At 72.2% G+C, this 57,671-nt stretch carries 49 protein-coding genes, 1 tRNA gene, 3 pseudogenes and 1 riboswitch (1 of these 54 running past the window's edge); of the genes and pseudogenes, 34 read left to right on the forward strand and 19 right to left on the reverse strand.

What is annotated here, in order from left to right; genetic code table 11:
- Positions 1–470 (forward strand): annotated as a pseudogene (locus tag AC1DUE_RS18645) (thiamine-phosphate kinase); the annotation flags it as partial.
- A 14-nt stretch (positions 471–484) separates the two neighbouring features.
- Here the strand turns inward: AC1DUE_RS18645 and AC1DUE_RS18650 are convergent.
- On the reverse strand, positions 485–1,009 hold the full coding sequence (locus AC1DUE_RS18650; protein WP_477040909.1) for an N-acetyltransferase family protein: 525 nt from the start codon (positions 1,007–1,009) through the stop codon (positions 485–487).
- Between the two features lie 85 nt (positions 1,010–1,094).
- Positions 1,095–1,286, reverse strand: coding sequence for a 50S ribosomal protein L28 (rpmB, locus tag AC1DUE_RS18655; protein ID WP_029289091.1), 192 nt, complete (start codon positions 1,284–1,286; stop codon positions 1,095–1,097).
- A gap of 284 nt (positions 1,287–1,570) precedes the next feature.
- On the opposite strand from rpmB, the gene AC1DUE_RS18660 reads away from it, so the two are divergent.
- From AC1DUE_RS18660 to rsmD, 5 genes are read left to right on the forward strand one after another with little or no spacing between them, the layout of a single operon-like run.
- The gene (locus AC1DUE_RS18660; RefSeq protein WP_477040910.1) at positions 1,571–3,058 is read left to right on the forward strand and encodes a DAK2 domain-containing protein; all 1,488 of its coding nucleotides are present in this window, start codon (positions 1,571–1,573) and stop codon (positions 3,056–3,058) included.
- Between the two features lie 2 nt (positions 3,059–3,060).
- A complete protein-coding gene (locus AC1DUE_RS18665) occupies positions 3,061–5,364 on the forward strand; it encodes an ATP-dependent DNA helicase RecG (protein ID WP_477040911.1) in 2,304 nt (767 codons plus the stop codon).
- Between the two features lie 51 nt (positions 5,365–5,415).
- The gene (locus AC1DUE_RS18670; protein ID WP_477040912.1) at positions 5,416–6,108 is read left to right on the forward strand and encodes an ABC transporter ATP-binding protein; all 693 of its coding nucleotides are present in this window, start codon (positions 5,416–5,418) and stop codon (positions 6,106–6,108) included.
- Positions 6,105–7,751 (forward strand): DUF6297 family protein, encoded by a 1,647-nt coding sequence (locus tag AC1DUE_RS18675; protein ID WP_477040913.1) that lies wholly within the window; start codon positions 6,105–6,107, stop codon positions 7,749–7,751. The genes AC1DUE_RS18670 and AC1DUE_RS18675 overlap by 4 nt, the downstream gene beginning before the upstream one ends.
- Positions 7,748–8,293 (forward strand): 16S rRNA (guanine(966)-N(2))-methyltransferase RsmD, encoded by a 546-nt coding sequence (gene rsmD / locus AC1DUE_RS18680; RefSeq protein ID WP_477040914.1) that lies wholly within the window; start codon positions 7,748–7,750, stop codon positions 8,291–8,293. The genes AC1DUE_RS18675 and rsmD overlap by 4 nt, the downstream gene beginning before the upstream one ends.
- Here rsmD and AC1DUE_RS18685 read toward each other — a convergent pair.
- Entirely contained in the window at positions 8,282–8,896 is a 615-nt protein-coding gene (locus tag AC1DUE_RS18685) for a GNAT family N-acetyltransferase (RefSeq protein WP_477040915.1), read from the reverse strand. The genes rsmD and AC1DUE_RS18685 overlap by 12 nt on opposite strands.
- Before the next feature lie 64 nt (positions 8,897–8,960).
- On the opposite strand from AC1DUE_RS18685, the gene coaD reads away from it, so the two are divergent.
- The 6 genes from coaD (at position 8,961) to mutM (ending at position 12,413) form a co-directional block, all read left to right on the forward strand.
- Positions 8,961–9,449, forward strand: a complete 489-nt coding sequence (gene coaD / locus AC1DUE_RS18690) for a pantetheine-phosphate adenylyltransferase (RefSeq protein ID WP_477040916.1) — start codon at positions 8,961–8,963, stop codon at positions 9,447–9,449.
- Positions 9,446–9,931, forward strand: coding sequence for a hypothetical protein (locus tag AC1DUE_RS18695; RefSeq protein ID WP_477040917.1), 486 nt, complete (start codon positions 9,446–9,448; stop codon positions 9,929–9,931). Before coaD ends, AC1DUE_RS18695 begins: the two co-directional genes overlap by 4 nt.
- Before the next feature lie 110 nt (positions 9,932–10,041).
- On the forward strand, positions 10,042–10,620 hold the full coding sequence (locus tag AC1DUE_RS18700) for a YceD family protein (protein WP_477040956.1): 579 nt from the start codon (positions 10,042–10,044) through the stop codon (positions 10,618–10,620).
- Positions 10,621–10,622: 2 nt separating this feature from the next.
- Entirely contained in the window at positions 10,623–10,820 is a 198-nt protein-coding gene (gene rpmF / locus AC1DUE_RS18705) for a 50S ribosomal protein L32 (protein WP_028046804.1), read from the forward strand.
- A 38-nt stretch (positions 10,821–10,858) separates the two neighbouring features.
- The gene (gene rnc / locus AC1DUE_RS18710) at positions 10,859–11,521 is read left to right on the forward strand and encodes a ribonuclease III (RefSeq protein ID WP_477040918.1); all 663 of its coding nucleotides are present in this window, start codon (positions 10,859–10,861) and stop codon (positions 11,519–11,521) included.
- Between the two features lies 1 nt (position 11,522).
- Entirely contained in the window at positions 11,523–12,413 is an 891-nt protein-coding gene (gene mutM, locus AC1DUE_RS18715; protein ID WP_477040919.1) for a bifunctional DNA-formamidopyrimidine glycosylase/DNA-(apurinic or apyrimidinic site) lyase, read from the forward strand.
- On the opposite strand, the gene AC1DUE_RS18720 is transcribed toward mutM, so the two are convergent.
- On the reverse strand, positions 12,410–13,357 hold the full coding sequence (locus tag AC1DUE_RS18720; RefSeq protein ID WP_477040920.1) for an NAD(P)-dependent oxidoreductase: 948 nt from the start codon (positions 13,355–13,357) through the stop codon (positions 12,410–12,412). The two genes, mutM and AC1DUE_RS18720, sit on opposite strands and share 4 nt — an antisense overlap.
- A 68-nt stretch (positions 13,358–13,425) precedes the next feature.
- Between AC1DUE_RS18720 and AC1DUE_RS18725 the strand changes: the two genes are divergently transcribed.
- Positions 13,426–14,049, forward strand: coding sequence for a response regulator (locus tag AC1DUE_RS18725; protein ID WP_477040957.1), 624 nt, complete (start codon positions 13,426–13,428; stop codon positions 14,047–14,049).
- Here AC1DUE_RS18725 and AC1DUE_RS18730 read toward each other — a convergent pair.
- The 6 genes from AC1DUE_RS18730 to AC1DUE_RS18755 are packed head-to-tail and all read right to left on the reverse strand — an operon-like array spanning position 14,046 to position 23,694.
- Entirely contained in the window at positions 14,046–16,046 is a 2,001-nt protein-coding gene (locus AC1DUE_RS18730; RefSeq protein WP_477040921.1) for an MDR family MFS transporter, read from the reverse strand. The genes AC1DUE_RS18725 and AC1DUE_RS18730 overlap by 4 nt on opposite strands.
- 22 nt (positions 16,047–16,068) lie before the next feature.
- Entirely contained in the window at positions 16,069–17,748 is a 1,680-nt protein-coding gene (locus tag AC1DUE_RS18735; protein ID WP_477040922.1) for a GAF domain-containing sensor histidine kinase, read from the reverse strand.
- The gene (gene cydC, locus AC1DUE_RS18740) at positions 17,741–19,483 is read right to left on the reverse strand and encodes a thiol reductant ABC exporter subunit CydC (protein ID WP_477040923.1); all 1,743 of its coding nucleotides are present in this window, start codon (positions 19,481–19,483) and stop codon (positions 17,741–17,743) included. Before cydC ends, AC1DUE_RS18735 begins: the two co-directional genes overlap by 8 nt.
- The gene (gene cydD / locus AC1DUE_RS18745; protein WP_477040924.1) at positions 19,480–21,114 is read right to left on the reverse strand and encodes a thiol reductant ABC exporter subunit CydD; all 1,635 of its coding nucleotides are present in this window, start codon (positions 21,112–21,114) and stop codon (positions 19,480–19,482) included. The genes cydC and cydD overlap by 4 nt, the downstream gene beginning before the upstream one ends.
- Positions 21,111–22,178 (reverse strand): cytochrome d ubiquinol oxidase subunit II, encoded by a 1,068-nt coding sequence (gene cydB / locus AC1DUE_RS18750; RefSeq protein ID WP_477040925.1) that lies wholly within the window; start codon positions 22,176–22,178, stop codon positions 21,111–21,113. Before cydB ends, cydD begins: the two co-directional genes overlap by 4 nt.
- Before the next feature lie 13 nt (positions 22,179–22,191).
- Entirely contained in the window at positions 22,192–23,694 is a 1,503-nt protein-coding gene (locus AC1DUE_RS18755) for a cytochrome ubiquinol oxidase subunit I (RefSeq protein WP_477040926.1), read from the reverse strand.
- Positions 23,695–24,138: 444 nt separating this feature from the next.
- Here AC1DUE_RS18755 and AC1DUE_RS18760 point away from each other — a divergent pair, with 444 nt between their 5' ends.
- The 5 genes from AC1DUE_RS18760 to proB all read left to right on the forward strand — a co-directional run bounded on the left by AC1DUE_RS18760 (position 24,139) and on the right by proB (position 31,140).
- Positions 24,139–27,300: an Rne/Rng family ribonuclease gene (locus tag AC1DUE_RS18760; protein ID WP_477040927.1), complete on the forward strand. Its 3,162-nt coding sequence runs from the start codon at positions 24,139–24,141 to the stop codon at positions 27,298–27,300.
- 282 nt (positions 27,301–27,582) lie between these two features.
- Positions 27,583–27,891, forward strand: a complete 309-nt coding sequence (rplU, locus tag AC1DUE_RS18765) for a 50S ribosomal protein L21 (protein WP_477040958.1) — start codon at positions 27,583–27,585, stop codon at positions 27,889–27,891.
- A 63-nt stretch (positions 27,892–27,954) separates the two neighbouring features.
- Positions 27,955–28,215, forward strand: a complete 261-nt coding sequence (gene rpmA / locus AC1DUE_RS18770; RefSeq protein ID WP_028050268.1) for a 50S ribosomal protein L27 — start codon at positions 27,955–27,957, stop codon at positions 28,213–28,215.
- Positions 28,216–28,418: 203 nt separating this feature from the next.
- Positions 28,419–29,942 (forward strand): GTPase ObgE, encoded by a 1,524-nt coding sequence (gene obgE, locus AC1DUE_RS18775; protein WP_477040928.1) that lies wholly within the window; start codon positions 28,419–28,421, stop codon positions 29,940–29,942.
- A 49-nt stretch (positions 29,943–29,991) separates the two neighbouring features.
- Entirely contained in the window at positions 29,992–31,140 is a 1,149-nt protein-coding gene (proB, locus tag AC1DUE_RS18780) for a glutamate 5-kinase (protein WP_477040929.1), read from the forward strand.
- Between the two features lie 199 nt (positions 31,141–31,339).
- On the opposite strand, the pseudogene AC1DUE_RS18785 reads toward proB, so the two are convergent.
- The 4 genes and pseudogenes from AC1DUE_RS18785 to AC1DUE_RS18800 all read right to left on the reverse strand — a co-directional run.
- Positions 31,340–32,698, reverse strand: a pseudogene (locus AC1DUE_RS18785) (ABC transporter substrate-binding protein); the annotation flags it as partial.
- Between the two features lie 64 nt (positions 32,699–32,762).
- The gene (locus AC1DUE_RS18790) at positions 32,763–34,400 is read right to left on the reverse strand and encodes a dipeptide ABC transporter ATP-binding protein (RefSeq protein ID WP_477040930.1); all 1,638 of its coding nucleotides are present in this window, start codon (positions 34,398–34,400) and stop codon (positions 32,763–32,765) included.
- A complete protein-coding gene (locus AC1DUE_RS18795) occupies positions 34,397–35,311 on the reverse strand; it encodes an ABC transporter permease (protein ID WP_477040931.1) in 915 nt (304 codons plus the stop codon). The genes AC1DUE_RS18790 and AC1DUE_RS18795 overlap by 4 nt, the downstream gene beginning before the upstream one ends.
- A gap of 1 nt (position 35,312) precedes the next feature.
- Positions 35,313–36,311 (reverse strand): ABC transporter permease, encoded by a 999-nt coding sequence (locus AC1DUE_RS18800; RefSeq protein WP_477040932.1) that lies wholly within the window; start codon positions 36,309–36,311, stop codon positions 35,313–35,315.
- Positions 36,312–36,355: 44 nt separating this feature from the next.
- Positions 36,356–36,465, reverse strand: a riboswitch (SAM riboswitch).
- A gap of 175 nt (positions 36,466–36,640) precedes the next feature.
- Here AC1DUE_RS18800 and AC1DUE_RS18805 point away from each other — a divergent pair.
- The 12 genes from AC1DUE_RS18805 (at position 36,641) to AC1DUE_RS18860 (ending at position 47,476) form a co-directional block, all read left to right on the forward strand.
- Complete coding sequence (locus AC1DUE_RS18805; RefSeq protein ID WP_477040933.1) at positions 36,641–37,459, forward strand: NADPH-dependent oxidoreductase; 819 nt, start codon at positions 36,641–36,643, stop codon at positions 37,457–37,459.
- Between the two features lie 29 nt (positions 37,460–37,488).
- Positions 37,489–37,905: a rhodanese-like domain-containing protein gene (locus tag AC1DUE_RS18810; RefSeq protein ID WP_477040934.1), complete on the forward strand. Its 417-nt coding sequence runs from the start codon at positions 37,489–37,491 to the stop codon at positions 37,903–37,905.
- Positions 37,902–39,248, forward strand: a complete 1,347-nt coding sequence (locus AC1DUE_RS18815; protein WP_477040935.1) for a M20 family metallopeptidase — start codon at positions 37,902–37,904, stop codon at positions 39,246–39,248. Before AC1DUE_RS18810 ends, AC1DUE_RS18815 begins: the two co-directional genes overlap by 4 nt.
- Entirely contained in the window at positions 39,245–40,240 is a 996-nt protein-coding gene (locus AC1DUE_RS18820) for a GNAT family N-acetyltransferase (protein WP_477040936.1), read from the forward strand. The genes AC1DUE_RS18815 and AC1DUE_RS18820 overlap by 4 nt, the downstream gene beginning before the upstream one ends.
- Positions 40,237–41,343 (forward strand): LLM class flavin-dependent oxidoreductase, encoded by a 1,107-nt coding sequence (locus tag AC1DUE_RS18825; protein ID WP_477040937.1) that lies wholly within the window; start codon positions 40,237–40,239, stop codon positions 41,341–41,343. The genes AC1DUE_RS18820 and AC1DUE_RS18825 overlap by 4 nt, the downstream gene beginning before the upstream one ends.
- A 1-nt stretch (position 41,344) precedes the next feature.
- Positions 41,345–42,469, forward strand: a complete 1,125-nt coding sequence (locus AC1DUE_RS18830) for an LLM class flavin-dependent oxidoreductase (RefSeq protein WP_477040938.1) — start codon at positions 41,345–41,347, stop codon at positions 42,467–42,469.
- Complete coding sequence (locus AC1DUE_RS18835; RefSeq protein WP_477040939.1) at positions 42,466–43,776, forward strand: glutamate-5-semialdehyde dehydrogenase; 1,311 nt, start codon at positions 42,466–42,468, stop codon at positions 43,774–43,776. The genes AC1DUE_RS18830 and AC1DUE_RS18835 overlap by 4 nt, the downstream gene beginning before the upstream one ends.
- Positions 43,777–44,011: 235 nt before the next feature.
- Positions 44,012–44,620 (forward strand): nicotinate-nucleotide adenylyltransferase, encoded by a 609-nt coding sequence (gene nadD / locus AC1DUE_RS18840; protein ID WP_477040940.1) that lies wholly within the window; start codon positions 44,012–44,014, stop codon positions 44,618–44,620.
- 149 nt (positions 44,621–44,769) lie between these two features.
- The gene (locus AC1DUE_RS18845; protein ID WP_477040941.1) at positions 44,770–46,230 is read left to right on the forward strand and encodes a hypothetical protein; all 1,461 of its coding nucleotides are present in this window, start codon (positions 44,770–44,772) and stop codon (positions 46,228–46,230) included.
- Between the two features lie 22 nt (positions 46,231–46,252).
- Positions 46,253–46,642 carry a ribosome silencing factor gene (gene rsfS / locus AC1DUE_RS18850; RefSeq protein WP_477040942.1) on the forward strand — a complete coding sequence of 130 codons (390 nt, stop codon included), beginning with the start codon at positions 46,253–46,255 and terminating at the stop codon, positions 46,640–46,642.
- Complete coding sequence (locus tag AC1DUE_RS18855) at positions 46,639–47,331, forward strand: histidine phosphatase family protein (protein ID WP_477040943.1); 693 nt, start codon at positions 46,639–46,641, stop codon at positions 47,329–47,331. The genes rsfS and AC1DUE_RS18855 overlap by 4 nt, the downstream gene beginning before the upstream one ends.
- 72 nt (positions 47,332–47,403) lie before the next feature.
- A tRNA-Ala gene (locus tag AC1DUE_RS18860) sits at positions 47,404–47,476 on the forward strand.
- 301 nt (positions 47,477–47,777) lie between these two features.
- Here AC1DUE_RS18860 and AC1DUE_RS18865 read toward each other — a convergent pair.
- The 5 genes from AC1DUE_RS18865 to AC1DUE_RS18885 all read right to left on the reverse strand — a co-directional run bounded on the left by AC1DUE_RS18865 (position 47,778) and on the right by AC1DUE_RS18885 (position 53,162).
- Entirely contained in the window at positions 47,778–48,746 is a 969-nt protein-coding gene (locus AC1DUE_RS18865; RefSeq protein ID WP_477040944.1) for a family 43 glycosylhydrolase, read from the reverse strand.
- Between the two features lie 3 nt (positions 48,747–48,749).
- Positions 48,750–49,664: a carbohydrate ABC transporter permease gene (locus AC1DUE_RS18870; RefSeq protein ID WP_477040945.1), complete on the reverse strand. Its 915-nt coding sequence runs from the start codon at positions 49,662–49,664 to the stop codon at positions 48,750–48,752.
- Between the two features lie 3 nt (positions 49,665–49,667).
- Positions 49,668–50,510 carry a carbohydrate ABC transporter permease gene (locus AC1DUE_RS18875; protein ID WP_477040946.1) on the reverse strand — a complete coding sequence of 281 codons (843 nt, stop codon included), beginning with the start codon at positions 50,508–50,510 and terminating at the stop codon, positions 49,668–49,670.
- 168 nt (positions 50,511–50,678) lie between these two features.
- Positions 50,679–51,950: a sugar ABC transporter substrate-binding protein gene (locus AC1DUE_RS18880; RefSeq protein ID WP_477040947.1), complete on the reverse strand. Its 1,272-nt coding sequence runs from the start codon at positions 51,948–51,950 to the stop codon at positions 50,679–50,681.
- 96 nt (positions 51,951–52,046) lie between these two features.
- On the reverse strand, positions 52,047–53,162 hold the full coding sequence (locus tag AC1DUE_RS18885; RefSeq protein ID WP_477040948.1) for a LacI family DNA-binding transcriptional regulator: 1,116 nt from the start codon (positions 53,160–53,162) through the stop codon (positions 52,047–52,049).
- A 473-nt stretch (positions 53,163–53,635) separates the two neighbouring features.
- Here AC1DUE_RS18885 and AC1DUE_RS18890 point away from each other — a divergent pair, with 473 nt between their 5' ends.
- The 4 genes and pseudogenes from AC1DUE_RS18890 to AC1DUE_RS18905 all read left to right on the forward strand — a co-directional run.
- Entirely contained in the window at positions 53,636–54,643 is a 1,008-nt protein-coding gene (locus AC1DUE_RS18890) for a LacI family DNA-binding transcriptional regulator (protein ID WP_477040959.1), read from the forward strand.
- Between the two features lie 57 nt (positions 54,644–54,700).
- Positions 54,701–56,365 carry an ABC transporter substrate-binding protein gene (locus AC1DUE_RS18895; RefSeq protein WP_477040949.1) on the forward strand — a complete coding sequence of 555 codons (1,665 nt, stop codon included), beginning with the start codon at positions 54,701–54,703 and terminating at the stop codon, positions 56,363–56,365.
- A gap of 120 nt (positions 56,366–56,485) precedes the next feature.
- Complete coding sequence (locus tag AC1DUE_RS18900) at positions 56,486–57,463, forward strand: ABC transporter permease (protein WP_477040950.1); 978 nt, start codon at positions 56,486–56,488, stop codon at positions 57,461–57,463.
- A 21-nt stretch (positions 57,464–57,484) separates the two neighbouring features.
- A pseudogene (locus AC1DUE_RS18905) lies at positions 57,485–57,671 on the forward strand (ABC transporter permease) (its annotated part continues 743 nt past the right edge of the window); the annotation flags it as partial.

Here is a 57,671-nt window from a genome sequence, read left to right on the forward strand (position 1 = left end):
TCGCGGGGTGGTCCCCCGCCGGCATGGCCCTGCTCGACGCCGGGCGGCCGGCGCTCGACGACGGGCTCGTCGGCGCCTACCTGCACCCGTCGTCGCCGCTCGAGGCGGGACCCGCCGCGGCGCTGGCCGGGGCGACCTCGATGATGGACGTGTCCGACGGGCTGCTGCGCGACGCCGGCCGGATCGCGCGCGCGAGCGGCGTGGTGGTGGACCTGGTCGCGCCGGCGCAGGCGTTCCCCGACGACGTCGCGCGGCTCGGCCTCGCCGCCGCGGCGCTGGACGCGTCGGCGGACCGCTGGGTGCTCGACGGGGGCGAGGACCACGGCCTGCTCGCGACGTTCCCGCCGGACGTGCCGCTGCCGCCCGCGTTCCGTGCGGTCGGGCGGGTGCGCGACGGGTCGCCCGGCGTCCTCGTCGACGGCTCAGCCGTGTCGCAGACCTCCGGGTGGGACCACTTCGGCGGTCGGTGACGACCCGTCGAGGCTCAGCCCCGGCGGTACCGGACCTCGAGGAGGCTCTCGCCGCCGACGTCGTCGTAGCGGTCCACGCCGTCCGCCTGGAAGCCGTGCCGCCGGTAGAAGTGCCGGGCCCGCTCGTTCTCGGCGAGCACCCACAGCGAGATCGGCGTCTTCTCGCCCACGGAGGAGATCACGGTGCGCATGAGGTCGCGGGCGACACCGTGGCCCCAGGTGCCGGGGTCGAGGTAGATGGAGTAGATCTCCCGGTCGCCGCGGCTCGCGTCCTCGTCGCGGCTGGGGCCGACGGTCACGAAGCCGACCACCTGGAAGCCGGCGAGCGCGACCCAGGTCAGCACCTGGTCGGACGGGCCCTGACGCAGGTAGGACGCCCACTCGCTCGCGCGCTGGTCCACGTCCAGGGCGGCGAGGTACCCCTCGGGCACGATCCCCGCGTACGCCTCCTGCCACGAGCGCACGTGCACTCGGGCGATCCCGGCGGCGTCGCCCTCGGCTGCGGGGCGGATCGTCACGTCGTCCAGCTGCTCGACCATGGACGTCACCCTGCCACACGGATCGGACATGGCGAAGGCCCACGAGGTGACAACCTCGTGGGCCTTGGCTTACGTCTGGAGGACGTCAGACGGCGCGCTGCACCTTGCCGGCCTTGAGGCACGACGTGCACACGTTGAGACGCTTGGGCGTCCCCGCGACGACGGCACGGACGCGCTGGATGTTCGGGTTCCAGCGCCGCTTCGTGCGCACGTGCGAGTGCGAGATGCTGTGCCCGAAGCTCGGGCCCTTGGCGCAGACGTCGCAGTTGGCAGCCACGGTCTTCTCCTGTTGCTCTGTACGGTCATCAGCCGCATGTGCGGCGAAGTCTTGAGTTCTCGGTGATCTCGGTGAGTGGCCGCGCACGAGCGACGCCGACTCCGAGAGAGGATTCGGGGGCCGCTGCGGGGCACCACCAGTGCCCGACATGGCCGGGCAACCGGTCAAGACTAGCCCATCTCGCACGTCGACCCAAATGTGGGTCCGATGCTGCAAGGTGGTGCCCGGACGGACTGCGCGAGCCCGCGGGCGACGGCAGACACACGAGGCCCGACGGAGGTGCGGTGGAGCGGCTCGAAGCAGGAGCGGTGCGCGCCTGGGCGCTGGCCTCGCACACCGCGCTGGCGGGGTCCCGCGACCGCATCGACGCGGTCAACGTCTTCCCGGTCCCGGACTCCGACACGGGGACGAACGTGCTGCTCACCGTGGCGGGCGGGGTGGAGGCGCTCGGCGCCGAGCCGGCCGTCGACGGGGAGGACGCCCGGGACGTCGCGCGGGTGTTCGCCCGGGGCGCCATGCGCTCGGCCCGCGGCAACTCGGGGGTCATCGTCAGCCAGTACCTCACCGGACTCGCGCAGGCGCTGCCCCAGGACCCGGACGCGCACGACGTCGCACGGTGCCTCGGGGCGGCGGCCCGCGCGGCCCGGGGCTCGATGCAGGAGCCGCAGGAGGGCACGATCCTCACGCTCGCGGACACGGTCGCCCGCAGCGCCGCCACCGCCGCGGACTCCGGTGCGGACCTCGCGACGATGCTCGACTCGGCCGTCGCGGACGCGCACCTGGCGCTGGCCGGGATCAGTGCGGCGCACCCCGTGCTGCGGGCCGCGCACGTGGTCGACGCCGGTGCCTGCGCCCTGCTCGTGCTCCTCGACGCGCTGGCGAAGGTCGTCGCCGGGCAGCCGGCCGACGCCGCCCTCGACTGGCTGCCGGCGGCGCCCACGCACCCCTGGCCCGTCGAGCAGGCGGGCGGAGCCTTCGAGGTGATGCTCCTGGTGAGCAGCGCGGACGCCGAGCTCGACGCCCCGCTGCAGGCGGCGATGGCGGTGCTCGGTGACTCGGTCGCGGTCGTCGGCGGCGACGGCACGTGGCACGTGCACGTGCACACCGACGACCCGTCGGCCGCGATCGCCGCCGCGGCCATCGGCCGCCGCGAGCAGGTGCTCGTGCGGCTGGTCGCGGGCGCCCACGCCTCGTCGGCCCACCACGACGAGGGCCGCTGCGGGGTCGTCGTGTGCACGAGCTCGCCGGACCTGGCCGCCTGGTACGCGTCGGCGGGTGCCGTCACGGTGGTGCGCTGCCCCGAGGCGGCCATCAGCACGCACCACCTGGAGCGCGCGGTGACGGACACCGGGGCGGCGCGCGTCGCGGTGCTCCCGGGCGACGCGGTCGACGCGGAGGAGCTGGCGCGGCTGATGACGACGCACCCGGGGGTCGAGCTGCTCGACGCGGGCGACGAGCTGCGGGTCGCGGTCGCGGCGCTCGCGCTCGCCTCGGCCTCGGACGCCGGACTGGCTGCGGCGCACGAGGCCCTGCTGCGGCTGCGCGCGGTCGAGCTGGACGACCCGGTCACCGTGCTCTCGGTGCGCGACGCGGCCGACGCGCTCCTGCGCTCCGCGACCGGACCGGTCGAGAGCCTCACGGTGCTGCTCCGGGACCCCGGCGCCGAGCTCGACGAGCTGGCCGCCTACCTCGCCGAGCACCACCCGGGTGTCGAGCCGACGGTGGTCGGGCCGACGGGTCGGGGGCCGGCGGTCCTGATCGGGCTGGACTGACCGTGGCCCGGCGACCGAGGGCACCCCGCAGCGGGCTGGTCTACGAGGACGGCGTGCACACCGATGTCGATCCGATGGACGAGCCGGTACCGGCCAAGAACGCGGCCGACCTCAAGAAGTTCGCGACGCTCGGCGTCGAGACGAGGTCCGACCTGCTCGTGCACTACCCCTGGCGGTACGCGGACTCGCGCGAGGTCACCGACATCGCGAGCCTCGCCATCGGGCTCAACGTCGCCCTGATCGCCCGCGTGCGCGGCGCGCAGATGAAGCACGCGGCGAAGACGGGCCGCCCGCGGGTCGAGGCGACCATCACGGACGGGAACCGCTCGCTCAGCCTGGTGATCTTCACCGCGAACGAGGGCATTGCCAAGTGGCACCTCGCCCGGCTGGCGGTCGGTGAGCTCGGGCTGTTCTCGGGCGAGATCAACGTGTTCAACGGTCGGCTGCAGCTGGCCAACCCGGTCTACCAGATCCTCGGCAGCGTCGAGGACGAGGCGCGGGCGATGGAGGAGGCCGAGTGGCCGATCCCGATCTACCCGGCCACCAAGGGGCTCGACTCCGAGGCCATCCGCGCGGCGCTGCGCAAGGTGCTCGACCCGCTCACCGACGACCAGGTCCCCGACCCGGTGCCGCCACAGATCCGTGAGTCGCGGGGCCTGGGCTCGCGCCTGAAGGCTCTGCGCGACGTGCACGTCCCGCGTGAGGAGGCCGACGTCCACCGCGGTCAGGCGCGCCTGCGGTACGAGGAGGCGTTCGTCCTGCAGACCGAGCTCGCGCGGCGGCGGTCCCGGGCCCAGCGGGAGGCGTCGACAGCGCGACCGCCGCGGACCGGTGGGCTGCTGGAGGCGTTCGACGCCCGCCTCCCGTTCGACCTCACGCCCGGTCAGCTCCTGGCGGGTGCGCAGATCGGCGACGACCTCGCGCACGACCGTCCGATGCAGCGGCTCCTGCAGGGCGAGGTCGGCTCGGGCAAGACCGTGGTCGCCCTGCGGGCGATGCTGCAGGTCATCGACGCCGGGGGACAGGCCGCGATGCTCGCCCCGACCTCCGTGCTGGCCGCGCAGCACGTCCGGACCCTGCGCGCCCTGCTCGGCGACCTGGCCGAGGGCGGGATGCTCGGCGGCTCCGAGATCGGCACGCGCGTCGCGCTGCTGACCGGGGCGCAGGGGGCGGCCGAGCGCAAGGCCAACCTGCTCGACGCCGCGAGCGGTCAGGCGGGGATCGTCGTCGGCACGCACGCGCTGCTGTCGAGCCCGGTCCAGTTCGCGGACCTCGGGCTGGTGGTGATCGACGAGCAGCACAAGTTCGGCGTCGAGCAGCGCGGTGCCCTGCTGGCCAAGGCCAAGAACGTGCCGCACCTGCTCGTCACCACGGCGACGCCGATCCCGCGGACGGTCGCGATGACCGTCTTCGGCGAGCTGGAGATCTCCGAGCTGCGCGAGGTGCCCGCCGGCCGCAGCGGCATCACGACGCACGTGGTGCCGGTAAGCGTGCCGGCCTGGATGGACCGGACCTGGCGCCGGGTCGGCGAGGAGGTCGCGCGCGGCGGGCGGGCGTTCGTCGTCTGCGCGCGGATCGACCCCGACGACGACGCCCTGACCAACGAGGACGACGGCGACCTGTACCTCGACGCCGACGAGCCCGTCACGGTGGGCGAGGCGACCGCCCCGGGTGCCAAGCCGCCGAAGCGGCCGCTGCGCGCGGTGCTCGAGGTCGCCGAGACCCTGCGGCAGGACGACCGGCTCGGCGGCGCCGCGGTCGGCGTGCTGCACGGCCGCATGTCGGGCGAGGAGAAGGACCAGGCGATCGCCGACTTCGCGTCGGGCAGGACACCCGTGCTCGTGTCGACGACGGTCATCGAGGTCGGCGTGGACGTCCCGGCGGCGACCGTGATGGTCGTCCTGGACGCGCACGTGTTCGGACTGTCGCAGCTGCACCAGCTGCGCGGACGCATCGGGCGTGGTCGCGAGCCCGGGATCTGCCTGCTCGTCTCGGACGCGCCCGAGGGCAGCACGGCCGGGCGCCGGCTCGAGGCGCTCTCCGCGACGACCGACGGGTTCGAGCTCGCGCACGTGGACCTCCTGCTGCGGCGCGAGGGCGACGTGCTCGGCGCCGCCCAGTCGGGCCGTCGCGGCGCCCTGCGGTTCCTCCGGGTGGTCAGCGACGGCGCGGTGATCGACCGGGCACGCGAGGACGCCCGGGCGCTGGTCGACGCCGATCCGGAGCTCGAGCAGTGGCCCGCGCTGCGGCACGCGATCGACCTGCAGCTGTCTGACGGGCGCGAGGAGTTCCTCGGTCAGACCTGACCGCTGGAGCGTCGGCGCGCGCGCACATCCGGCGCAGATACCCTGGCGAGCGTGTCGAAGCCCGTCATCAGCGCCAAGGACCTCCTCGTCGGCTATGGCGGCGCCCCCGTCTGCGCCCCTGTCACGTTCACGCTCGCGCCCGGCAAGGTCATCGCGCTCGTCGGCGCCAACGGCTCCGGCAAGTCGACCGTGCTGCGTGCCGTCATCGGCCTGCTCGAGCCGTCCGGGGGCTCGCTGCAGGTGTTCGGCACCAAGGTCGACGAGCGCGACGTGGGCTTCCGCACCAAGGTGGCCAGCGTGCTCGACGACGACGCGTACTTTCCGGCGCTCACCGTCTCCGAGCACCTGTACCTCACGGCCCGCGGGCACGGCGTGCGGGGTGCGGACCAGGTCGTCGCGGAGCTGCTCGGCGAGTTCGGGTTGGCCGACCACGCCAGGTCCCTCCCGGTGGCGCTCTCGTCGGGCCAGCGGCGCCGGCTCCTGCTCGCGGCCGGGTTCGTCCGGCCCCGCTCGCTCCTGGTCCTCGACGAGCCCGAGCAGCGTCTGGACCGCGCCATGCGCGACCGCCTCGCGGCCCGGATCGTCGCAGAGAAGAAGGCGGGGGGCGCGGTGCTCGTCGCGACCCACGACCCGGACCTGCTGCGCGCCGTGGCCGACCGCGCGGTGCACGTCTCGGACGAGGTCTCCAAGCTGTTGCCCCCCGACCAGGCGGCGGACCTGATCTCGCGGGAGAACCCAGCGTGAGCGCCGGTTCGAGCGACGGCGTGAGCGAGGTCGAGCACGACCGAGGCGAGGACGAGCCGGCAGTCCAGCCGTACGAGCTCGGCGCCGTCCCGGCCGCCCGCAGCATCCGTCGCTACACCGCGCAGGCCGCCAGCGCCCGCAGCAACGCGACGATCGGGTCGCTGCTCGGCGACGTCTACTACGCCGTGATCAGCATCGCGATCAGCATCGGCGTGGCGCTCGGGTTCTCCCAGGCGATGCGCGTGGCCCTGCCGCCGGAGCCGGACATCAGCAGCCCGCTGAGCCTCAGCCTGGCCAGCCTGGTGATCGTCATCCTCATCGCGCTCGCGGGCGTGGTGCTCTCGCTCGCCGGACGCCTCGGGCCGGTCGGCGCCGGGGGTGCGGAGGCCGCCTGGTGGCTCGGGCTGCCGGTCGACCGCCGTGGCCTGCTGCGCCCGTCCTCGCGACGACTGCCGCTGCTCGCGGGGTTCGTCGGCGCGGTGATCGTGGCGCTGCTGGACGCGGGCCTGCTCGCGGACGAGGGTTCGCGCGTCGTGCGGGTGGCCGCCGCCGCGGCCCTGGTCGCCGCGGGCATCGTGCTGGTCGCCGGTGTCGGCCAGTCGGCGAGCGTCTCGCGCCGCACGATCGCGCTGGTGGGCGACGTGCTCCTGTTCCTCGCACCGGTCGCCGCGGTCCTCCTGGCCTCGGTCGGCTGGTCGGTCGACGAGGTCCCGGGTCCGCCGTGGTGGCTCGTCGCGGTGCTCCTGGTCGTCGTCGGGGGGCTCGCGTACCTCGTCGACTCCCGGCTCGGCCGGATGCCCGAGAAGACGCTGCGTGAGAGCGGCTCGGTGGCCACTCAGGCCGCGGGAGCGGTCGTCTCGATGGACTCGCGCGAGCTCGGCCGGGCCCTCACGGACGGCGCCGCGGCGCCGGTCCGCCGCTGGACGTCGAAGCTGCGCACGGCCCGCGGACCGGCCACCGCCCTGGTGACCGCCGACCTGGTGGTCCTGCGGCGCTCGGCGCGGCACGTGGTCCAGCTCGCGGTCGCGGCCCTGGTGCCCGTGCTGGTGAGCACCGTGCCGCAGCTGGCCAGCCCGTTCGGGGTGCTGCTCGCGGTCCTCGTCGCCGGCTACGTCGCGATGAGCGCGACCGGCGAGGGCGCACGACGCGCAGAGATGGCGCCGATCCTCGACCGGCTCCTGCCGATCGACGCGCAGACCGTCCGGCGCCTGCGGATGATCGTCCCGGCCGGGGCGATGCTCCTCTGGTCGGTGGTCGCGTTCGCGGCTGTGGGCCGGTGGGCCTCCGACGTGCCCAACTGGATCGCCCTCGGCGTCATCTCGACCCCGGTGTGGGCGGCCGCGGCCGTCCGGTCGTCGTACCGGCCGGCCCCCGACTGGGGCGGCGCGCTCGTGTCGACCCCGATGGGCGCCCTGCCGACCGGTGTCGCGTCCGTCCTGGCGCGTGGGCCGGACCTCGTGGTGCTCGGCCTGCTGCCCGTGTGGATCGCGCTGCTGCTGCGCACGATCAACACACCGCTGATGCTCGCCCAGATCTGCCTGTCGGCGATCGCGGTGGCCATCGCGTCGTCGATCAAGAAGGGCTCCCTCATGGAACGGATGATGGACGCCCAGGAGAACGCCAAGGCGGGAGCCACGCGGTGACCCGGATCGTCGCGGGGTCGGTCGGAGGCCGGATCCTGCAGGTGCCGCGCGCCGGGACACGGCCGACCAGCGAGCGCGTCCGGGAGGCCCTGTTCTCGCGGCTCGAGCACCTGGACGTCGTCGACGGAGCGCGCGTTCTCGACCTCTACGCGGGGTCGGGAGCGCTCGGCATCGAGGCGGCCAGCCGCGGAGCGGCACACGTGACCCTGGTCGACTCGGCGCGCGACGCGGCCGACGTGTGCCGCCGCAACGTGGCGGCCCTCGGGCTCGATGGCCTCGTCGTCGTCGCGGCCGAGAAGGCCGACCGGTTCGTGCAGCGCCCGGCGACGTGGGACCTCGTCCTCGTCGACCCGCCGTACGACGTCACGGAGGACGACCTCGCGGCCGTCCTGGCGCCGCTGACCCTCTCGGCCCACGGGGTCCTGGTGGTCGAGCGCGGGCGTCGCTCGCCGGAGCCGACGTGGCCGGACGCCCTGGAGCGGTTCGACAAGCGCGCGTACGGCGACACGGTCATGTGGTTCGCCGAGGCGTCAGCCTCCTGAGCCGTGCAGGACGGTGAGGCACGGCCCACCGAGGTCGACCTCCCCGGCGCGCACGAACCCGGCGCGCTCGTAGAACGGCAGGTTCCGCGGGTCGCTCGTCGCTAGGTACGTGCCCAGCCCGTCGCGACGAGCCTGCGCGACCCCGGCGTCGAGCAGCGCCGCGCCGATCCCGCGACCCTGGTGCTCCGGCGCGACCGCGAGGTAGTTCAGGTAGGCGGCGGGCTCGGCGGGTGCGAGAGGCGCCGTGCGACCCAGCGCGGCCAGGATCTCGGCGGCACGCTCCGACCCGACGAGCAGGGCGAGCACGGCCGCGGGCGAGGGGAGCGACTCGGGAGGCGGGGGACCGGACGGCAGCCGCCACGCCGCGACGCCGACGACCGCACCGGCCCGCCGCGCGACGTGCACGCGCCCGCCGGCGAGGTAGCGGTCGAGCGACGGGCCGAGCCACGCGGCGCACGCGTCGTCGCGGGTGCCGGCGTCGGGGAGCGCCCAGACCATCAGCGGGTTGTCGCGGTAGGCGCAGGCGAGGACCGTGCGGATCGCGGGGGCGTCGGCCCACGTCGCGGACTCGATGCGCATCTCGATCGGCCTCTCGATCGGCATGGCCCGATGCTAGGGCGCCGCGTGTGGTCGCGACCTGGCGCACCCGCTGGCCTACCCTGACCGGGTGACCATCGCCGTCTGCCCCGGGTCGTTCGACCCGATCACCCTCGGTCATCTCGACGTGGTCCGCCGCGCGCGGTCGATGTTCGACGAGGTCGTGGTCGGCATCGCGGTGAACTCCGCCAAGTCGGCGCTGCTGAGCGTGGACGTGCGCGTCTCGCTGGCGCGCGCGGCGCTCGCGGAGATCGACGGGGTGCGCGTGGAGCCCGTGGACGGGCTGCTCGCCGACTTCCTGCGTCGCGTGCACGCGAACGCCGTGGTCAAGGGTCTGCGCGGCGGGGCGGACTTCGATGCGGAGCTGCCGATGGCGCTCATGAACCGGCACCTGGCCGAGGTCGAGACCGTGTTCGTCGTCGGGGACCCGGCGCTGGCACACATCGCGTCGTCGCTGGTCAAGGACGTGGCGCGGTTCGGAGGCGCGATCGACGACCTCGTCCCTGCGGGCGTGGGGGACGCGGTGCGTGCAGCAGTGGGACGAAGGGACGGAACATGACCGAGCAGGACCCGACGACGCGCCCCGAGGGGCTGACCGGCGTGCTGGACGCGATCGCCACGGCGGTCTCGACGGCGCGCGCCATGCCCATGTCGTCGTCCGTGCTGGTCAACCGCGCGGAGCTGCTGGACCTCGTCGAGCAGGCGCGCGACGTGCTGCCGACGCAGCTGACCCGCGCCGACCAGGTGCTCGCCGACGCCGCCGCGGCCCGTGTGGAGGCCCAGGCCGGTGCCGACGAGATCCTCGAGCAGGCGCGTCGCGAGGCGGCCGCCCTGGTCGACCAGGAGGCCGTCGTGGTCGCGGCGCAGGAGCGCGCCGGGCAGATCCTGGCCGAGGCGGAGGAGACGGCGGAACGGCTGCAGCGCGACGCCGACGACTACTGCGACCGTCGGCTCGCCGACTTCGAGATCGACCTGGGCAAGGTGCTCGGCCAGGTGCAGGCGGGACGCGCGAAGCTGGCCGGCCGCCTGGGCTCGGAATGAGACCTCCGCCACCCGCCGTCGATTTGGGTGGCCCGTCGTCCGTACCGTAGAGTTGTCCGTTGGTTCTGCCGGACATGGCACGGACCGAGATCAACGAGGGGACCCTGGCCGTGCAGCGCCCTGTTCACCTCGATCCTCGTTCGCCCTTCGTGCTCGATTCGCACGAGCTCGGGAGACGTCCAGGATCGACGCGGACCGTGCAGCGCACCGTGGCTGCCCCCGAGGATCTCGGTACTGACGTGATCGGCATCCCCACCGGGAACGACGTCGAGCTGGATCTGCGGCTCGAGGCGGTCATGGAGGGGGTCCTGGTCACCGGATCCGTCCGCGGCCGGGCGATCGGGGAGTGCGTGCGCTGCCTGGGTGAGGTCATCGAGGATGTCGATGTCTCGCTCACGGAGCTCTACGTCTACCCCGAGCGCGCGGCAGTTGCGGCCGAGGACGGTGACGACGAGGAGGACGTGCGTGAGCTCGAGGGCGATCTGATCGACCTGGAGCCTGCGTTGCGAGACACGGTCGTTCCGGCTCTGCCGTTCCAGCCGCTGTGCCGCCCCGACTGCCCTGGCCTGTGCTCCGAGTGTGGTGCCCGGCTGGCGGACGACCCTGACCATTCGCATGAGACGCTTGATCCTCGCTGGGCCGCTCTGGGCGGCCTCGTGAGCTCGAACGACGAGACGAAAGAGAGCTAGCCGTGGCTGTTCCGAAGCGCAAGATGTCGCGCAGCAACACCCGTGCGCGTCGGTCGCAGTGGAAGACCACTGCCACGACGCTCCACACCTGCCCGAAGTGCAAGGCGAACAAGATGCCCCACACGGCCTGCCCGTCGTGCGGCACGTACAAGGACCGCTCGTACGCCGAGGCTGTCCGTACCGAGTTCGAGGTTCGCTGAGCGCACGCCGTGCTGCACCCGATGACCGGAGGACCGGCGTGAGTGCCACGGCTGACCAGCTTCTCGTGCTTGCCCTGACGCACCGGTCGTTCGCGCACGAGGCCGGCGGGCTCCCGACCAACGAGCGGCTCGAGTTCCTCGGCGACACCGTGCTCGGCCTCGTCGTGACCGAGTCGCTGTACCGGACGCACCCGGGGCTCTCCGAGGGTTCGCTCGCGAAGATGCGGGCGGCCACGGTGTCCCAGCGGGCGCTCGCCGTCGTGGCCCGCGAGCTCGACCTGGGCAGCTATGTGTTGCTGGGCAAGGGCGAGGTGGCCACCGGGGGAGCGCAGAAGGACTCGATCCTCTCCGACACCCTCGAGGCCGTGTTCGGCGCGGTGTACCTCTCCCACGGTCTGGAGACGGCGCGAGGGCTCGTCGAGCGCCTCGTCGGCCCGTCCCTCGTGGCGGCGGCCGACCTCGGCGCCGGGCTCGACTGGAAGACCTCGCTGCAGGAGCTGTCCGCGGCCATGGGCCTGGGGGCTCCGGTGTACGACGTCGACGGCGAAGGTCCCGACCACGCCCGGACGTTCACCGCCCGGGCGGTCGTGGACGGCGTGCCGCGCGGGGTCGGCGTCGGCCGCGCGAAGAAGGTGGCCGAGCAGGACGCCGCCGCGGACGCGTACCGGGTGCTCGAGGAGCTCCGAACGGCGCAGGCCTGACGTGCCCGAGCTGCCCGAGGTCGAGACCGTCCGCGACGGGCTGGCGCGGCACGTGCTCGGCCGCACGGTCGTCGCGGTCGAGGTGAGCCGCGACTACAGCGTGCGGCGCCACACGGGCGGGCCGCTGGACTTCGCGGGCCGGCTGACGGGTCGCCGTCTGGACGCCGCCGTCCGCCGCGGCAAGTTCCTGTGGCTGCTCCTCGACGACGAGGACGACGCCCTCATGGCCCACCTCGGCATGAGCGGGCAGCTGCTGGTCCGCACCGAGCCCGTCGACCACCCTCATCTGCGCGTCCGGCTGACGCTCGACGACGGCTACCTCGACTTCGTCGACCAGCGCACGTTCGGCCACCTGAGCGTCCCCGACCTCGTGCCGACGAGCGACGGGGCGCCCGGCGGCCTCGGCTCGGACCGGGCGGCCGTCCCGGAGCCCGTGGCGCACATCGCCCGTGACCTGCTCGACCCGGCACTGGGCCACGACGCGCTCGTCGCGAAGATCCGCCGCAGGAAGACCGGGCTCAAGCGGGCCCTGCTCGACCAGACCGTCGTGTCGGGCATCGGCAACATCTACGCCGACGAGGGCCTGTGGCGCGCCCAGCTGCACTACGCGCGCCCGACCGAGAACCTCCGGGTCGCCGAGGTCGAGCGCGCGCTCGCGGGCGCCGCCGAGGTCATGACCGAGGCGCTCGAGCAGGGCGGCACCAGCTTCGACGCGCTCTACGTGAACGTGAACGGCAGCTCGGGGTACTTCGACCGGTCCCTCAAGGTCTACGGCCAGGAGGGTCGCCCCTGCCCGCGCTGCGGGACGGCCGTCCGTCGCGACGAGTTCATGAACCGCTCGTCGTACAGCTGCCCGCACTGCCAGCCGCGGCCGCGGAACGGGCGCTTCTAGTCCCGCGGCACCACGTTGCGCAGCTCGGCACCGGCCAGGAACGCGACGAGGTTCTCGCTCACGAGCTCGCCCGCGCCGAGGGGCCGACCGCCCGCGGCGTGCGGCGTGATCAGGATGCGCGGCTCGCGCCACAGCGGGGAGTCGGCGGGCAGCGGCTCCGTCTCGAACACGTCGAGGGCGGCGCCGGCGATGCGCCCGGTCTGGACGGCGTGCAGGAGCGCGGCCTCGTCGAGGACCGAGCCGCGCCCCACGTTGACGACGAAGGCGTGGTCCGGGAGCAGGTCGAACACGGGTCCGTCGACGACGCCCGCGTTCTGCGGCGTGCCGGGCAGCATCGAGACGAGGACGTCCGCACGGGGGAGCGCCTCGGGCAGGTCGAACGTGGAGATGACCGGGTAGCCGTGCCGGTCGCCCGCCGTCCGCGCGACGCCCCGCACGTCGGCGCCGAGCGCGGTGAGGATCGGCGCCAGGTGGGCGGCGATCGAGCCAAAACCCCAGATCAGGACGCGCGCGCCGGCCAGGCTGCGGAACTCCAGCCCCGGCCGGACCTCCTGCATGCCCCCGAGCTCGTGCGCCCAGCGGTGCTCGTCCTGGGCGCGCACGAGCTCGGGCAGCCGACGCGCCAGCGCCAGCAGCAGGGCGAGCGTGTGCTCGGCGACCGGACCGTCGTGCAGGCCGCGCCCCGACGTGACGACGACGTCCGGTGCGAACCCGGCCCCGAGGACCGAGTCGGGGCCGGCGGCGAGGGTCTGCACCCAGCGCAGGCGGGTCAGCCGTCGGGCGGCGTCGGCCATCTGCTCGTGCCCGTTGCCCCACACCACCAGCGCCTCGGCGTCGAGGGCGTCGTCAGGGAGCGGTTCGTCGATGTCGTAGCACAGGGCGCGCACGCCGTCGGGGAGGGTGGGCGAGTCGGACATCGACGAGGGCAGCAGGAGGGTGGTCACCTCGCTACGATGCCACCGTGCCTGCCAGCAGCGCTCACGCAGCAGTCGAGGCGCGCCCGATCGCGGTCATGATCGTCGACGATCACGAGGTCGTGCGCCGCGGCATCGCCGAGGTCGTCGACCGGGCGGACGGCATGCGCGTCGTGGCGGAGGCCAGCTCGGTCGCCGAAGGTCTGCAGCGCGCCGCCCTCGTGCGTCCGCAGGTGGTGCTCGTCGACCTGCAGCTGCCCGACGGCACGGGCATCGACCTCATGAACGCGCTGCACCGGGCGCTGCCCGAGACGCGGTCGATCGTGCTCACGTCGTTCGACGACGAGGAGGCCATGGACGCGGCGCTGGAGGCCGGCGCCGCCGCGTTCCTGCTGAAGACCGTGCGCGGCAACGAGATCTCGGACGCCATCCGCGCGGTGGCAGCCGGCCGGATCCTGCTCGACGAGCGGTCCGTCAAGAGCCACCGCTCCTCGCAGCCTGACCTGACCAGCACGCTGACGCCGAGCGAGCTGCGCGTGGTCGACCTGATCGGCGACGGCCTGTCCAACCGGGAGATCGCCGACCGCCTCGGGGTCGTCGAGAAGACCGTCAAGAACCACATCACGTCGATCCTGGCCAAGATGGGGCTGCAGCGGCGCACCCAGGTCGCCGCGTGGGTGGCGTCCCGCAAGCACTCGGGCTGGCGAGTGGACGGGTCCTAGCGCAGCATCCCGGCCGGTGCCGGGTCGTCGCGCCAGAGGCGTTCGGTCACCTGCTCGACCAGGGTGTGCACGTCGGGCTCGTCGGCACCCTTCCACTGGGCGATCATCGTGTGCAGCTTGGCCCGCTCGTTCTCCTTGAGCTGCTCGGCGACCGCGTCGCCAGCGGGGGTCGGGGTGACGGTCTCGCCGTCGATCTCCACGAGGCCGCGGTCGCGGAGCGACTCCGCGGTGCGGACGACGGCGGCTCGTTCCACGCCCGACCTCTCGACCATCACGTCGATGGTCCGTGAGCGCACCGCCGAGACCCGGGACAGCAGCCAGCACTGGCCCGGTGTGAGGTCGACGTCGAGGTCCTTGTTGAGGATCGTGTACGCGCGCAGCGGGTCCTGGTGGCCGACCTCGCGCCAGAGCAGGAGCCGCAGCTCCTCGTACGAGGTCCGGCTCGCCGGCAGGGCGAAGGACTCTCCCGGGTCGGGGCGGCTCGCGGCGGTCCGCAGCGTGACCTCCGGGATCAGCCAGGCCAGGACGAACGCGAGCGCGCCGACGGGGACCGCGTACAGGAAGATCGTGTGGATCGCGTCGGAGTAGCCGTCCAGGAACCAGTTCTGCACGTCGGCCGAGCAGCCGGCCAGGGCCTGCGACGTGGCGCTCAACGCCGGTGCCGAGCACGGACCGACGGCGTCGGCCGGCGGTGCGACGGCGAGGTTCGAGGTGAGCTTCGAGCTGAACACCGAGCCGAACACGGCGACGCCGACGCAGCTGCCGATGGTCCGGAAGAACGTCGCGCCGCTCGTCCCGACGCCCAGGTCGCGGTACTCGACCGCGTTCTGCACGGCGAGCACGAGCACCTGCATGACCATGCCGAGCCCGGCGCCGAGCACGAACATCGACAGGCCGGACTGCAGAGGCGTGGTCTCGCGGCCCATCTGCGAGAGCAGGTACAGCCCGATCGTGAACACGGCCGTCCCGACGATGGGGAACACCTTGTACCGGCCCGTGCGGCTGATCAGCTGGCCGCTGCCGATCGACGTGAGCAGCAGGCCGGCCATCATCGGGATCATCTCCAGCCCGGACTGCGTCGGCGACGCGCCCTGGACCTGCTGGAGGTAGAGCGGCAGGTAGGTGATCGACCCGAACATCGCGAAGCCGACGACGAAGCCGACCACGGACGTCGTCGAGAAGACGCGGTTGGTGAAGAGGCGCAGCGGCATCACGGGCTCGGGCACGCGGGCCTCGACGAGGCCGAACACGACGACGGAGACGACCGCGAGCAGCCCGAGCCCGATCACCTCGACCGAGTCCCAGGCCCACGTCCGCCCGCCGAGGCTCGTCACGAGCACGATGCAGGTGGCGAACGTGGCCAGGAGCAGGATGCCCCAGTAGTCGATCTTGGGGGACCGGCCGGCCTTGGTGACGGGAAGGACGGCGAGGACGACCGCGAGGGCGACCGCGCCGATGGGCAGGTTGATGTAGAACACCCACCGCCAGGTGAAGTTGTCGACGAAGAAGCCGCCGAGCAGCGGACCGGCGACGCTCGCAACGCCGAACACGGCCCCGAAGGCCCCCTGGTACCGGCCGCGTTCCCGCGCCGGGACGACGTCCCCGATGATCGCCTGCGCCAGGACCATGAGGCCGCCGCCGCCGGCCCCCTGGACGGCCCGCCAGATGATCAGCTGCGTCATCGTCTGCGACGTCCCCGCCAGGGCCGAGCCGATGAGGAAGATGACGATGCACAGGACGAACAGCGTCTTGCGGCCGTAGAGGTCGCCGAGCTTGCCCCACAGCGGCGTGGTCGCGGTGGACGCCAGCAGGTAGGCGGTCACCACCCACGACAGGTGCTCCGCCCCGCCGAGGTCGCGCACGATCGTCGGCAGCGCCGTCGCGACGATGGTCTGGTCGAGGGCCGCCAGCAGCATCGCGAGCATGAGCCCGCCGAAGATCGCCCAGATCTTGCGTTGCGTGAGCTGGGCGGCCGGAGCCTGGTCGACCTGCGCCATCGGGACCTCCCCGACCCGTGGGTCAGGGCAGTGGTGCCGACCACGCGAGCGTCGTGCCCCCGCCCTCGCGCAGGGACTCCACGACGAACGTCCCACCTCGGGCGCGTGCTCGCGAGGCGAGATTGGTGGTGCCGGACCGACGCGCGGGTCCCGTCGGCATGCCGACGCCGTCGTCCCGCACCTCGACGCGGACAGCCGACGGGGTCACGACGAGCCGCACGTCGACCGTGTGGGCCTCGGCGTGGCGCGCGGCGTTGGCGAGCGCCTCGCGCACCACCGCGACGACGTCGGAGGCGAGTGCGCCCTGGACCCGCTCGTCGAGCCGGTCCTCGTCGAGGTCGCCCGCGGCCACCTGCGCACCGTCGAGGGTCGCGACGAACGTCGGCGCGAACCCGAGCCCGGTCTGCGCGAGGTCGACCTCGCGCCGCAGGCGTGCCACCAGGCCGACGCCGCCGTCCGGGTCGCGCAGGTCGTGGACGATGTGCCGGATCTCGCGGACCGAGCCGTCGACGTTCTCGAGCGCGTCCTCGACGATCTCGGTCAGCTCGGTCGCGTCGACGCCGCGGGCGGCGCGGCGCCGGACCGTCTCCAGCTGCAGACCCGTGGCGAACAGCTGCTGGATCGCGAGGTCGTGCAGGTCGCGCGCGATGCGCTCGCGCTCGTCGAGCAGCGCGGCGGCGTCCTGGGCCGCCCGCGCCTCGGCGAGCACGTAGGCGAGGGCGGCCTGCTCGGCGAAGGCGACGGCCGTCACCAGGTCGGCCTCGTCGAACTGAGGGCCGCCGACGCGGCGCAGCAGTATCAGCACGCCGAGCCCGCGACCGGGTGCACGGAACGGCGCGTACAGTGCCGGCCCGAACTCGCGCAGGACGGGGACGGCCACCGAGGAGGCGGCCTGCAGCGACGGGATCGTGATGCCCTTGCCGGTCATCAGGACGATGTTCGCGCGGGTGCCCGATGCCATGGGCGCACCGACCAGGCGGTCGCCGCCCGGACCGACGGCCAGCTCGACGAGCAGCTCACCGTCGACCCCGGGCAGGGCGAGCGCCGCGACCTCCGCCTCGCCGACGCCCCGGGCCGTCGAGGCGACGTGCCGCAGGGCGTCCTCGGCGTCGACGCCCTCGAGCAGCATCGTTGTGATCGCCTGCTCGGCGCGCAGCCAGGTCTCCCGTCGCTCCGCCTCGGCGTACAGCTGGGCGTTGGCGATCGCGGCGCCGGCGGCGGCGGCGAGCGCCTCGGCGATCTTCTCGTCGGCGGCGGTGAAGGGGACGGGCTTGTCCGCGAGGTACAGGTGCCCGAACACCCGCGACCCGACGTGCAGGGTGGCGCCGAGGAACGAGCCGTGGGCCGGGGTGCCGACGTGCGGGAAGCCGTCGAACGACGGGTGCTGGCGCAGGTCGACCAGCCGGTGTGCACCCTCGGTCGGCAGGCCGCCCAGGATCGCGGGGCGCTGCGGTCCGTCCCGGAGCGCCGCCGCGAGGGCGCCGGCCTGGCCCGCCCGCACGAAGGTGATCGCCCGGCCGTGGGAGTCGCGCACGTCGATCGCGCCGTACCGGGCGCCGGTGAGCCGCGCGCTGATGCGCACGAACCGGTCGAGCACCGCCTCGAGCTCGAGCTCGCCCGCCACGGAGACCATGGCGTCGAGGAGCTGGTCAAGAGCCTCGGGCGTCAGGGCGAGGGACGTCGGCACCACCTCGTCAGGCACGAGCAGTCCCTCCGCCCTCGCTCTCCAGGTCCAGAGCCACACGGTAGTCGGGAACGGTCTCGCGCAGGTGGGCGTGCGTGCCGCGGGCCTGCACGTGCCCGTCGTCGAGCCACAGCACGTCGTCCGCGGCGTCGAGCGGGCTCAGGCGGTGCGTCACGACGACGACGCCGCGAGGGTCGTGCAGGAGGTCTCTCACCAGGGCGTCCGCCGTGGCCGGGTCGAGGTGCTCGGCCGGCTCGTCGAGCAGCAGCAGCGGGGCCGACGAGAGCAGGGCGCGCGCGACGAGCAACCGCCGGCGCTCACCGCCCGAGACGGTGCGCGCGTCCGGTCCCAGGGTGGTGTCGAGCCCGTCCGGGAGGCCGGCCAGCCACGGGCCGAGCGACACGCGCTCCAGCACGGCGATCGCCTCGTCGCGCGTCACGTCTCCGCGCGCGACGCGCAGGTTCTCCAGCACGGTGGTGCCGAACACGTGCGCGTCCTCCGTGCCGACCAGCACCGTCGCGGTGACCGCCTCGCGTCCGTAGGCGGCGACGTCGTGCCCGTCGAGCGTCAGCGTGCCCGACCGCGCCGGCAGGAGGCCGGCGAGCGTCAGCAGGGTCGTCGTCTTCCCGGTTCCCGAGGGCCCGACGATCGCGACGGACCGGCCGGGGTGCAGCGCGAGGTCGAGGTCCTGCACCACCGCGGGGCCCTCGGGCCAGGCGCAGACCAGGTCGGCGGCGACGAGGTCCGGCTGCGGCCGACGGGGGTCGCCCTCGACCGGCGCGGGGCCGTCCTGCGCGTCCAGCAGCGCGAGCACCCGGGCGGCGGCGGCACGCGAACGGTGCACCTGGATCATGGCTGCGGGCAGCAGCATCGTCGCCTCGAACGCGGCGAGCGGGGTGAGCACGATCACCGCGAGGTCCACCGCGGCGAGCTGCCCGGAGGTGACGGCGGGGATCCCGGTGACCAGCGCGGCGAGGACCGCCAGCCCGACGGCGAGCTGCCCGAGCCCGGCGGCCAGGGCGGCGGACGGTGCGCCGCTGTCGGTCGCGGCGGCGATCCGGGCGTCGGCGTCGCGCAGCGCGGTCATCTCGGTCGGCACGCGGCCGGCGACGAGGAGCGGGCCGGCGTCGTCGAGCAGCCCGAGCGCCGAGGCCGTCATGTCGGAGTGCCCCTGCACCGCGCGCTGCTCGCTGAGCCGCGCGCCGCGGGACGCCAGCGCCGGTGCGACCACCCCGGCGAGCACGAGGCACGCGGCCAGCGCGATCCCGGCAGGTGGCCAGAACAGGCACATGACGACCGACGTCAGCAGCCCGAGCAGGGCGGCGACCCCGATCGGCAGGAGCCCCCGCACGACGACGTCGCCGACCGCGTCGACGTCCGAGCCGACCCGGGCGAGCAGGTCGCCCCGCCGCAGGCGCAGCAGGGCCTCCGGCCGGCCGGTCGCGAGCCGGTCGTAGAGGGTGGTGCGCAGCTGTGTCATGCCGCGCAGCGCGACGTCGTGCGAGACGAGCCGTTCGAGGTAGCGCAGGACGCCGCGCCCGATGCCGAACGCGCGGACCGCGACGGTCGCGACCGAGAGCTCGAGCACCGGTGGCATCTGGGAGGCGCGGGCGATCAGCCAGGCGGCCGTGCCGGCGAGCGCGACCGCGCACCCGAGGGCCAGCGTGCCGAGCACCAGGGCCAGGGCGACGCGCCGCCGGTCGACGTCGAGCAACCCGACGGCGCGGCGCAGCGTCCCGCGCGGGGGCCTCATGCGGGCACCGCCGCGTCGACGTCGCTGCGGACCTCGACGACCGTGTCGGCGCAGGCCACGAGCGACGGGCGGTGCGCGACGAGCAGGACCGTCCGTCCGGCCTCCCGCAGGGCACGCACCGTGTCGAGGACCACCGCCTCACCGGCCGCGTCGAGGTGCGCCGTCGGCTCGTCGAGGATCACCAGGGGTGCGTCGGAGACGAGTGCCCGCGTCAGGGCGACCCGCTGCCGCTGCCCGAGGCTGAGTCCCTCGCCGCCGCGTCCGAGCTCGGTCTGCCAGCCGTCCGGCAGGGTCGCGAGGACCGCGTCGAGGCCGGTGAGGGCCGCGGCCCCGGCGTGCGTGCCGCCGACGATCGAGGCGATGGTCCCGGGTTCGAGGACCGGTCGCTGGGGGAGCCACGACACCTGCGACCAGAGGGTCGCGGGGTCGACCTCCGCGAGGTCGAGCGACCCCACCGTCACGGAGCCCTCGTCGGCCGGGACCAGGCCCAGGAGCACCTCGACGGTGGTCGTCTTGCCGACGCCGCTGGGCCCCGTCAGGGCGACCACGGTCCCCGGACGTACCGTCAGGTCCAGGCCCGCCGGGGTGAGCCCGCCGGCGGTCCGGACGCCGACGGTGGTCAGGGTGATCGTCGCGGTGCGCAGGTCGGGTGCCTGTGCGACACCGCGAGCGGGCACCGGCGTCTCCAGGACCGCGAACGCCTGCGCGGCGGCCGCGACCCCGTCGGAGGCCGCATGGAACTGCGTCCCGACCTGGCGCAACGGCAGGAACACCTCAGGCGCCAGCACGAGCACAGCGATCCCGGTGGTGAGCGCGAGGTCGCCGTTCACCAGGCGGAGCCCGATCGCGACCGCGACCAGAGCCACCGAGAGCGTGGTCAAGAGCTCGAGGACCATCCCGGACAGGAACGCGATCCGCAGCGTGCCCATGGTCGCCTCGCGGTGGGCGTCGCCGAGGGCCCGCACCCGGGCGCCCTGCCCGCGCTCGCGGCCGTGCGCCCGCAGGGTCGGCAGCCCGGCCAGCAGGTCGAGCACCTGTGCGCCGAGCCGCTGCATCGCGACCAGGCCCCGCTCGGACCGGCCCTGGGTCAGCTTGCCGATCAGGATCATGAAGATCGGGACGAGGGGCAGGACCGTGACCATGATGGCCGCCGAGATCCAGTCCAGGCCGAGCACGACGAGCAGGACGGCGGGCGTCACGGTCGCCGCGAGCAGCAGCTGGGGCAGGTAGCGGACGAAGTACGGCTGCAGGTTGTCCAGGCCGCGCGTGGCCAGCGTGACGACACCGGGCCCTTCGCCGGAGGCGAGCCAGCGGGGGCCCAGCGACACCGCGTGCTGGACCACCTGCTCGCGCAGCTCCGCGATCGTCGCGACCGCCGCCCGGTGCGCGAACCGCTCCTGGCCGGACGTCACCAGCACGCGCGCGACGACGACGACCGCGAGCCACCCGATCGTCGGACCGAGCGAGGCGAGCGTCGCGCCGTCGTGCACCGCGCCGCCGAGGGCGTGCGCCAGCAGGAGCGCCTGGCAGACCACGAGCGCCGCGGTGACGATGCCGAACGCGGTCGTCAGGTAGACGTACCCCCGGGCGGAGCGGGCGTAGCGCAGCAGCCGCGGGTCGAGCGGCCTCACTCCCGGGCAGCCGGCTGGCGCTCGAGCGGCGGAACCTTGTCGAACGTCAGGCCCGTGTGCTCGGGGATGTTCGCCGTCGAGATCCGCCTGCGGAACACCCAGTACGTCCAGCCCTGGTAGAGCAGGACCACGGGCGTGAGGATCACGGCGACCCACGTCATCACGACGAGCGTGTAGTGCGTCGAGGAGGCGTTCTCGATGGTCAGCGAGTTGGCCGGGTCGAAGGCGGGCATGACGTCGGGGTACATGGACCCGAAGATGAGCACCACGGCGGCGACGATGGCCACCGCCGAGGCGGTGAACGCCAGTCCCTCGCGACGACCACGGGCGGCGACGACCACGACGACGAGCGAGACGGCGGCGACGGCCACCGCGATCCACGTCCACGCCACCGAGTACGCGACCTGCGCCCAGATGGCCCAGGCAGCGGCGACGACGAGCGTGACGACCGACGAGCGCGCCGCGAACGCACCGGCCCGCGCCCGGATGTCCCCGTCGGACTTGAGGGCGAGGAACACGGCGCCGTGCGTCAGGAAGAGCAGCGTGGTCGTCGCGCCCCCGAGCAGCGCGAACGGGTTCAGCAGGGCCCCGAAGCCGCCGACGTACTGGTGGTCCGCGTCCAGCTCGACGCCGCGCACGAGGTTGGCGAACGCCACTCCCCACAGGACGGACGGGACCCACGACCCGAAGATCAGCGCGCCGTCGGCGAGCGAGCGCCAGCCGTCGGTGTTGATCTTGCCGCGCCACTCGAACGCGACGATGCGCACGATGAGGGCGACCAGGATGAGCAGGAGCGCGAGGTAGAACCCGGAGAACATCGTGGCGTACCACTCGGGGAACGCCGCGAACGTGGCGCCGCCGGCCGTGATCAGCCAGACCTCGTTCCCGTCCCAGACGGGACCGATGGTGTTGATCATGACGCGGCGGTCGCGGTCCCGGGCGGCCCGGTCCCCGCGGGCGAGCAGCCCGAGGAGCATGCCGACGCCGAAGTCGAACCCCTCGAGCACCAGGTAGCCGGTCCACAGGACCGCGATGAGCAGGAACCAGACGACGGTGAGATCCATGGCCCTGGCCCTCTCAGTAGGCGAACGACAGCGGGCGCGCCGCGGCGTCCGGGTCGCCGGGGTCGACGTGGTTGTCGGGGTTGTCCGGGCTCGGGTCGCGCTCGGTGTCCGCGACGCCCTGGATCGTGTACCGGTGCATCAGCCGGTACCAGAACACCGCGAGCACGCCGTACAGGAGCGTGAACGTGACCAACGACGTGACGACGGTGCCCGTCCCGACCACGGTCGAGACGCCCTTCTGCGTCAGCAGCCACACGCCGTCGACGCCCGTGGGATTCGGTGCGACCACCCACGGTTGGCGGCCCATCTCGGTGAAGATCCAGCCGAAGGTCGACGCCAGGAACGGCGTCGCGATCGCGACGATGCCCAGACGGCCGATCCACGGGTTGCCGGTCACGCGGCCGCGTCGGGTCACCCAGAACGCGAAGACCGCCAGCGCCGCCGAGCCGATGCCGAAGCCGATCATGAGGCGGAACGACCAGTAGGTGATGAGCAGGTTGGGCTGGTACGAGATCGGGGTGCCGGCCGCGTCGGGGAACCCGTACTTCTCCTCGTACTGCGTCTGCAGGTCCTCGACGCCCGGCAGGGGTGCGTTCCAGTCGCCGCTGGCCAGGAAGCTGGTCAGCCCCGGGATCTCGATCACGTGGCTGACGCCCTCGCACGAGTTGCTCAGGTCGCCGATGGCCAGCAGCGAGAACGACGCGCCGTCGACGGTCTCGCACAGGGCCTCGGCCGACGACATCTTCATCGGCTGCTGCTGGAACATGAGCTTGGCCTGCTGGTCGCCGGTGAGAGCGACGCCGACGCCGGCGACGAACATGACGATCACGCCGAGGACGACGGCGGGCCGGTAGATGTCGCGCGCCTTGTCGACCTGCCCGGCGCGCACGAGCCGGACCATCCACCACGCGCCGATGCCGGCGACGAAGGTGCCCGCGGTGACGAAGGCCGCCGAGATCGTGTGCGGGAACGCGGCCCACAGCGTCGAGTTGGTGAGCACGGCGCCGATGTCGTTCATCTCGGCGCGCCCGGTCGCCTCGTTCCAGACGGCGCCGACCGGGTGCTGCATCCACGAGTTCGCCGCGAGGATGAAGAACGCGGACAGGTTGGTGGACAGGGCGACCGCCCAGATCGTCGCGAGGTGGACCTTCTTGGGCAGCTTGTCCCAGCCGAAGATCCACAGGCCGAGGAACGTGGACTCGACGAAGAACGCGGCGAGCGCCTCCATGGCCAGCGGAGCCCCGAACACGTCGCCGACGAACCGCGAGTACTCGGACCAGTTCATGCCGAACTGGAACTCCTGCACGATGCCGGTGGCGACACCGATCGCGAAGTTGATGAGCAGGAGCTTGCCGAAGAACTTGGTCAGCCGCAGCCAACGCTCGTTGCCGGTACGCACCCAGATCGTCTGCATGATCGCGACCAGGGGGGCCAGGCCGATCGTCAGCGGGACGAAGATGAAGTGGTAGACGGTCGTGACGCCGAACTGCAGGCGGGCCAGGTCGAGCGGGTCCACGGGAGCCCTCCGTCGGGGGTGGTCGAGGCGAGTGCCTCCATCCTGCCCCTCCTGGCCAGGTCTGCGACCAGGGACCTTTGGCAGGTTCGCCACATCTGAGCCGTGCGGTACGACGAGGCTGGGGGAGTCCCGACGACAGGCCGTGTCGAGGACGCTGCGACTGGGGTGTCGCTGTGCGATACTGGCCGCGGCTCCCTGGGCGACCACACCGTCACGGGACCCTTGAGCTCGCAGCATCAGCTTGTCGTGCGCGCCAGCCGCCGCCCTGCCAGCCGGACGCCCCAGATCGGGACGCCGGCCCGGCCTCGCAGGCGATGGCGCCGACTCGGTGCAGCAGCCACGACCGCCGACTTTCCGTCGCCGCGCAGAACGCGTGCGACGACCGACCTGCCGAGTACCGCCTGATGTGTGGGTGGCGATGCTCGGTACCCAGGAGCACTTCGCGTGACCGACGAGAACACCCCCACCACCGAGAGCGCAGCTGCACCGGCCGGGGGTGAGGCACCCGTGGCCGCCCCGCGCCGTCGCCGTGCGACCCGCGTGACCGCAGCGCCCAGCAACGAGACCCCGGTCGAGGCGGTCACCACGCTGCCAACGCCGGAGCCTGCCCCCGTCGCCGAGGCCCCCGTGGCCGAGCCCGACGCCCCGGTGGCCGAGCCGGCGAAGGCGCCCGTGAAGAAGTCCCGCCGCGTGACGCGCACCGTCGTCCCGGTGAGCGCCGACGAGGCCGCCGCGCCGGTCGAGCCCGCGCCCGCTGCCGAGCCGGCCGCTGCCGAGCCGGCCGCTGCCGAGCCCGAGGCGTCTGCACCCGACGACGCACCCCCGGCCAAGGCGCCCCGTCGCCGCCGAGCCAGCACGCGCCCCGTCGCGACTCCCGAGCCGGTCGCCGAGCCCGAGGTCGAGCCCGAGGCCGACGCCGAGGTCGAGGAGGAGGCAGCCGCCGCTCCCGCGTTCGACGTGCTCGCCGAGTTCGCGTCGAGCACCCCCGAGCAGGCCCCCGTCGAGCCGGCGTCCACCACCAGCACGACCACCACCGGTCCGCGTTTCGCCACGACGGCGCTGCTCTTCCAGGCGCCGGACCCGAGCGCGACCCGCCCCCGCCGCCGCCGCGCCCAGGCCAGCACGGGCTCCCCGGAGGAGATCTCCGAGGCCGCCCACCGCGCCGAGGTCGACGAGGCCGCGGTCGCCCCGGTCGTCGAGCCGGAGCAGGTCGAGAGCGCCGACGTCGAGGCCGGCGAGGCCACCACCTCGGCGTCGCGCAACTCGCGTCGCCGCGGCCGCCGCGGTCGCAGCGGCGGGGCAGCCGGTGCAGCCGCAGGCGCCGACGAGGCGCAGGACGAGGCCGCCGACGACCTCGAGGCCGCGTTCGCGCGTGACCTCGCACAGGACCTCGCCCAGTCCGAGGAGAGCGCGGACGAGAGCGCCGAGGACCAGGTCGACGACGAGTCCGACGAGGACGAGTCCGACGACGCAGGGACCGGCACGGGTGCACCGCGCCGCCGTCGTCGCCGCGGTGGCCGTGGCCGTCGCAGCCGCTCCGACGCCCCCAACGGTCAGGGCGCGTCCGACGAGGACGAGTCCGACGCCGACGAGGGCGCCGGCGCCGACGAGGATGCCTCCGACGAGGCCGACGCCGACGAGAACGGGTCCGACGAGGGCGGTTCGAGCCGGCGTCGTCGCCGTCGTCGTCGCGGATCCTCGGGTGGCTCGAGCGAGGGCGGCGGGGAGCAGCGCCCGGCCCGCACGCGCACGCCGAGCGACGAGGTCACCGCGCTGCGCGGCTCCACGCGGCTGGAGGCCAAGCGCCAGCGTCGTCGGGACGGCCGCGACGCCGGTCGTCGTCGCCAGATCATCACCGAGTCGGAGTTCCTGGCCCGCCGCGAGTCCGTCGAGCGCACGATGATCGTCCGCGAGAAGAATGCGCGGACGCAGATCGCGGTGCTCGAGGACGGCGTGCTGGTCGAGCACTACGTGTCCAACCAGGCGCAGACGTCGATGGTCGGCAACGTCTACCTCGGCCGGGTCCAGAACGTGCTGCCGAGCATGGAGGCCGCGTTCGTCGACGTCGGCAAGGGCCGCAACGCCGTGCTGTACGCCGGCGAGGTCAACTGGGACGCGACCGGCCTCGAGGGCGGGTCCGCCCGCCGCATCGAGCAGGCGCTGAAGTCCGGCGACCCGGTGCTCGTGCAGGTCACCAAGGACCCGATCGGCCACAAGGGTGCGCGTCTGACCTCGCAGGTCACGCTCGCGGGCCGGTACCTGGTCTACGTGCCCGGCGGCGGCATGACCGGCATCAGCCGCAAGCTGCCCGACACCGAGCGCAACCGCCTCAAGCGGATCCTGCGCGAGATCGTCCCGGACTCGGCGGGCGTCATCGTGCGCACCGCCGCCGAGGGCGCCTCCGAGGACGAGCTGCGCGCGGACATCGCGCGCCTGCAGGGCCAGTGGGAGGCGATCGAGAAGAAGTCGAAGACCGCGTCCGCCCCCGCCCTGCTGCAGGGCGAGCCCGACATGGCGATCCGCGTGGTCCGCGACATCTTCAACGACGACTTCTCGAAGCTCGTCGTGGAGGGCGCCGAGGCGTGGTCGACGATCTCGTCGTACATCGGTGAGCTCGCCCCCGACCTGGCGCAGAAGGTCGAGCGCTGGACGTCCGAGACGGACGTCTTCTCAGTGCACCGCATCGACGAGCAGCTGGCCAAGGGCATGGACCGCAAGGTCTGGCTCCCGTCGGGTGGCTCGCTCGTGATCGACCGCACCGAGGCGATGACCGTCGTCGACGTCAACACCGGCAAGTTCACGGGCTCGGGCGGCACGCTCGAGGAGACCGTGACGCGCAACAACCTCGAGGCCGCCGAGGAGATCGTCCGTCAGCTCCGGCTGCGCGACATCGGCGGCATCATCGTCATCGACTTCATCGACATGGTGCTCGAGTCGAACCGTGACCTCGTGCTGCGTCGTCTGGTCGAGTGCCTCGGCCGTGACCGCACCAAGCACCAGGTCGCCGAGGTCACCTCGCTCGGCCTCGTGCAGATGACCCGCAAGCGCGTCGGCCAGGGCCTGGTCGAGGCGTTCAGCGAGACGTGCGAGCACTGCCACGGGCGCGGCTTCATCGTGCACGAGGAGCCGATCGAGAAGAACAACCAGCGTCCCGACGCCGGCGAGCAGCAGTCCCCCTCGAACGGGGAGGGCGCCGGCGCCCGCTCGCGTCGCAAGCGCGGCGGCACCGCCAAGGAGCCGGTCTCGCACGCGCCGCACGCGGGTGTCCCGGTCCTGCCGGAGGCGCGGGAGGCCGTCAAGGCCACGCTCGCGACGATCGCCGCGGCCGCCGCCCACGCGCACGAGCACGAGCACGAGCACGCCGCCGTCGTGGTCGACCAGGAGTCGCCGGCCGACGAGGTCTCCGAGGTCGAGACCGAACAGGCACCCCCTGCGCCGCCGGCGCTGGACGTGCTCGCGGAGCTCGCGGTCTCGCACCCTGGTGCCGGAGCGGTCGCCGACGGCGAGCAGGCGGTCGACGGCGGCGAGCAGCTCGAGCTGACGCCGGTCCCGGCCGACGTGTTCGAGGCGGACGCAGAGCCGGACGGCGAGCCCCAGCAGGACTGAGCTGCCCCGGGGCGGCGTGCGTTCGGTCACGTCGCCCGCGGGGGAGCCGTCCAGGTTTGACCCTGGCCCGTGCGGTCCGTACTCTTGAACGTCGGCGCGTCGTGTGCGCGCTGATCATGCGTGCCGCTCTGTTCTGACAGATCAGCGTCGACGCGAACCCCCACGGGAACCGGTGCACACCGGTGGTGCGGGATGTGCGCGGACGCGGGGCAGGCACGACACCAGCAGTTCTATGACAGTTTCTTGACACAGGCAGTTCGACGAGCAGAGATGAGCAGCAACGTGGTGTACGCGATCGTGAAGGCTGGCGGCCGCCAGGAGAAGGTCGCTGTCGGCGACGTCGTCGTCGTCGACCGCCTCTCCGCGCAGGCCGGCTCGACCATCGAGCTGACCGCCCTGCTGCTCGTCGACGGTGCGACGGTCACCACCGACGCCTCGGCGCTGGCCAAGGTGAAGGTGACGGCGGAGGTCGTGCGGGACGAGAAGGGTCCCAAGATCGACATCCTCAAGTACAAGAACAAGACCGGCTACCGCAAGCGCCAGGGTCACCGCCAGAAGCTGACCCGCCTCAAGGTCACCGGCATCTCCTGATCTCGCGCCGCGGCCTGCCGGCTGCGGACCCCACACACTTCTGAGCACGAAAGCAGGTTCGTCATGGCACACAAGAAGGGCGCGAGCTCCTCGCGCAACGGTCGCGACTCGAACGCCCAGCGCCTGGGCGTCAAGCGCTTCGGTGGCCAGGTCGTCAAGGCCGGCGAGATCATCGTCCGCCAGCGCGGCACGCACTTCCACCCCGGCGTGAACGTCGGCCGTGGCGGCGACGACACGCTGTTCGCCCTCGCCCCGGGCGCCGTGACCTTCGGGACGCGCCGTGGCCGCAAGGTCATCGACGTCGTGGTGGCCGCTGAGGTCTGATCCGAATTGAAGCGGACGATACGGGGCGCGGAGCGTCACGTGCCGGGAGCGGAATGCAGGATCGGACCGACAGCAAGTACTGAGGTCTGAGTGTCATGACGCGCGGCATCGGTCCGCGTCAGCTAGTCGTGGAGGGGCGCACCGGTGCGGTGCGCCCCTTTCGCGTGTGAGTATCGAGATGAAGCAGTGAAGGAGGTTCAGCCGTGGTGACATTCGTCGACCGGGTCGTGCTGCACGCGACCGGCGGTGACGGTGGGCACGGCTGTGCGTCCATCCACCGGGAGAAGTTCAAGCCGCTGGCCGGCCCCGACGGCGGCGCGGGCGGCAACGGTGGGTCGGTGATCCTCGAGGTCGACCCGCAGGTCACCACGCTGCTCGACTTCCACCACCAGTCGCACCGTCGCGCCCCGTCGGGCACCCAGGGCATGGGTGACTGGAGGTCGGGCTCGACCGGTGCCGACCTGGTGCTCGGTGTGCCCGACGGCACCGTCGTCAAGGACGCCGAGGGCAACGTCTTGGCGGACCTCGTCGGCCTCGGCGCGAGCATCGTCGTCGCCGCTGGAGGCCGTGGCGGTCTGGGAAACTTCGCGCTCGCCTCGGCCCGGCGCATCGCTCCCGGATTCGCGCTCCTCGGCGAGCCGGGCGAGACGCAGGACATCGTTCTGGAGCTCAAGTCCATCGCCGATGTGGCCCTCGTCGGCTACCCGAGCGCCGGCAAGTCCAGCCTCGTCGCGGCGATCTCCGCTGCCCGGCCCAAGATCGCCGACTACCCGTTCACCACGCTGGTGCCCAACCTCGGCGTCGTCCAGGCCGGCACCGCCCGGTACACCGTCGCCGACGTCCCCGGCCTGATCCCCGGTGCCTCCGAGGGACGCGGGCTCGGTCTGGAGTTTCTGCGCCACATCGAGCGGTGCGCGGTCATCGTGCACGTCCTCGACTGCGCGACGCTCGAGCCCGACCGCGACCCCATCTCCGACCTGGACGTCATCGAGGCCGAGCTGGCCACGTACGCCGGCGACCTCGGCATCGAGGGCGGCCGGGTCCCCATCACGGAGCGTCCGCAGATCATCGTCCTGAACAAGATCGACGTCCCCGAGGCCCGTGACCTGGCCGAGATGGTCAAGCCCGACCTCGAGGCGCGCGGGTTGCGTGTGTTCGAGGTGTCGACCGCCAGCCACGAGGGCCTGAAGCTTCTGACGTACGCGCTCGGCGAGATCGTCGACAAGGCACGCCGTGACGCGCCGAAGCCCGAGAACACGCGGGTCATCCTGCGGCCCAAGGCCGTCGACGACGCCGGTTTCACTGTGACGCGTCGCGAGGTCGAGGGTCAGGGCGTCTACTTCTCCGTGCGCGGTGAGAAGCCCGAGCGCTGGTGCCGCCAGACGGACTTCGCCAACGACGAGGCCGTGGGATACCTCGCCGATCGGCTCGCGCGCCTCGGCGTCGAGGAGCAGCTGTTCAAGGTCGGTGCTACGCCCGGCGACGAGGTGCGCATCGGCCCCGAGCACAACGCGGTCATCTTCGACTGGGAGCCGACCCTCATGACGGGGTCCGAGTTCCTGGGCGGCCCGCGCGGCGTCGACGTTCGGCTCGAGGACCGTTCGCGTCCGACGCGCGGCGAGAAGCGCCAGGAGTACAAGGAGCGCATGGACGCCAAGACCGAGGCCCGCGAGGAGCTGTGGACCGAGCGCGAGGCCGGGGTCTGGACCGACGCGGCCTCGGAGTGACGTCCGCCCCGCGGATATGAGCGATGCTGCGCCGCTCCCGCGCGGCAGAATGCCGGTCGTGACCGCCGACGCCCTGCAGGACCGCCAACAGCTGGTCTCGGCGTCCCGTGTCGTCGTCAAGATCGGGTCGTCGTCGCTGACGACGCCGGACGGGCGGCTCGCGCCGGAGCGGCTCAACGCGCTGGTCGAGGTGCTCGCGGCGCGGCGGGCGGCGGGCGGCCAGGTCGTGCTCGTGTCGTCCGGCGCGATCGCGGCCGGCATCGGCCCGCTCGGACTGGCGACCCGCCCCAAGGACCTGGCGACGCAGCAGGCCGCCGCGTCGGTCGGTCAGGGGCTGCTGGTCGCGCACTACACGGAGGCGTTCCGGCGGCACGGGCTGCAGGTGGGCCAGGTGCTGCTCACCGCCGACGACACCGTCCGTCGCGTGCACTACCGCAACGCGCACCGCGCCCTGACGCGGCTCCTCGACCTCGGCATCGTGCCGGTCATCAACGAGAACGACGCCGTGGCGACCGACGAGATCCGGTTCGGCGACAACGACCGGCTCGCCGCCCTCGTCTCGCACCTCGTGCACGCCGACGCGCTGATGCTGCTGTCCGACGTGGACTCGCTCTACACCGGGCCCCCGTCCCGTGACGGCAGTCGTCGGATCGCGTCCGTGGTCCACGCCGAGGACCTCGAAGGGATCGACGTCGCGTCGCGGGGGAGCGCCGTGGGCACCGGGGGGATGGTGACCAAGCTGGAGTCGGTCGCGATCGCGACGCAGTCCGGCGTCCCCGTCATCCTCACGTCCGCCGCCCAGGCCGCGCAGGCGCTGGCCGGCGAGGACGTCGGCACGTGGTTCACCGCGACCGGCCGCCGCACGTCGATCCGACGCCTCTGGCTCGCGCACGCCGCGCACACCCGTGGACGCCTCGTGCTCGACGCGGGCGCCGTGCGGGCGGTCGTCGAGCGCGGGACCTCGCTGCTGCCCGCCGGCGTCACCGGCTTCGAGGGGGCCTTCGAGGAGGGCGACCCGGTCGAGCTCGTCGGACCCGACGGCGCGCTGATCGGCCGGGGGCTGGTCGCGTACGACGCCTCCGAGGTGCCCGGGCTGCTCGGCCGCTCGACCCAGGACCTGCGCGCCGAGCTCGGCCCGGGCTACGACCGCGAGCTCGTCCACCGCGACGACCTGGTCCTGGTCCGCAAGCGCCGCTGAGAGCAACGTCCGCACTCGTGGGGCCTATGGCACCCACGAGTGCGAGGCGCTCCTGCGCGTCGGCCAGGACGGCGTCCCGCTCGGTCGGGTCGCTGACGGCGAGCTGCTTCTGCAGCAGCGCCTCCAGCTCGGGGTCGGCGAGCTTGTAGAAGTTCGTCGCCGCCGTCGAGTACTGCGTGCGCAGGACGTCGCCGTCGGCCCGGCTCAGGTTGCCCCAGACCAGGTCGAACGAGCCGTCCTTCAGCTTCGCCTGGAAGTCCGGCACCGTGCCGCTCCACAGCTGCGCGTCGATGCCGTTGGCCTTGAGCTCCTGCTGGATGAGCTCGACGGACGTCTGGTTCGGCGAGAAGTTGGTGATCCAGACCAGGACGGGCGCCAGCGGCTTGCCGTCCTTCGCGTAGATGCCGTCCGCACCCTTGACCCAGCCGTCGTCCTCGAGGACCGTCGCGGCCTTCTTCGGGTCCGTGACGATGTCCTTGCTGACGTCGGCGACGCCCGGGGTCGTGCTGGCCAGCGGGCTCGTCGCCACGGCGAAGCCGTCGTTCAGGGCGGTGTCGCGGACCTCGGTCGGGTTCACCGTGAGCGCGATGGCCTCGCGGACCGCCGGGTCGGAGCCGAGCGCTCCGCCCTCGTTGAAGGTCAGGCCGAAGGTGATGCCCGGGTTGGCGCGGCTGACCAGGTCGAACCCGGAGGAGCTGAGCGTCTCGATGTCGGTCGGCTGCACGCCGCCGATCACGTCCACCTGCTCGGAGGTGAGCGCGCCGGTACGCACGCCCGCCTCGGGGATCACCTGGAACGTCACGGTGTCCAGGTGCGCCCTGCCGGTGTTCTCGCGACCCTGCGGGCCCCACGCGTAGTCGTCGCGGGCCGTCAGGACCGTCTCGGTGTCCTTGGTGTAGTGGTCCAGCGTGAACGGCCCGGTGCCGACGACACCCGTCCCGCTGGCGCGGTCGTCGAACGGGATGGCGAGCGTGGAGTCGGCGACGAAGCCGAGACCCACTGCCGACGTGGCCTGCGGGAACGCCGCGTTCGGAGACGAGAACGCGACCGTGACGGTGGTCGGGCCGACGACCGTGGTGCCGGCGTACCCGACGAAGTTCGCGGCGACGGAGGACTTGGCGCCGGCGGCGACGGTGTCGTCGAAGTTCTTCTTCACCGACTCCGCGGTGAACGGCGTGCCGTCGGAGAACGTCACGTCGTCGCGCAGCGTGAACGTGAACTGGGTCGCGTCGGCGTTCGCTTCCCACTTCGTCGCCAGCCACGGCTTGAGCGAGCCGTCGGCGGGGTCCTGCCAGAGCAGGGAGTCGACGAGCTGACGGGTCACGTACCAGGTGTCGTTGCCGGAGCCGATGGCGGGCGGGTTGAGCGAGATGGGGTCGTTGCCGATGGCGAAGGTGAGGTCGCCACCGTCGACGGGGGCGTCTGCCGCGGCGGTCGACGTGCTCTCGTCGGAACCCGCGTCGTCCGAGCCCGAGGAGCAGGCGGCGAGCAGGAGGGAGAGCGTGGCGATGCCGGTCAGGAGGCCGGCTTGACGGCGCGAGGGTCGTCGGACGGACATGGTGGTGCTCCTTGCTGGGGGTGGGTGACGGGCGGCGCGGGGGCTCAGTCACGTCGACACGAGGTCACGACGCACCCCCTTCGCCGGCGCGCACGCGGCCGCCGGGGATCGCCGACAACAGCTCGGCGGTGTACGGGTCGCCCGGGTGCGCGAACACGCCCTCGACCGGGCCCTGCTCGACCACCCGGCCGCGCTGCAGGACGGCCACCTCGTGCGCGACCTGCCGGACGACGGCCAGGTCGTGCGAGATGAACAGGTAGGACAGCCCGAGCTCGACCTGCAGGTCCGTCAGCAGGTCGAGGATCTGGGCCTGGACCGAGACGTCGAGCGCGGACACGGGCTCGTCGAGCACGACGAGCTCCGGGTTCAGGGCGAGCGCGCGGGCGATCGCGACGCGTTGCCGCTGCCCGCCCGAGAGCTCCGCGGGACGGCGCTGGAGCGCGGTCCGCGGCAGGGCGACGACGTCCAGCAGCTCGGCGGCGCGGGCGGCACGCTCGGCGCGCGAGCCGACGCCGAACGCGCGCAGGGGCTCGGTCACGATCCGCTGGACCGAGAACCGCGGGTCGAGAGACGCGTACGGGTTCTGGTAGACCACCTGCATCCGCCGGCGCAGCAGCCGCAGCGCCGCGCCGCGGGTGTGCGTCACGTCCTGGCCGTCGACGAGCACCGAGCCCGACGTCGGCTCCGCCAGCCGCAGCGCGAGGCGGGCGGTCGTGGACTTCCCGGAGCCGGACTCGCCGACGAGCGCGAGGGTGCGCCCGCGCGGCAGGACGAACGAGACGTCGTCGACGGCACGGAGCGTGCCCCCGCCGGCGGACCGCGGGAGCGGGAACTCCTTGGTCAGGCGCCGCGCCTCGAGCGCCGGCACGGCGGTCGGCGGGACCGGCGCGGCGATGGTGCGGGCACCGCGCAGGCTGGGCGCCGCAGCGAGCAGCGCGCGGGTGTACGGGTCGCTCGGTGCGCCGAGCACCTGGTCGGGCGTGCCCTGCTCGACGACCCTGCCCTGCGACATCACGACGATGCGGTCGGCCCGGTCCGCGGCGACGCCGAGGTCGTGCGTGATGAGCAGGACCCCCGTCCCAGTTCCGGCCGTGAGGTCCTCGATGTGGTCGAGGATCTGCCGCTGGACGGTGACGTCGAGGGCGCTCGTCGGTTCGTCGGCCACCAGGAGGCGCGGCTGGGCGGCCAGCGCGATCGCGATCAGCACGCGCTGTCGCATGCCGCCGGAGAGCTCGTGCGGGTACTGCCGCGCCCGGACCTCCGGCTCGGCCAGGCCCGCCCGGCGCAGTGCTTCGATCGCCTCGATCTCGGCGTTCTTGCGGTCGGCCAGACCGTGGATGCGCAGCACCTCGGCCACCTGGTCGCCGATGCGGGTGACGGGGTTGAGCGACACCGTGGGGTCCTGCGGGACCAGGCCGACCAGGACGCCGCGCACGTTGCGCAGGTCGCGGTGGGAGGCGTGGACCACGTCGTGGCCCAGCAGGTCGATGCTCCCGTGGTCGATCACGGCCGCCGGCGCCAGGAGCCGGACCACCGCGGCGGCGGTGGTCGACTTGCCGGACCCGGACTCGCCGACCACGGCGACGGTCTCGCCCGCGTCGACGTGCAGCGAGACGTCCCGTACGGCGCGGACCGTGCCGCGACGCGTCCGGTACGCGACCGCGAGGTCCGTGACCGTCAGAAGCCGCTCGGAGGAGGTCATGCCCCACCCCCGTCGTGCCGGTCGAGGGCACGCGACAGGCGGCCCGCGGCCAGCACGCTGAGCGCGATCGTCAGGCCGGGCAGCGTGGTCAGCCACCAGGACGTGCGCAGGTAGTCGCGACCGCCGGACACCAGCGCACCCCACTCGGGCGCGGGCGGGGGAGCGCCGTACCCGAGGAAGCTGAGTGCGGACACCGCGAGGATCGCCGTGCCGAGCTGCAGGGCGGCGAGCACGACGACGGGGCCCGAGGCGTTGGGGAGCACGTGCTGGAACAGGACCGACCACCAGCGGCTGCCGCCGGCGTGCGCGGCCTCGACGTAGACCGACGAGCGCACACGCAGGACCTCGGAGCGCATGATGCGTGAGACCGTCGCGACGCTGGCCAGGCCGACCGCGATCGCCACCTTGACCGTCCCGAAGCCGAGCGCCGTGATGAGCGCGAGCGAGAGCAGCAGCGCGGGGATGGACAGCAGCACGTCGACGACGCGCATGACGACGTCGTCGAACACGCCACCGACGAAGCCGGCGACCAGACCGACCACGGCCCCGACCAGCAGGCCGACGCCGACGGCCACGAGCGCCGCCTCGAGCGTCAGCTGCGTGCCGTGCACCACCCGCGTGTACAGGTCGCGACCCAGCTGGTCGGTGCCGAACCAGTGCGCCGACGAGGGGGCCTGCAGCTTGTCGGCCGGCACTCCGGTGAGCGGGTCGCCGGGCGCGAGCACCTGCGGCACGAACGCCGCCACGAGCACGAACCCGATCCAGACGAGAGCGAGGAGGAGCCCGGGCCTGCGCAGCAGGTCGCCGACCCAGGCGAACCGCCCGCGCGTCTGCTCGTCGGGCTGATCCAGCGGCGCGTCGGCCGGGAGGTCGGCGGCGGTGGTGGCGAGGTCGTCGAGAAGGTCCGTCATGTCACACCCCCGCCGTCGCGGGCTCACGGACCGCGGCCGCGGCGACCGGGGCCGCGGCCTTCGGTGGACGCGAGTGCCGCACGATCCGCGGGTCGAGCAGGGGGTAGAGCAGGTCGACCGCGAGGTTGACCAGCACGAACACGGCGGCGGCGAACAGGACGACGCCCATCACGACGGGGATGTCCTGCGCGCTGACGGACGTCGCGGTGAGCCGGCCGATCCCGGCACGGGAGAACACGGTCTCGGTGACGACCGCCCCGGCCAGGAGCTCGCCGATGACCAGTCCGGTCACCGTGAGCGCGGGGAGCGAGGCGTTGCGCAACGCGTGCCGGAAGTGGACGCGCACCGAGCCGGCGCCCTTGGCACGGGCCGTGTCGACGTACGGCTGGCGCAGGCTGTGCTGGAGGCTGCGCGAGAGCATCTGCGCGATCAGCGCCGCCGTGGGCACCGCGAGCGTCACCGCCGGCAGGACGATCGAGGAGAACCCCTTGTTGCCCACCGCTGGGAAGATCGGGTTCTGGAACGAGAACCACTGGACGAGCATCAGACCGAACCAGAACGACGGGATCGCGACCCCGAGCGGGGGCAGGCCGAGCAGCGCGTTGGACAGGCCGCGGCTGCGCACCAGGGTCGCGACGATGGCCAGCCCGCCGCCGACCAGGAGAGCGAGCACGAACGCGGCCGCCGCGATGGCCGCGGTCGGCGGGATCGCCTCGGCGATCAGGCCGGTCACCGGCCGGTGCAGGACCACCGACGTGCCGAGGTCCCCGCGCAGGACGCCCCCAAGCTGTGTCAGGTACTGCACCGGCAGCGGCTGGTCGAGGCCGTACTGGGCGCGCAGCGCGTCGAGCTGCTCGGGCGTGACGTCCGACGACTCGCCGCCGTACATGAGCGAGACCGGGTCGCCCGGCAGCGCGTAGAGCACGACGAACGACACCGTGTAGGCGGCCCAGAGCACGAGGAGCGCCTGCCCGAGGCGGGCGAGCACGTAGCGGTTCATCGCGGGGCCCGGGGGAAGGCGCGCATCGGGGGTCCTCGTTCCGTCGTCTGTGCTTGCACGGCGGGAACGCCGTGCCGGGTAGTCACCTGGAGCACCCCGTCACGTGAAGGGTTGCTGCCCGACCAACCAGGGCTTTGCGTCGGGACTCGATACCGGCCGCGAAGGTAAGGACGAGGCGCGGGGTCGTCAACGATCCGCCGCTGCGTCTCACGGACTGGACGCACTGCCCGAGGACCGAGATGTGAGACGTCGCCGACGGTTCGTTGACTTCGGCATCCGGGCGGCTCACCCTCCCCGCGAACTCCGACAGCGCGCTCACCAGGGGAACCATGTCCGTCGCCCTCCTCCCGTCCACGCTCGACGCCCGCTACGGCGGTGTCGCACCCGACGACGTCGCCACCTCCGACGTCATCGAGCTGCAGCTCGCGCACCGCTCCGTGCGGCGGTACCTGCCCGACGACGTCTCGGACGCCGAGCTCGCGGCCGTAGTCGCCGCCGCGCAGTCCGCCGCGACCAGCTCGAACCTGCAGCTGTGGAGCGTCGTGGCCGTGCGCGACGACCAGCGCCGGTCGGCCCTGTCCGCGCTCGCGGGCAACCAGGCGCACATCACGCAGGCGCCGCTGCTGCTCGTCTGGCTCGTCGACCTCGGCCGCGCCCACGCCATCGCCGCGGCCCACGACGCGCCGACCGAGGGCGCGGACTACCTCGAGACGGCCGTCGTCGGGTTCGTCGACGCGGCGCTGGCCGCGCAGAACGCGGTGCTCGCCGCGGAGTCGCTGGGGCTGGGGACGGTGTACATCGGCGCGCTGCGCAACCGGCCGGCCGAGGTGGCCGAACTGCTCCACCTGCCGCGCCACGTGTTCGCCGCGTTCGGGCTCGTCGTCGGGCGGCCCGACCTGTCCGAGAACACGCGCGTGAAGCCGCGCCTGCCCCAGTCGGCCGTGCTGCACCACGAGGTGTACGACGACGCGGACCACGCCGACGCGGTCGCCGGCTACGAGGAGCGGATCGGCGAGTTCTACGCCCTCGAGGGGCTGTCGCACTCCTGGACGGACCGGCTGCTCGCCCGGCTCTCCGGCCCCGCGGCGCTCAACGGTCGCGACCAGCTCCGCTCGGCGCTCGAGGCGCAGGGTTTCCGGCTCCGATGAGCACAGGCACGACGACGAAGGAGAGCACGATGACCGAGACCACCGCCCGCCCGGGCGCCCCCGCCGAGCACCTCAGCCTCGAGGACGCCGCGGCGCTCGCGCCCGCGGTCACCCCGCAGGAGGCCGCCGAGCGCGTCGCCGAGGGCGCGTTCCTGCTCGACGTCCGCAGCGAGACGGGCCGGTCGCGCACGGGCGCGATCCCCGGCGCCACGGTCGGCGACCGGTACGCGATCGACGACGAGTTCGACCTCGCCGCGGCCACGCACCACGCACCCGTCGTCTCGCTGGACACGCCGATCGTGGTCGTCTGCGGCTCGGTGCGCGGGTCCGGCCCGGTGGCCGCGGAGCTGCGCGCCAAGGGCTTCACCAACGTCGTCCACGTCGACGGCGGCTTCGGTGCCTGGAAGGACGCGGGCCTGCCCGCCGAGGAGCCGACCGCCGGATGAGTACCCCCTCCACCGCGTTCCTCGACGAGCTGCGCGCGCTCACCGAGCGCCGACGCGGGTCGTTCGTCCCGCTGACCTCCCCGTTCGACGGGGCCGACGAGACGTCGCGCGCCCTCGTGCGGGACGCGGCGAGCGCCGGCCAGGGGGACCTCCTCGACGTCGCGCACGCGATCCACTCCCACCCGGAGGAGGCGTTCCGCGAGGTCCGCTCGGTCGCGGCGATCGCGGACCTGCTGCGGGCGCGCGGCGTGCCCGCGAAGGTGGGGACGCACGGCCTGTCGACCGCGCTGCGCGCGGGGCTGACCAAGGCCGGGCCCGACGACGGCGCGGCTCGCGAGGACGCGGGTCCGACCGTCGCGATCCTGGCCGAGTACGACGCGCTGCCCGGGGTGGGTCACGCGTGCGGGCACCACCTCATCGCGGGCGCCGCGACGGGGGCGTTCCTCGCGCTGGTCCGAGCGGTCGCCGACGGTCTGGACCTGCCGGGTCGGGTGCTCCTGCTCGGCACGCCGGCGGAGGAGGGCAGCTCGGGCAAGGAGATCCTGGCGCGCAACGGGTTCATCGAGGGCGTCGACGCGGCGATCATGGTGCACCCGTTCGGCTTCGACGTCGTCGACCACCCGTTCCTCGGCCGGCGGCAGCTGCGCGTCACGTACCACGGGGTCGCCGCGCACGCGTCGGCCAGCCCGTTCATGGGCCGCAACGCCCTCGACGCCGTCGCGTTGAACTACCAGGCGGTCGCGATGCTGCGGCAGCACATCCCGCCGAGCGACCGTGTGCACGGCGTGGTGCTCGAGGGCGGGACGCGGCCGAGCGTGGTGCCTGAGCGCGCGACCGTCGAGTACTACGTCCGGTCCGCGAGCCCGACGACCCTCAAGGACCTCTCCGAGCGGCTCGCCGACATCGCGCGGGGCGCCGCGCTGGCCACCGGGACGACCGCCGAGCTGGTCTGGGACGCGGCCCCGTTCACGCTCCCCGTCCGGACCAACGGACCGCTCGCAGAGCGCTGGGCGGTGCACCAGGCCGGTCAGGGGCGGACCGTGCTGGCCGGGGGCGTCGTCCCCGAGATACTCGCGGCCTCGACCGACTTCGGGAACGTGAGCGTCCGGCTCCCGGGCATCCACCCGATGATCGCGGTGAGCGACCCGGAGGTGGCCCTGCACACCCGCGAGTTCGCGGAGGTCGCCGGAGGTCCTCGCGGGGACGCCGCCGCCGTCGACGGTGCCGTCGGGCTCGCGCTCACGGCCCTGGACTATCTGGCCGACCCGGCGCTGCGTGCCGCGGTGCGGCAGGACTTCGAGGACGCCGGCGGCGTCCTGGACGTGGAGGGGTACTTCTCGTGATCGAGGTGCGCACGTCGCGGCCGGACGAGCACGCCGCGGTCGCGGAGCTCACCGAGCACGGGTTCGCGACCGGGCCGTTCGGTCCGACGACGGACCCGGCGCGGCTGGCGCTGCTGCGCGACGCTCCCGGGCGCGCGGCGGCCGGCGACCTGCTCGTGGCGCTCGACGGCGACGAGCTGCTGGGCACGATCAGCCTGCTGCGGGCCGGCACCGGGTACACGCGGCAGGCCCGCGACGACGAGGCCGAGGTGCGGCTGCTGACCACCGCGCCGGGAGCTCGCGGTCGTGGGGTCGGCGCCGCGCTCCTGGCGGAGTCGGTCGCCCGCGCGCGGGCCTGGGGTGTCACCGCGCTGGTGCTGGACACCGGCGCCCGCAACGTCGTCGCGCAACGCCTGTACCACCGGCTCGGGTTCGAGCGGGTGGTCGACCGGGAAGCGATCACCGGTCTGGTCGTGTACCGCTACGACGTCGCCCGCACCGGCCTGCGCGTCCGGCTGGTCGCGCCGCACGAGTACGACCGCGTCGCGCAGCTGTCGGTCGAGGCCTACGCCCACGACTACGACATCCCCGACGACTACCGCGCCTCCCTCGCCGACGTCGCCGCCCGGGCTCGCGAGCACGAGGTCTGGGTGGCCGAGGACCTCGCGACCGGCGAGCTGGTCGGGACGGTCGCGACGCCGCGCGCGGGCGAGCACATCTCCGAGCTCGGTCGGGACGGCGAGCTCGACTTCCGGCTGCTCGCGGTCGACCCCGCGGCTCGCCGACGAGGGATCGGGGTGCTGCTCACCGAGCACGTCGTCGCACTCGCCCGGCAGCGGGGCCTCGACCGCGTCGTCATGAACTCCGGGCCGCAGATGCTCGGCGCCCACGCGCTCTACCACCGTCTCGGCTTCGTCCGGCTGACCGAGCGCGAGACCCGTGTCGTCGCCGGCGGCACCCTGCTCGCGTTCGGCCTCGACACAGCACCACTCACGCAAGGAGCACTCTCGTGAAGTTCCAGGTCCTCGACATCGTCCCCCACGGCCCGCACCCGGTCACCGGCGAGCTGCTCGACCCGTCCACCCGCCTCGAGCGCGTCGTCGAGACCGCCGTGCTGGCCGAGGAGCTCGGGATCGACGCGTTCGCGGTGGGGGAGCGCCACGCCGGCGACTTCCTGTCGTCGTCTCCCACCGTGCTGCTCGGCGCGCTGGCCCAGGCGACGGACACGATCCTGCTCAGCACCGGCGTCACCGTGCTCAGCCTGCTCGACCCGGTCCGCGTCGCCGAGGACTACGCGACGATCGACCTGCTCTCGCGCGGGCGGCTCGAGATCGTCATCGGCAAGGGCAACGAGGACAAGCACTTCCCGCTGTTCGGGCTCCAGCTGGAGCACCAGTACGACTACCTCGAGGAGAACTACGAGCTCCTCACCCTGCTGCTCAGCCGAGAGCACGTCGACTGGAAGGGCACGTTCCACGCGCCGCTGACGGACGCGACGACGCTGCCGCGCCCGTACGACGGCCCCTTCCGCATCTGGCACGGCTCGGCCACCAGCACCATCGCGGTCGACCTCGCCGCCAAGCACGGCGACCCGATCGTGTCCGCGAACGCGCTGCAGCCCCGCGAGAACTACAAGGTGCTCATCGACCGGTACCGCGAGCAGCTCGTGGCCCACGGGCACGACCCGTCGGTCGGCTACGTCGGCTCCGGTTCGGGCGGCCTCTTCCTGGCGGACACCACCGAGCAGGCGACCGAGGAGTACCGCGCGGTCTACGAGGGCTTCGCCGCCCGGATGGCCGCCCGGCACGTCGGCGAGACGCGGCCCGGCAAGGTCTCGTCGTTCGCGCACATCGAGGACGCGGTCGAGCGCGGCCCGGCGCTCGTCGGCTCCCCGGAGCGCGTCGCGGAGAAGATCCTCGACTACCACGCCTCCTACGGCCACGACCTGCAGTCCGTCTCGCTCAACCCGGTCCTGCCGTACGAGCAGCAGCAGGACGTCCTGCGACGGTTCGCCGAGGAGGTCGTCCCGCTGGTCCGGGCCGAGGTGTCGACGACGCTGTGGGGACCGCAGGACCCGGGCCGTGCCCGCGGCCTCGACCGGCTCGTCGCGGTCTGACGTGGCCGTCGAGTTCCTCGGCGCCGGGTACGGCAACCCGTCGACCGAGACCACCCCGCTCGTCGGACCCGTCTGGGACCCCGGCTACACACGGGAGATCGTGCGCGCCCACGAGGCGAGCAACTGGGACCACGTCCTGTTCCCCTATGCGTCCGACGGCCCCGACCCCGCGCAGGCGGCGGCCTGGGCGGCGGCACACACCGACCGCATCCAGCTGCGCGTCGCGCACCGCCCGAACGTCTCGGCGCCCACGTTCGCCGCCAAGACCTTCGCGACCCTGCACGCGGCGTCCGGCGGACGCGTCACGGTCCACCTCATCGCGGGCGGCCTCACCAGCGACCAGCGGGCCGAGGGCGACGACCTGGACAAGGACGCGCGCTACGACCGGCTCGCCGAGTACGCGCAGCTGCTCCTGCGGTCGTGGACCTCGGCCGAGCCGTTCACGCACGTCGGCCCGTACTACCGAGCGCAGGAGTTCGTCCTGCGGGCCCGCACCGAGCACCGTCCGGGCCTGTCGGCGGGCGGGGCGTCGCGACGAGCCCTGGAGGTCGGTGCACGCGTCGCGGACGTGTTCGCGCTCTTCGGCGAACCGCTGGCCGCGACCGCGGACCAGGTCGACCTGCTCCGCTCGTTCGCGACCGCCGTGGGCCGCCCGCTGCCTCGTCTGCAGATCGCGTTCCGGCCGATCGTGGCGCCCACCGACGAGGAGGCGTGGGCCAGGGCGCACGCGATCCGGGCACGCATCGACGAGCTCGCGTCGCCGCGCGCGGTGCGGACCCTGACCGAGGCACCCCGTGAGCCGGGGAAGCTGCCCGAGAACACCGCGAACCTGCGCCTGGCCGAGCTGGCCGCGTCGGGGGAGCGGCACGACCGTGCCCTGTGGACGCCGACCGTCGCGGGTGCGGGCGGGCTGCCGACGAGCGCGACGGCCCTCGTCGGCTCCTACCGGACCGTGGCCGACGCCCTGCTGGACTACGTCGACCTCGGGTTCGAGATCTTCGGCCTGCGCGGCTACGACCTGCTCGCGGACGCGGTCGAGTTCGGCGAGAACGTCATCCCGCTGGTACACGCGGGCGTGACCGCGCGGGACGCACTCCGGCACAGCGGGACTACCCTGACCAGATGACCACGTCGCTCGAGCAGCCGCTCCAGCAAGCACCCGAGGCGCCCGACGTCACGGCCGCGGTCCGCGCCGTCGCGGAGCGCGCCAAGATCGCCTCCCGCACGCTCGCCACGGCCAACCGCGCCACCAAGGACGCGGCGCTGCGTGCCATGGCCGACGCGCTCGTCGAGGCCACGCCACAGATCGTCGAGGCCAACAAGATCGACCTCGAGCGCGGCCGCGCCAACGGCACGTCCGCCGGCCTGCTCGACCGGCTCGCGCTCACCCCCGAGCGGATCGCGGGGATCGCCGACGCCCTGCGCGAGCTCGCGGCGCTGCCCGACCCGGTGGGCGAGGTGGTCCGCGGGTCGACGCTGCCCAACGGCCTGCGCATGCGGCAGGTCCGCGTCCCGATGGGCGTGGTCGGCATGATCTACGAGGCCCGCCCGAACGTCACGGTCGACGCCGCCGGGCTCGCGCTCAAGAGCGGCAACGCGGTGATCCTGCGCGGTGGGTCCGCGGCCGCGGCCAGCAACGAGCTGATCGTCGACGTCCTGTCGCGGGCGCTCGTCTCGCAGCGCCTGCCCGGTGCGCTGATCCAGTCGATCGACTCCTACGGGCGCGAGGGCGCCGTGGCGCTCATGCACGCGCGCGGGCTGGTCGACGTCCTGGTTCCGCGCGGGGGTGCGGACCTCATCCAGACCGTCGTGCGCGAGTCCACCGTCCCGGTCGTCGAGACGGGCGTGGGCAACGTGCACGTCTATGTCGACGAGACCGCCGACCTGGCGATGGCCCTGCCGATCCTGCTGAACGCCAAGACGCAGCGTGTCGGCGTGTGCAACGCCGCCGAGACGCTGCTGGTGCACCGGGCCGTGGCCGACGAGTTCCTGCCGGTCGCGATCGCGATGCTCGCCGACGAGGGCGTGACGATCCACGGCTGCGAGGAGACGCTCGCCCTGGCACCCGAGGAGGCGGACGTCGTCGCGGCCACCGACGAGGACTGGGCGACCGAGTACCTGTCGCTCGACCTGGCCGTGCGCGTCGTCGACTCCCTGGACGAGGCCCTCGAGCACATCCGCACGTGGAGCTCCGGGCACACCGAGGCGATCGTCACCCGGGACCTGGCGTCCTCGGAGCGGTTCGTCGCCGAGGTGGACTCCGCGGCGGTCATGGTCAACGCCTCGACGCGGTTCACCGACGGCGGCCAGCTGGGCCTGGGCGCGGAGATCGGGATCTCCACGCAGAAGCTGCACGCGCGGGGTCCGATGGGCCTCGGCGAGCTGACGACGACCAAGTGGATCGTGCACGGCGACGGGCACGTCAGACCCTGAGCACCACAGTTGACCGTGCGACACTGATCGCACCCGCCCCACCCCTGGAGGATTGTCGTGCGTGTTGCTGCTGAAGCTGCCGAGGTCGTGAACGAGCTGCCCTTCGAGCCGTGGGTCTTCGGCGTCGGAGCGTTCGTCGGGCTGGTTGCCATGCTGCTGACCGCATACGCCTTCCGGAACGTGGGGACGCGCCACTGACCCGGCCCCCTGTCGGGATCGACGGAGGGACCGACCGATGACGCACCCGCCCGTCCGGAGGCAGCGCCTCGGGGTCATGGGCGGCACGTTCGACCCCATCCACCACGGCCACCTGGTCGCCGCCAGTGAGGTCGCGGCGAGGTTCGACCTCGACGAGGTCGTCTTCGTCCCGACCGGTCAGCCGACGTTCAAGCTCGACCAGGCCGTCACGCTCGCCGAGCACCGCTACCTGATGACCGTCATCGCGACGGCGTCGAACCCGCGGTTCACGGTGAGCCGGGTGGACGTGGACCGCGAAGGTGTGACGTACACCGTCGACACCCTGCGTGACCTCAAGACGACCCGCCCGGACGCCGAACTGTTCTTCATCACGGGTGCGGACGCCATCACGCAGATCTTGACGTGGAAGGATGCGGACGAGCTCTTCTCGATGGCGCAGTTCGTGGCGGTCACCCGCCCTGGGCACACGCTGTCGGTCGACGGGCTCCCCGGCGATCGCGTCCAGGTCCTCGAGGTCCCGGCCCTGGCGATCTCGTCGACGGATGTCCGCGCCCGAGAGAGCGCCGGGCAACCGGTGTGGTACCTCGTCCCGGACGGGGTTGTTCAGTACATCGCCAAGCACAGGTTGTATCGAGGAATGTCATGAGTGAAACCGGAGAGCGGCGCAGTCGCCGCGAGCTCCACAGGCCCGAGACGGGATCCGTCGAAGGTGTCGCGCCCGACGACGGGTCCGCGGCTCCGCAGCCGACCCCGCCCGCCAGCTCACCCGCGACGCCTCCGGTCTCACGGCGCGCGATGCGCGAGCAGAGCACCCCCGACGCCTCCGGGCCGGCCACCGACGCGGTCGCGCGTTCCCGTCGCTCCATCCGGGACACCGCGCTCGACCCGACGAGCGAGCGACCCCCCGCGCAGCCCGCCCCCACGACCCGGCCGGCCCCCTGGTCGGCGACGTCGCCGGCGCCGTCGGCGACCGGCGGCTCCGTGCCGAGCCCGTCCCGCACGCCCGCCCCGGCCCCGCAGCCGTCTCCTCAGGCGCGGCCGTCCACGGTGACGCCATCCACCGCCCAGTCGTCCACCGCGCAGCCGTCCGCGGCCCAGTCCGCCTGGGGCCAGCGAGGCCCGGCGCCGACGAACGCTCCCGCGGCAGGCCCGGCACGGCCCGGCACGCCCGCACAGCCCCCCGCGCAGGTACCGCAGCGCACGTCCGTCCAGGGCGCTGCCGCGTCGTCCGCTCCCGCAACCGCACCCTGGCAGGCACCGTCCGCGCAGCCCGGGGCCCGCCCCGCCGCGAGCGTGCAGCCGAGCACGTCGTCGGGCCGTCCCGGTGCACCGTCGCAGCCGGCCGCCGGCCAGCCATCCGCGGGCCAGCCATCTGCGGGCCAGCCGTCCGCCGGCCAGGCGTCCTCCCCCCAGCCGACGAGCACGCCGCCGGCTCGCACGAGCGCCCTGCCCGCGCCGGGCCAGCCGAGCCAGGTCCCGAGCCCGGCTTCCCGCCCGTCGACGCCGCAGCGCCCGGCCACCCAGCCCGCGGTCGGCCAGCCGTCGACGTTCGGCCAGCCGTCCACGGTCGGCCAGCCGTCGACGTTCGGCCAGCAGCCTGGCTTCGGCGGTCAGCCCTCAGGTCCGTCCAGCACCTCGTCGGACGCCGGCGGCCCGGCGGCGGCACGTCGCGACGGTCCGAGCTGGATCGCCTCGCCACCCGCCGCTGCCGCGCCGGCAGCGTGGCCCACGGCAGGCGGTGCCGAGTCGCCGTCATCGACGTCGACGTGGCAGCCCAGTGCCGCCCAGGCACGCGCCACCGCACCCGCGACGAGCAGGCCGACCGACGCCCCGGCCCCGGCTCCCACGCAGAGCTGGTCGCCGACGCCGAGCCCGACCGCGACGCCGGAGGCTGGTCCCGTCGCGTGGTCGCCGACCCCGGTCGCGGCCGGCGGCACCGTTCCCGCGCCGCGCACGGGTGCGGAGGGTGGGGGCACGGGCTTCGGCGCGAGCCCGTTCGCCGAGTCGCTCCCCGCCATCGCGTCCACCACCGCCGCGGCGCAGGACGACGAGGACGACGACGACGAGGTCCGTCCGCGGCACCCGTACACCTGGCTGCACTTCCTCGCACTGGCGCTCGTCGCGTTCGTGCTGGGCTTCCTCATCGTGCTCCTGTGGAGCCGGTCCGGCGGGCTCGACGCCTCGGGCACCGGCTCGACACCCGCATCGGCCTCGGCCGTGCACACCCCACTCGGCCTCGTCGCCGATCCTGCCTGACCCCAAGATTTCGAGGAGACCTGTGGCTGCGACCGAACGTGCCATCGAGCTTGCCGTTGCGGCGGCTCGCGCCGCGTCCGACATCAAGGCCGAGGAGATCATCGCCCTGGACGTCAGCGAGCAGCTGGTGCTCACCGACGTGTTCCTGATCGCCTCCGGCAGCAACGAGCGGCAGGTCGGGGCCATCGTCGACGCCGTCGAGGAGTCGCTGTTCAAGCTCGGCGCCAAGCCGATCCGCCGCGAGGGCAAGGGCGCGGGCCGCTGGGTGCTCGTGGACTTCGGCGACATCGTCGTCCACGTACAGCACGCCGAGGACCGGGTGTACTACGCACTCGAGCGCCTCTGGAAGGACTGCCCGGTCATCGAGCTGCCCGCCGACGCGCGGGGGACCGACGAGGGCACCGACGCGTGACGGCGGGTCGTCTCGTCCTGGTCCGGCACGGCCGCACCGCCTACAACTCCCAGGCGCGGCTGCAGGGCCAGGTCGACATCCCGCTCGACGACGTGGGCCGCTGGCAGGCCCGGACCGCCGCAGCACTCCTCCTGGCGCGCCACGAGCCGACGGCGATCGTCGTCTCCGACCTCTCCCGCGCCCACGAGACAGCGAGCTTCCTGGCGCGCGCCTCGGGGCTCGACCTGGCCGTCGACCCGCGCCTGCGTGAGCGCGGGTTCGGCGTCTGGGAGGGGCTCACGGGCGAGGAACTGCGCAGGGACTGGGCCGACGAGTTCGCCGTGTGGCGCGCGGGCGGCCAGCCCGCGGGCGTCGGCGCGGAGAGCCGCGAGGAGGTCGCTCAGCGCGTCCTGGCCGGCATCACGGAGCACGCGGCCGGGTACGGCGCCGACGACACCCTCGTCGTGGTCTCGCACGGCTCGGCGATCAGCTCCGCGGTCACCGCGCTGCTGGGCATGCCGCAGGACTGGCACGGTTTCACGGGCATGCTCAACGCCCACTGGACCGAGCTCATCGCCACCCGCGGGGACTTCGCGCCGGCCTGGCGCCTGGTCGGCTACAACATCGGCCCGACCGACGCGTCCTCCGACTGGAACGCCGGTCCTGACGCCGGTCACGGCGCCGACTCCGAGACCCGGGACCCCGATTAGCGTTTGGGCGGCCGATCGTCGTAAACTCTCCGAGCGCCCGCAAGGGTGTGGTGGCCCGTCACGGCGGGCTACGGGGCTGTGGCGCAGCTGGTAGCGCACCTGCATGGCATGCAGGGGGTCAGGGGTTCGAATCCCCTCAGCTCCACCGAAAGTGCTGGTCAGAGGCCACGCCGGGATCCTGAAGACAGGAGCCTGACGTGGCCATCGGCCATTTGATGCTCGGCAAGGTCGAGACCGACTCGCCGCGGCACGTGCTCGACTGCCCGACGATCACACGTGCGTCCGCGTGATCGACCGCTGCGCGCGGTTGCCCAGACGTCCGCTTCTTGCAGATCGACCCGACAAAGCCCCGCAGGTGCCGGAAAGTGGTCTCGGCGAGCGGTGCTTGATTCGCTAGCACTTGATTCGCTAGCAGTCGCGACTCGCCCACGGCCGAGGCGTGCCGATCATCGAGCGACCTGCGGCGGGACGGTGAGGTGCAGCGTGCCGTCCTTCCAGGTGACGCTCGTCGGATCGCTGACGGCGCCGACGAAGGAGCCGTCAGTGCTCGTGTGGTGGAAGGCGAGCAGCAGCCACTGGCCGTCGGTACGACGGCGGACCAGTCTGCCGCTGTACAGCTGGTCGTCGGTCACCTGCTGGGCTCCGGCAACGTCGTACGGGCCGAGCAGGGAGGTGGCAGTGGCTGCCCAGACGCCGCCCGAGGTGCCCGTGGCACGCCGGTGCGCGGAAGCGTCACTAGCCAGGCAGGAGAACAACATCACGGGGGCGCCGTCGACGACCTCGACCTGCATGACCTCCAGCTGACCGAAGCCCTGCCCGGGTTCCGTCAGGGGTGGCCGCAGCACCCAGTTTCGAAGGTCCGCAGACCAGGCATGACCGACGACGCCGCGGTCGTCAGCGGGGCCCGTGCGGGCGCGCGCGGTGATGAGCATGTGCCAGCCGACGCCGTCCGGGTCGGCAAATACCCAGGGGTCGCGGAATGCCTCGTCGTGCCACTGCCCGTCGGAGAGAACCTCGTACCAGTCCCCGTCTGCTCGCAGGACCGGGTTGCCAGCCGACTTGTCCCAGGACATCAGGTCGCGCGACGTGGCGTACCCGATGCTCTGCACGTTGCCGGCGCTGGTCAGGGTCGAGCCCGTATAGAACAGGAACCAGGTGCCGTCCGGATGCCGGACGACCGAACCGGTCCAGGTGGCCAGGTCGTCGAACCCGACTTCGTCGCTCCGGACGAGAGCGTCGGCCACTCGGTTCCAGTCCCGCAGGTCGCTCGAGACCGCGTGCCCGATCGAGGCCCGGTAGTGGCGAGCCTCGGGATCGTGCAGTGCGCGCGACGCGTAGAGGAAGAACAGGTGGTGCGACTCGCCGTCGTCGGCGAACCAGAAGTCCCAGACCCAGGAGTCAGGAAGCGTGAACATGCATCAACCCTTCACGCCGCTGGCGGCAACGCTGCTGATGAACGCCCGCTGGAAGACCAGGAACACGGCGAGAACCGGCAGCGTGATCAGCGACGTGTACGCCATGACCTCACCCCAGGCCGTGTTGAGCTGGAAGAAGTACTGCATGCCGACCATGACCGGCCGCAGGTCCTCGCTCTGCACGACCATCAGCGGCCACAGGTAGGAGTTCCACGCCGGCAGGAACGTGAGGATGGCGACCGTGGCGAACGCGGGGCCGGCGAGGGGGACGACGATCTTGCGGTAGATGGTGAACCAACCGGCGCCGTCGATGCGGGCTGCCTCGTCGAGCGCCTTGGGGATCGTCGAGAAGTACTGGGTGAACAGGAAGATCGAGAAGGCGTTCGCGATGAACGGGATGATCTGGACCTGGTAGGTGTTCAGCCACCCGAAGTCGTATTTCGGGACGGCGCCCTCGAACACGAGCGTGGGCAGTTTCGAGACCCAGTAGACCATCGGGATGGCGATCGTCTCGAAGGGGACGATGAGCGTCGCGATGATGACGCTGAGCACCAGTCCCCGGCCCTTCCACTCGAGTCGGGACAGGGCGAAGCCGCACATGCTGTTGACGACCAGGCCGAGCCCGACGATGACCGTGGTCACGAAGATCGAGTTGAGCAGGAATCTGCCCACCGGGACTCGGTCGAACACGCCGGCGTAGTTGTCGAGGCTGATGTCGCCCACGGGCAGGAACGCGCGCAGCGAGTTGGTGTCGGACAGGATCTGTCCGTCCGGTTTGAGGCTGGAGACGAACATGAACACGAGCGGGAACAGGAAGAAGATCCCGAGGCCGGTCATGACGAGGTACGACCAGACCCGGCGACGGCGGCGCACCTGCTGCTCGGTCCGGGCCTCGTGGGTGGGGACCACGGCGGTCATGGTTCAGTCCTTCTCTCGGGTCAGGAAGCGCTGCACCAGCGCGACGACAAGCACCAGGACGAAGAAGATGAGGGAGATCGCGGCGCCGTAGCCGGTCTCCTGCTCCCGGTATCCCTTGCGCACGGCGTGGTAGACGATCGTGGTCGTCGAGTCTTGCGGTCCGCCCTGCGTGATGACGTCGATCTGCACGAACAGGCCGAGGGCGGCGATCGTGATGGTCACCAGGACGAAGACCATGGTCGAGCGCAGGCCGGGCCAGGTGACGCTCGTGAACTGCTGCCATCCTCCGGCGCCGTCCATGCGGGCGGCCTCGTAGAGCTCCTCGGGAATCGTCTGCAGGCCTGAGAGCCAGATGAGCATGTGGAAGCCGACGGCCTGCCAGATCGACAGCACGATGATGGCGGGCAGTGCGGTCTTGGGGTTGTTGAGCCAGTCGGCCCCCTGCCAGGCACCGAAAGTGATCGTGTCGATGAACGAGTTGATCAGCCCGTCCGGTTGGTACATGAACTTCCAGAGGATCGACACCACCACGATCGAGGTGACGACCGGGACGAAGTAGAGGATGCGGAAGAACGTGACGCCCCGGATCTTCTGGTTCACCAGTACCGCGAGCAGGAGGCCGAGGCCTGCCTGCACCGGGACGACGACGATCGCGAACAGGAAGGTGTTGAGCACCGACCGCAGGAACACAGGGTCCTCGGTGAAGGCCCGCACGAAGTTCTCGAACCCGACGAACCGCGGGGGGTTCGGCGAGATCAGGCGGGCGTTGGTGAACGACAGCCCGAAAGCCAGGAGGACCGGGACGATGAGGAAGAGGATCAGGAGCACGGCCGCCGGGGCCGCCATGGCCAGTCCGGACCGTCGCTCCCCGCGCGAGGCGGCCGAAGATCTGGGCCGGACGCGCCCGTGTGCTGTCGGCGGGCGCGAGGGAGCTCGTGAAGTGGTGGTCATGGTGCGTGTCCGATCGGGCGGGGGCAGCGCGGCGCACTGCCCCCGCCGGTCAGGACGGCTGGATCAGAAGCCGTAGCCGTCGTTGGACTTGATGTTGGTGTCGATCTCCTGAACGGCTCCGTCGAGTGTCGACTGCACGTCGGCGCCGCTCATGATGTCCTTGGCCGCCTTCTCGAACGTGCTGGAGATGACCGGGTAGGCCGGAGTGGCGGGCCGGGCGAGCGCGAACTTCTGCGACAGCTCGACGAACGGGCGCAGCGGGTCCCCTTCACCGAAGTTCTCCGAGAGCTCCTCGGCGGCCTTCGTGGCCGGAATGACGATCTGCTTGTCGCTGAACTCGGCGATGTACTTGTCCTGGAAGCTGAACTCCAGGTACTTGCGCGCGCCCTCCGCCGAGTTGCACGTCGACGAGATGCCCCACTGCCACGAGCCGCCACCGATCTTGGGGCCGTTGCCGAAGTCGGGCGGCGGCAGGATCAGCAGATCGTCGCCGACCGCGTCGAGGGAGTCCTTGGCGTTCCAGACCCCGGTGTAGCTGAGCGCGGCCTTGTCGTCGTTGAACTCCTGGTTGCCGATCGTCCCCGTGTTGCTGGCATAGCCCTTGGCGAAGGCGTCCTGGAACCAGGTGAAGAAGGTGACCGCCTCAGGGCCGTTGAGGACGCCGTCCGAGGAGAGCATCGTGTCGCGGTCGATCAAGTCACCGCCGGAGCTCTGCAGCATCGGCGAGTACGCGTAGGACCACCACTCGCCCGTGTCCTCGGCGCCGATGTCGAGCGGGGTGTCGTAGCCCGCCGTCTTGAGCGTGGCGAGCGCAGCGTCGAACTCGTCGATGGTCCATGGCTCGTCGACCGTCGGGATCCGGATGCCGTTGGCGTCCAGGACCGACTTGCGGGCGAAGATCGACAGAGCGGCGTCCCAGTAGCCGGCGGCGTAGATCTCGTCCTGGTAGGTGCCGACCGCGGTGGGGAGCAACGAGTCGGTGATGTCGCTAGAGATCCCGAGCGGCTGGATGTACTTCGCCCAGGCCCAGTTGGGGACGATCGGCCCGTCCATGTCGAGCAGGCAGGGCAGGTCGCCTGCAGCTGCTGCGGCGACGATCGCGTCGTTGTAGGCGCCCTGGGGGAAGGACTCCTCGACCACCTTGTAGTCGCTCTGGGACGCGTTGAAGTCGTCGATGATCTTCTTGTACACCTCGAGCTCGGCCGGGTTGCCCGCCGAGTGCGTCCACATCTTCAGGGTGGTGGGTCCGTCACCGGATCCGCCGTCGTCCTGACCGGCTTGGCCGCACGCCGACAGCATCAGAGCTGACGCGGCGGACACGGCTACGATCGTCATGAGGGATCTGTGTTTCATTGGGGGTTCCTCTCTTGGTGCCCGACCTGCATGTCGGGGCACCCGCTCTGCGATCACCGACGGTGATCACGGTGTGTGTCAGGCTCGTCGCCGGCTGGAGTTGATAGCTGTAGCCGGCGGCGGGCCCACCGATCCGCGGCGCACGATCGGGCAAGGCATGAGGTACGCGGCGTCGGAAGCATCCGAGGAGCGCGTCCCGAGGGCGACCTCGACCGCCCAGCGACCCATCTCGTAGTGGGGAAGCGCCACGGTCGTCAGGGGAGGGTCAAGCTCCGCAGCCACGAGAGGCTGGTCGTCGAAGCCAACGATGGACAGGTCCCGCGGGATCTCGAGGCCGCGATGATGCGCGGCGATGTATGCGCCGGCGGCGATGCGGTCGTTGAAGCAGAACAAGGCAGTCGGCCGACGACCTTCCGGTAGATCGAGGAGGAGGTCCGTCGCCGCTCGTCCGCCAGCGGCGGAGGTGGCGCCCCGGACGTGCAGCGCCGTGTCCGGGACGATGCCCGCCTCATCGAGGACCTCGAGATACCCCTCCCAACGCAGAACGGACGCGACGGGCGCATCCGATTCCTCGACATCGACGTAGGCGATCCGGCGGTGTCCGGCGGCGATGAGCTCACGCACCGCGGCCACACCGCCGGCGCGGTCGTCAGGCACAACCGCGGGGAAGCCCCCGGAGACTGGCTGACAATCGAGAAAGACGCTGCCGGCAGGCAGGCTCGCCGGCACGTCGACGACCCGATGCCACATGCAGGCATAGATCATCGCGTCGACCTGCTGGTCCGCCAGTGCGCGGATGGCTTCACGCTCGACGGCGGGGTCCGCGTCCGTGTCGACCAGGAACACCAGGTAGCCGTACTCGCGCGCCGCATCCTGCGCGCCAGAGAGCATCCGGCCTGCGTAGGGGGTGGTTGCGATGGTGTCTGAGACCAAGCCGATGGTCCGGGTGCGCTGTGTGCGAAGACCCCGGGCGACGGAGTTCGGTGTGTACCCGACCGCCGCCGCCGCGCGCCGGACGCGGTCCTGGGTGGCGGGGGAGATTCGCGCTGTCCGTTCATTCAGCACCAACGAGACAGTGGCGGTCGAGACGCCGGCCGCTGCAGCAACGTCCGAGATTCGGACACGGGCAACAGGCACACATCTCACCTCCTCGTGAGTGATAAATCGATTAACCGACCATCGGGAAGCATCCATCCCGCACCAGGAGACGTCAAGCGTCGTGATCGAACCGCAATGTGGGCCACCGACGAGTGGGAGGAAGCACGGAGCCGGGCGCGCGGACGCTGGCGCACCCACCGACGCGACTGTCCCGTGGCCCTGTCGGTCAGCTCGAAGAGCTGGGGGGGCTCGAGAGGGTCCTCCGACCAGAACGGCTGAGATGCGCACGAAGGCGGCCGCGGAGAGCACAGCGACGCCGTCTTCGCGGGGCGGCGTCGAGTACGGTCCGTGACACCGCTGTCATGTGGACGCAGGAGCGTCGCTGTCTAGTCCGGCAAGCGGCAGCACGGCTCGGGTGGAGCCGAGGGGGTGCGGGTGCAGGTCCACCAACGGTTCTTGACAGCCCCTACTAACGCGCGTAAGTTCTGCGGCGTTAACGCGCGTTAGTGCGCAGCGGACAACGAGGAAGAGCCTGGTCAATGGCGACACGAACGACGACGCGCGCCACCATGGGCGACGTAGCGGAGCGCGCGGGAGTCTCGCGTACGGCCGTGTCGTTCGTGCTCAACGGGCGATCTGACATCAGCTTGTCGGCCGAAACTCGACGTCGGGTCCTCGACGCTGCTGCCGCCCTGGGCTACCGCCCGAACGCCGGAGCGCGAGCGCTCGCGGCCCGACGTAGCGACTGGTACGGCATCGTGACCGAGATCGTGACTGCTCCGTTCGCTGTCGACATCATCAAAGGGGCTCAGGACCAGGCGTGGAGCGAGGGCAAGATGCTGCTCATCTCCTCCACCGAGAGCGAAGGCGAGAACGAGGCAGCCACCGTCGAGATGCTCCTCGAGCAGAGGGTCGAGGGCATCCTCTATGCCGCGACGTGGCACCGTGCAGTGCACGTCCCCAAGGCCTTGCATGAGGTGCCGACCGTCCTGGTGAACTGCTTCGACGCCGATGGCGTGCTGCCGTCCATCGTCCCGGATGAGGTCGGGGGCGGCTACGAAGCGACGCGTTATCTGGTCGATGCCGGCCACCGACGGATCGCACTCATCAACCTCGACCCGGAAACGCCTGCCGCGGTCGGGCGAGAGGTCGGCTACCGACGTGCTCTCGCCGAGGCGAGGGTGGAGTTCGATCCCGCTCTCGTTGCTTCGGGGCACGCGACAGCGCACGGCGGCTACGACGCCGCAGTTCGACTTCTGGACACCGCGGGGGAGCCGCCCACGGCGCTGTTCTGCGCGAACGACCGCATGGCGATGGGTGCGTACGACGCCATCAAAGAGCGGGGCCTGCGCATCCCAGACGATGTCAGTGTCGTCGGGTTCGACAACCAGGAGCTGATCGCCGCCTACCTGCGACCAGCCCTCACCACCGTCGCCCTTCCCTTTCAGGAGATGGGCGCGCGCGGCGTAGCAATGCTCGCCGCTCTCACAGCTGGACAGCCGACCGGCACACAACAGGTGACGATCGGCTGCCCGCTGCTCGAACGCTCCTCGGTGCGAGTGCGAATCGCCCCATAGAGGAGAGATCTCCCCGCCCCTTCGTCTTCAGTGTTGAAGAGAGGAAAGAACACGATCATGGCACGAACTACCCTCCTGAGGCGTGCTTGGCTCGCCTCCGCGGTCGCTCTCGCGGGCGCCCTTCTGATCTCCGGCTGCTCGAACGCCTCGAGCAACGCGGATGCGGATGGCAGCCAGCTCCTGACGATCCCGCGCGAAGACATGGGCACGTTCAACCGCAACTTCAACCCGTTCTCGCCGAACGTGGCGCCCATGACCCAGCAGGCGATCTACGAGTCGATGCTCATCTACAACCCTGCTGACGGGTCGACGACGCCGTGGCTGTCCGAGGAATGGACGGCGTCTCCGGACGGAACCGGTCTCACATTCACCCTCCGCGACGGCGTGCAATGGTCGGACGGTCAGCCTCTGGTCGCGGACGACGTGGTCTACACGTTCGACCTCCAGAAGAAGATCATGGGTGGTTTCGACTACGTGAGCTCGGTCGAAGCGGTCGACGACAAGACCGTCCAGTTCTCCTTCGACCGCCCGTACTCGCCGGCGCTCTACGAGATCGGGCAGCAGATCATCATCCCGAAGCACGTCTGGGAGAAGGTCTCTGACCCGGCCAAGGACACGAACGCCACCCCGATCGGGACCGGCCCCTACACCGAGGTCTCCAACTTCCAGAGCCAGTCGTTCGACCTGCTCAAGAACCCGCACTACTGGCAGCCGGACAAGCAGAAGATCGCCGGCGTCCGGATGCTCGCCTTCGCGGGCAACGACGGCGCCAACCTCGCGGCCGCCAACGGTGAGGTCGACTGGGCGCCCCAGTTCATCCCGGACATCGACAAGGCATTCGTCGCGAAGGACCCCGAGCACAACCACTACTGGTTCCCTCCGACCGGGTCGCTGGTCAGCTGGCAGCTCAACACCACGAAGGCGCCCTTCGATGACGTCGAGGTGCGCAAGGCCCTGAGCATGGCGATCGACCGCGACCAGATCACCAAGGTCGCCATGAACGGGTACACGCACCCGACCGACTGCACAGGTCTGAGCGGTGGGTACGACACCTGGCGGGACGACAGCGTCGTCGAGACCTGCACGTGGACGGTCCAGGACGTCGATGCCGCCAACGCCAAGCTCGATGAGCTCGGCTTCACCAAGGGCGCCGACGGCAAGCGGACGAAGCCGGACGGAAGCCCGTTCACGTTCGACATCTCGGTCGGTTCGGCGTCCTCGGACTGGCTGTCGGTCGCCAACATCATCAGCCAGGACCTGGCCAAGATCGGCGTCACGGCCAACGTGAACTCTCCCGACTGGGCGTCCGTGGTCGCCAGCTACGAGGACGGCACGTTCGACTCCGGCATCGTGTGGTCGAACAACGCGCCCACGCCGTATCAGTTCTACCGCGGCGTCATGTCGACCGAGACCGTCAAGCCGGTGGGGGAGAAGGCGTTCGAGAACTACCACCGGTTCGGCGACCCCGCCGCTGACGCGCTGCTCGCCGAGTTCGCCGCCACGGGCGACGAGGCTGCGCAGCACGACGTGGTCAACAAGCTGCAGGCCGAGTTCGACGCACAGGCACCGGTCGTCCCGCTGTTCCCCGGCCCTGAGTGGGGCGCCTACACGGACGTCCGGTTCACCGGCTGGCCGGGCGAGGACAACCCCTACGCGACGCTGAGTACTCGTGCACCCACGACGGTCCTGGTGCTCACGACGTTGCAGCCCGTCGAGGGCTGACCTCGCGAACTGCGAACCGGGTGAGCGATCCTCGCCCCTCTGTTCGACGACGCCCCSCGGGGCAGCCCGCGGGGCGTCGTCGCGACTCACCGCCTCAACCCCATTCGATCGGAGCCCGCCGTGCGATTCGTCCTCAGACGACTGGGTTTTTACCTCATCGCCTTCTGGGTGTCGATCACCCTGAACTTCCTCCTGCCAAGGTTCATGCCTGGCGATCCCGTCTCGAGAATGTTCGCCCGCTCGCAGAGCCAGATGACGCCCGAGCAGATCGTCCAGCTCCAACGGCTGTTCGGTGTCGACGACCGCCCGATCCTGGCGCAGTACATCGACTACATCCACAACTTCTTCACGGGGCAGATGGGCGTCTCGATCTCGCGGTTCCCGACCCCGGTGTCCGAGGTCATCGCGAGCCAGGTCGGATGGACGCTCCTGCTGGGCGGGACCGCGTTGCTCATCGCCGTGGTCATCGGCAACCTGCTCGGCATCGTCGCGGCATGGCGTCGCGGCGGCATCCTCGACTCGGTCTTCCCGCCGATGCTCGTGTTCATCGGGTCGTTCCCGTACTTCTGGCTCGCCATGGGGGCGCTGTACATCTTCGGACTGGTGCTCGGCTGGGCCCCGATGCGGCATGCGTTCAGCGTCGGGTCTGCTCCCGGCTGGAACGCTGAGTTCATCACGGACGTCGGTACGCACCTGTTCCTGCCCGCACTGACCATCGTGCTCGTCTCCATCGGCGGCTGGATGATCGCGATGCGCAACACGATGATCGCGACGTCGGCCGAGGACTACATCACGATGGCGGAGGCCAAGGGCCTGCGCCCGGGCCGGATCATGATGCGGTACGCGGCACGGAACGCGATGCTCCCCGCGGCCACCGCCTTCGGCATGTCGCTGGGGTTCGTGATCGGCGGTGCGCTGCTCACCGAGGTCGTCTTTGCCTATCCCGGCGTCGGCTACCAGCTCCTTGCCGCGGTGCAGGGCCTCGACTACCCGCTGATGCAAGGGATCTTCCTGACGATCACCGCGGCTGTGCTCGTCGCCAACTTTCTCGTCGACATCGTCTACGTCCGTCTCGACCCGCGCGTACGGGTCTCCTGAACCGGCGACGAAGGAGCCTCCATGTCCGTCATCAACCCCAGGGCCGCCTCGGCGACGCCCCGCAAGGCCGGGGTCGGCACCGGCGCCGGTCCCGATGCCACGGGTGGCTCGTCGAGCGCCGCGCCGGACGTCGTCGCATCGAAGGTCGAGCGCCGTCCGCGCACCAATCTCTGGCGTGCCCTGCTGGCCAATCGCAAGGCGACCTTCG

The organism is Cellulomonas sp. P4_A2 (genome assembly GCF_056402515.1).

Excerpts from the sequence above, each read along its gene's own strand:
- AC1DUE_RS18845 (WP_477040941.1), top strand. The coding sequence starts at position 44,770 with ATGCGCGAGCAGAGCACCCCCGACGCCTCCGGGCCGGCCACCGACGCG.
- cydC (WP_477040923.1), bottom strand. The coding sequence starts at position 19,483 with ATGAGGCCCCCGCGCGGGACGCTGCGCCGCGCCGTCGGGTTGCTCGAC.
- AC1DUE_RS18730 (WP_477040921.1), bottom strand. The coding sequence starts at position 16,046 with ATGGCGCAGGTCGACCAGGCTCCGGCCGCCCAGCTCACGCAACGCAAG.
- rpmA (WP_028050268.1), top strand. The coding sequence starts at position 27,955 with ATGGCACACAAGAAGGGCGCGAGCTCCTCGCGCAACGGTCGCGACTCG.
- AC1DUE_RS18810 (WP_477040934.1), top strand. The coding sequence starts at position 37,489 with ATGACCGAGACCACCGCCCGCCCGGGCGCCCCCGCCGAGCACCTCAGC.
- proB (WP_477040929.1), top strand. The coding sequence starts at position 29,992 with ATGCCGGTCGTGACCGCCGACGCCCTGCAGGACCGCCAACAGCTGGTC.
- AC1DUE_RS18835 (WP_477040939.1), top strand. The coding sequence starts at position 42,466 with ATGACCACGTCGCTCGAGCAGCCGCTCCAGCAAGCACCCGAGGCGCCC.
- AC1DUE_RS18895 (WP_477040949.1), top strand. The coding sequence starts at position 54,701 with ATGGCACGAACTACCCTCCTGAGGCGTGCTTGGCTCGCCTCCGCGGTC.
- AC1DUE_RS18800 (WP_477040932.1), bottom strand. The coding sequence starts at position 36,311 with ATGAACCGCTACGTGCTCGCCCGCCTCGGGCAGGCGCTCCTCGTGCTC.
- AC1DUE_RS18695 (WP_477040917.1), top strand. The coding sequence starts at position 9,446 with ATGACCGAGCAGGACCCGACGACGCGCCCCGAGGGGCTGACCGGCGTG.
- AC1DUE_RS18880 (WP_477040947.1), bottom strand. The coding sequence starts at position 51,950 with ATGACGATCGTAGCCGTGTCCGCCGCGTCAGCTCTGATGCTGTCGGCG.
- AC1DUE_RS18650 (WP_477040909.1), bottom strand. The coding sequence starts at position 1,009 with ATGGTCGAGCAGCTGGACGACGTGACGATCCGCCCCGCAGCCGAGGGC.
- cydB (WP_477040925.1), bottom strand. The coding sequence starts at position 22,178 with ATGGATCTCACCGTCGTCTGGTTCCTGCTCATCGCGGTCCTGTGGACC.
- AC1DUE_RS18885 (WP_477040948.1), bottom strand. The coding sequence starts at position 53,162 with ATGGATGCTTCCCGATGGTCGGTTAATCGATTTATCACTCACGAGGAG.
- AC1DUE_RS18875 (WP_477040946.1), bottom strand. The coding sequence starts at position 50,510 with ATGGCGGCCCCGGCGGCCGTGCTCCTGATCCTCTTCCTCATCGTCCCG.
- AC1DUE_RS18805 (WP_477040933.1), top strand. The coding sequence starts at position 36,641 with ATGTCCGTCGCCCTCCTCCCGTCCACGCTCGACGCCCGCTACGGCGGT.
- AC1DUE_RS18685 (WP_477040915.1), bottom strand. The coding sequence starts at position 8,896 with ATGCCGATCGAGAGGCCGATCGAGATGCGCATCGAGTCCGCGACGTGG.
- AC1DUE_RS18865 (WP_477040944.1), bottom strand. The coding sequence starts at position 48,746 with ATGTTCACGCTTCCTGACTCCTGGGTCTGGGACTTCTGGTTCGCCGAC.
- AC1DUE_RS18870 (WP_477040945.1), bottom strand. The coding sequence starts at position 49,664 with ATGACCGCCGTGGTCCCCACCCACGAGGCCCGGACCGAGCAGCAGGTG.
- AC1DUE_RS18795 (WP_477040931.1), bottom strand. The coding sequence starts at position 35,311 with ATGACGGACCTTCTCGACGACCTCGCCACCACCGCCGCCGACCTCCCG.
- AC1DUE_RS18790 (WP_477040930.1), bottom strand. The coding sequence starts at position 34,400 with ATGACCTCCTCCGAGCGGCTTCTGACGGTCACGGACCTCGCGGTCGCG.
- AC1DUE_RS18815 (WP_477040935.1), top strand. The coding sequence starts at position 37,902 with ATGAGTACCCCCTCCACCGCGTTCCTCGACGAGCTGCGCGCGCTCACC.
- nadD (WP_477040940.1), top strand. The coding sequence starts at position 44,012 with ATGACGCACCCGCCCGTCCGGAGGCAGCGCCTCGGGGTCATGGGCGGC.
- AC1DUE_RS18890 (WP_477040959.1), top strand. The coding sequence starts at position 53,636 with ATGGGCGACGTAGCGGAGCGCGCGGGAGTCTCGCGTACGGCCGTGTCG.
- AC1DUE_RS18725 (WP_477040957.1), top strand. The coding sequence starts at position 13,426 with ATGATCGTCGACGATCACGAGGTCGTGCGCCGCGGCATCGCCGAGGTC.